Below are 56,214 nucleotides of genomic sequence, written 5' to 3' on the forward strand. Positions count from 1 at the left end.
ACGCCAGAAACGTGGCGCCGCCCGTCTTCGCCAGCACCTTCGTGATGGCGGCCGTCAGCGACGTCTTGCCGTGGTCCACGTGTCCGATCGTGCCGATGTTCACGTGGGGCTTGTTACGCTCGAACTTCTCCTTGGCCATGACACTCCTCAAAAATAAATGGAGCCCTGAACCAGGATTGAACTGGTGACCTCATCCTTACCAAGGATGCGCTCTGCCAACTGAGCTATCAGGGCTTGGCGATGCTGTGACTACAACATTTGGAGCGGGAAATGGGACTCGAACCCACGACATTCAGCTTGGAAGGCTGACGCTCTACCAACTGAGCTATTCCCGCAATTGCCGAGTGGAGGGAGATGGATTCGAACCATCGAAGGCGTAGAGCCGGCAGATTTACAGTCTGCTCCCTTTGGCCGCTTGGGTATCCCTCCAGATATTCACTTGTCCTACTACCACATCCCGGGCCCTCATCCGCGGCCCCGTCCTACCTGGCCGGCGGCGGGATTTGAACCCGCGACCTACTGATTACAAATCAGTTGCTCTACCAGCTGAGCTACACCGGCACTCATCCGGTACTGCGACTGCCGCCCTACCCCGCCCCAGCGACTCCGTCAACCACCCGTCACCGCCCTGAGAGGGGCGCCCTTCTAGAATTCCCGTTCGCCCAAGTCAAGGAGATTGATCCCAAACTTCGACTACCGGCCGGAGACGGTGCCCCGCTGGCGGGCGACCTCGTATAGCAGAATGCCGGCCGAAACGGACGCATTCAATGAACCGACCTGACCCGCCATCGGAATCCGGAGGCGGAAGTCGCAGTGCTTGAGCACCCCGTCCCGGACGCCTGCCCCCTCGGCCCCCACGACGAGCGCCAGCGGCCCATCCAGCCGGGCACTCCACATGGGCTCCTTGGCGTCGACGTCCGCCGCGGCGACCCACAGGCCGGCTTCCTTCAGTTCCTCCAGGGCCCGGGAGATGTTCACCACCCGCGCGATGCGGCTGTGCTCCACGGCCCCCGCCGACGCCTTGGCCACGGTCCCCGTCACCTGAACCGCCCGGTCCTTGGCAATGACCACGCCGTGGGCCCCCAGCGCATCCGCGGAGCGGATGATGGCCCCCAGGTTGTGTGGGTCCTGGATTCCGTCCAGCACGACCACCAGCGGAGGCTGGCCCTGAGCCTTGGCCGCCGCCAGGAGGTCCTCCAGCTCCGCGTACTTGAAGCCGCGCAACTCCACCACCACGCCCTGGTGAACGCCGCCCTCCGACAGAGCGCCCAGACGCTCGCGCGTCACCTTCTCCACGCGAATGCCGAACTCGCGAGCCCGGCTGAGCAGCTCTCCCGCCGCTCGGGCGCCGAGCTGCCCCTCCACCAGGAACAAGCGCTCCACCTCGTCTGGCCGGGCTCGAAGGGCCGCCAGGACTGGATTCACCCCGTAGACGAAACGGGAGGCTTCGCCGCCGCCACGCTCGCCCCGGCTGGCGCGCTGGGGGGATTCTTCGCTCCCGCGCTCACCGCGGCCGCCCTTGGAAGAACGCTCACGCATGGGGACTCAGAGGACCTCGACAGGAAGGGAGAACGTCTTCTGCTGACGTGCGCAGAGCTTCTCCGTGCAGATGAAGAAGACGAGCTTCGCGTCCACGGTGCCCTTGCCCGCAGCGGCCGTCGTGAAGGGGACCTCGAAGCGAGGGTCCGCGAAGTCCTGCCCCTCGGCCTTCTTCGCCACGGAGTCCGCCAGGACCAGCTTCTCCTTGGCCGGGGTCACCTGGCTCCCCTTCACCTCGAGCTTCAACGGCGCCTCGTCGGAGACATGGGCACCCGCCTTCGTCTTGATGGCGAGGACGAAAGTCCCCTTCTCCCCTGCCTTGACCTGGGTCGAGGTCCCCTCGGTGGAGACCTCATACAGCGAGGTCGGATCCACGTCCGCGGCCAGGACAGGCACGGAGCAGGTCACTGCCGCCAACAGGGCGGCGAGGGAGGAAAGGCGTCGGCGGCGAAGCATGGGCGTCTCCTGGAAGCGGGGGTGCGTATCACGCTTGAGACGGCGGGAGCCGTCTTTCTCTTCACGCGCCGCCTTCGCCGGTCCTGGCGCGGCGACTCGGACCCTTCCGGTCCATGGGGAGTTGGGCGGGCTCAGATGAGACGGGCAGGGCCAACGGAGGCGAAAGGTCTGGCACGGACACGGGCGTCGCCCCCGCCACCAGCGCTTCCGCGCGGATGATGATGAGTGAGGCCAGGTCGACGCCCGTCACCGTCTCCATTTCAGGAAGCGCGGGGGAGCTGTTCACCTCGAAGACCTTTGGCTGGCCCTGCACGTCGAGCAGGTCCACCGCCGCCACTTCGAGCCCGATGAGCCGGGTGGCCTTCTCCGCGGTGGCTCGCTGGGCAGGTGACAGCTCGTGCGCCTCCAGCCGAGCCCCCTTGATGAGGGTGTGCGCCAGGCGTCCGGCGCGCGGGCGGCGACGAACCGCGGCCACCGCCTGCCCTCCCACGACGAGCACTCGGACGTCGATGCCGGTGCTCTTCACGTACTCCTGCATCACCAGGTTGTGCCCCAGCCCCAGGACCGCCTCGAGCGCGGCCTCCAGCGACTGGAGGCTCTCACACACCATGACGCCGTGCTTCTCCTGCCCCTGCAGCAGTTTGACGAGGACGGGCACGCCGCCCAGCAAGCCCACCATCTCCTTGAGGTGGGCCGCGTCACGGGCCATCACCGTCGCAGGGATGTCGATGCCGTGCGCCGAGAGCAACTGCAGCGAGCGCATCTTGTTGCGCGACTGCGCGATGGCCTGCGCGTGGTTGACGAGCGGGACCCGCGCCAGGCCGAACTGATTCACCACGGCCAGGCCATAGGTGTTGATGGACTGGGCGATGCGAGGGAGGACGACGTCCGTGGGCGCCAGCTTCTTGCGGCCGTAATAGAGCGTGGCGCTGCGCCCATCGAGGTGCATCTGCACTCGGAGCGGGTTGAGGACCCGCACCCGGTGTCCTCTGGTGCGCGCCACCTCGACAAGTCGCCGGGTGGACGGGATGGAAGCGGAGCGCGAGAGGATGGTGGCTTTCATGAGCAGGGCGGCCGTTCCAGGGAGGGAGGGACCTATAAACCCCGCCCCTCGCCGGGTAAAGCCGCCCCGCGAACCGCTGGACTAACGCTGACGGATGGCCCGCACTTCAATCCGCACGGGCGCCTCCGGGGTGGAGTTGAGGATGCGCTGACAGGTCTCCCCCTTGAAGACCACGCCATCCTCCTCCAGCGTCCACGTGCTGTCGCTGGACAGCGTGCGCTCGCCTTCCACGTAGACCACGAGCAGCTTGGGGTCGGACGGGCGCTGGGGACCATCCAGCTTGATCAGGCAAGGGTCCTCCAGGACGACTGCCTTGCTGATCTCCTCCAGAGCACTTGCAAGCTCAGCCTGGTTACCGGCCTGGAAAAAGGAGCGGTTGCACAGGCCCGTGGTCGGGTTGCAGGTGTCGCCCTCGCCACACGGGCGCTCCGCGTTGCACGTACGCTTGAAGCCTCCCGCCTGGGCCATGGCTTCCAGCACCGCCGGCCCATCCCCCACCGCCGTCTCCGCGCCGAATCCAATGACGATGGTCTGAATGCCCTTCTCGCGAAGTTCGCGTACAGCAGTCACGGAGGCATCGGAGTCCAGGCATCCACGGTGGAGGTAGCCACTTTGGCACTGGTTGTTCTCGATGGTGCACTTGCACAACGCCGTGTCGGCACCGCTATTTGGGTTCGCAGCGTTACAGTTCGGCAAACCGTCCGTCAGGAGGATGACGAAGTTCTGCCGGTTGGGGTCCTGGAGTCCCTCAAGCCCCCCCACGAACTTCAGACTTCCGCTGGTCGGCGTGCCCCCGAGAGGCCGCCCCTCACCGCCATTGGGGATACCCTGCAGCAGGGTGTTGATCTCATTGGCATGCGCCAGCAGTGAATCGTCATCCTCCTGCTCCGGCAGCGTCTTGAGCAGGGAGCCAGCAGTGGAGGCACGGCACAGGTCCGGAATCGACGTCCCTCCCTGTGTTTCGGGATACGTCGTCAGCGCGAAACGCACGAAACGACCGCTGTTCTCCAGGAACTGAGGAACGACCGACTGCAGTGCGGTCCACCGCGTGGGGCAGACATCCACATTGCATGTCGCCTCACCACCACAAGGGACAATGCTTCCCTCGAACTCCACGTCGCAGGCAGGCGACGGATTCACCGGCAACGTCATCGACCCGGAGGTGTCCACCATCAACATGATGTTGGGCTTGCTCCGACGGGCGTTGATGACCTCCTCCACCGTCGTCTGCGCGATGGCCAGCGGCTCCACCGGCTCGAAGTCGTACGTCTGACAGGCCAGGACGATGGCGCCGACGGAGAGTGCACTCAGGAGGGGCAGCTTGGAGCGCATAGGCAATGAATTCCTTCTGCTACTGGGGGACGCGGAGCTTCCCGCGCGGCCGGGTTCTCCAAAGGGGGTACGGCGTGCCCACAGGTTATCGCGTCATTCCCGTCGGGCGCTACAGCATCGGCGGACAGATTCCTGGCCGTTTGGATGCCACTGCGACGTTACAGCCAGAACGATGCCCAAGCGGCCAAGAGCGGCGTACGTGGGCCCACAGCCCACCGACTACAGGGTGAGCACCCGTGCGCCCGCGGTCAGTCGCCACAGGGAGGCCATGCCCATCACCTCGTCCAAGGTGCCCTCCAGCGCCTCCGGTGCGTAGCCGCAGATGCGCACCGTGGTGTCGCAGGCGATCAGCCTCGCGCCCAGCGTGCGCGCTTCCGCCAGCATCCGCGGCGGCGCCAACACCCCGAGTGACTCCGCGCGTGTGAGTTCCTCGTGCTCGCGCTCGCTCGACGGCTGACCATAGGCGCCACCCACGAGCTGGCGCAGCGCATCGAAGGCGAAGACGAAGTACACTTCGTCCCCCATGGCCGCGGCGGTGATTCCCATGGTGGCGGCCTGGAAGGCCGGCTCGTACGTGGCGTGCTGAAGGAAGAAGAGGACCCGTCCGGCCATGACGCGCCGACCATAACGGCCTTCGCCTCCCGCCGCGGCACCAATGACGTATAAAACGGAAACGTCCCCTTCCGTCCGGGAAGCCCCCATGACGACCACCCTCCCCCCGCGTCCTGGCGCTGTTCCCTCCTGGTCCGTCCGCCGTCTCGCCTGGCGCTCCGTGGTGCTCGGCGGCGTCTTGCTCGCGGGGTCCGGGGGCCTGGCCCGAGTGAGCGCTTCCGCCAGCTCGGAGCCTTTGCTCGCCACCAGCGCGCCCTCGCTAGACACCGACGTCCATGCCCAGGTGGTCGCACTCCTCGATGCGACGACGCGGACTGGAGCCCCATCCGATGACGCATGGAAGCGCCTGGGGCCCGGAGCGGCGCCTGTCCTGTCAGCGCTCGTCGTGGACAAGGGCACACCCACCGCGCGGCGGACGCTCGCCGTGTCCTCCCTGGCGCTGGTGGACCCTTCAGGCGGCGCGGTGACCATCCGCGAGGTGCTCGAAGACGCGAAGGCCCCAGCCGAGGTGCGTGCCAGCGCGGCGGACGCCCTGCGCCGGTGCCTGGGGCTGGACGCCATCCCCACGCTCATCACCCGGCTGCGGGACCCGGAGTCACAGGTCCGGGAGGCCGTGGCCGTGGCGCTCGGACGCCTGGGTGGTCAGCAGGCCCGCCAGGCGCTGGAGGACCGGCTGCCGGTGGAGGAGCGCGCCCTGGTCCGCGAGGCACTCCAGCGTGGCCTCACGCTCGTCGAGCCCTGAGCGGACGCGGTCCGCCTGACTCCGGGCTCGCGTCGGCACGGGGCCTCCATTAAATGGGGGCCATGCGTCCCACCGTCCTCCTCTTCGATATCGATGGAACCCTGGTCACCACTGGCGGCGCGGGGCGCCGCTCCATGGAAGCCGCCTTCGAGAAGCTGCACGGGCGGCGGGACGCGTGCGACTCGTTCCCAATGTCCGGCATGACCGACCGGGCCATCGTCCGCAAGGCGATGCACCTCATCGGCGTGGAGGACTCGGTCGCGGCCATTGACGCGGTCATCGACGCCTACGTCGCCCACCTCGCCGAAGAGGTCCACAAGGTGGATGACCAGCGCTACCGCGTCTTCCCCGGCATGCGCGAGGCCGTGAAGGAAGCCCGTTCGCGGTCCGGGTTCGCGGTGGGACTGGGCACGGGCAACGTCCGAGAGGGCGCTCGCGTGAAGCTGGAGCGCGTGAGCATCTACGACCAGTTCGACTTCGGCGGCTTCGGCTGCGACAACGAGGACCGCACCGAGCTGATTCGCTGCGGCGCCAGAGCCGGCGCCGCGAAGCTGGGCGTCCCCGTGGAGGAGTGCCGGGTCGTCGTCATCGGCGATACGCCCAAGGACGTCCATGCGGCCCACGGCGTCGGCGCGGAGTGCATCGGCGTGGGGACGGGGACCTCCTCCGTGCAGGCCCTCATCGACGCAGGGGCCACGGTCGCCTTTCCTGACTTCTCGCATCCCCAGGCCTTGGAGATTCTGCTCGGCGGGCGCTGAAGCCCCTGCCCGGCCACTCGGTGCTCGACGCCGGGTGTGCTATCTCCCGCCGCCCTTCCGAGGAGCCGCCGCATGTCGTCCACGCTCGAATCGTATGAGCTCATCCGCTTCGCCGAAGCCTTCGAGGCTCGCCTCGCCACGGCGGGAGAGATGCTCACCGGCCGACCCGGCCTCGACGCCGAAAAGGGCTGGCTCACCACCGCATTGGAGCTGGTGCGCACCGCGCGCGCCCCCACCGAGGGCGTGCTCGACCGTGTGAAGGACCTTCCTGAGCTGGAAGAGGCTCGCGAGGAATATGCGTTCCACCAGCAGGGCCTGTGGGTGGACGTGCTGGAGAAGCTGCTCGCCGGCATCACCTTCACCGCCAGCAGCCGCGCGCCCGTCATCGAGGCCCTCTTCCCCCACCTGAAGTTCCCGCAGCTGCGGCGCGCCCCCCGCGAAGCCGTCCTCGAGTACGCGACGTCCTACGAGCGGCGCACGAAGAGCGCGTATGTGACGCGCATCTTCGCCCGGGAGGACTTCGCGCTCGTGCGGCCCGTCATGGAGCAGGTGCTGACCGCCCACAACGCGTGGCGCACGAGCCATGAGCCATCCCCCCTGTCGCTGGAACAGGAGACCCTCCTTCGCGAGGAGCTGGTGTCGCTGGGCCGGAAGCTCGAGCAGTCCCTTCGTCAGGCGCGCCTGCTGGCCGAAGCCGCGCTCGTGCCCGCCCCCACCGTCTATGAGGCCGCCGGGCTGAACCTCAAGCCCAAGCGCCGCGCGGGACGAGGACTGACGTTCTCCGACGACGCGCTGGCTGGCTTCGATGAGCCGACGGACTCCATGGAGCCCACCGAGGCCGAACTCGCCGAGGTCGCGGCCCTGGACGCAGGTGGCGATACGGCGAAGGAGGGGGCCGCACCGGGTGGCGTAACGTCCGCCAGCGCAGCCAACCCGGAGGTGAGCCAGGACTCGGGCGACGCGCACTCGAACACCGGTGGCGATTCGGGAGCTGCCGGTGGCGCCGAGCTGAAGGACGAGAGTTCGCCGTCCACGGCTGAAGCCGACGTAGCCTCCGCGAGCACTGCTTCTGAGCCGCGCGATGGCACCGTTCCCCAGCCGGAGACGGCGCCTGCGGGCACGGAACTCGCGGGCAAGGCCGCCGCGGAGGATCCGGCCCGGGCTGAAAAGGGCGAGGCGCCTCCCAAGGCCACGGATGGAGCGGAGCCGAACGACCTCCAGCCCGCGGCCCCCGAGGTGGCCACCGCGCGGGCCCGTGACGAAGCATCCTCCACCACGCCACGCGGCGCGCGCCGGGGCCGCAAGAAGGCCGATGCAGCGGAGCCGGCCTCAATCGAGGCCACTGAACCTCCGGCCCCGAGTGAGGCACAGGCGCCTCGCGTCCGGAAGAAGAAGGCTTCCTCGCAGGCGGACACGCCTTAAAGGATACCGGACCATGGCGGACGTCGCGCTTCCCATCGATCCCCTGTTACCGGACATCGTCTCCACGCTGCGGGGCGCGCGTTCGCTCGTCCTCGAAGCGCCTCCGGGTGCGGGAAAGACGACGCGCGTGCCTCGCGCGCTCCTGGAGGCCGGGCTCGGGCAGGGGAAGGAAATCATCGTCCTCCAGCCACGCCGGCTTCCCACGCGGCTCGCCGCCCAGCGCGTGTCCGAGGAGTTGGGCGAGCGCGTGGGCGAATCGGTGGGCTACCAGGTCCGCTTCGAGGACGTGCGCAGCGCGAAGACGCGCCTGTCCTTCGTCACCGAGGGCGTCCTCGGCCGCCGGTTGCTCTCCGACCCGAAGCTTCGTGACGTGGGCATCGTCGTGCTCGACGAGTTCCACGAGCGGCACCTGTCCGCGGACATCTCCCTGGCCCTGCTGCGGCGCCTCCAGGAGACGGCGCGTCCCGACCTCAAGGTCGTCGTCATGTCCGCGACGCTGGAGGCGGAGCCCATCCGGGCGTACCTCGGCGGGTGTCCCTCGCTCCGCTCCGAGGGCCGGCGCTTCGACGTGAGCGTGGAGTATCTGCCCGCGCCCGATGACCGCCACCTGGACCACCAGGTGCTCTCCGGCATCAAGCGGCTCTTCGCCCAAGGCCTGGATGGCGACGTGCTCGTCTTCCTCCCTGGCGCCGGCGAAATCCGCCGCGCGCGCGACGCCTGCGCCGAGTTCGCCGAGCGCCACGGCGCAGACGTGCTCCCCCTCCACGGCGACCTGTCCCCCGCCGAGCAGGACCGCGCCGTGCGGCGCAGCTCGCGGCGGAAGATCATCCTCTCCACCAACGTCGCCGAGACGTCCGTCACCATCGACGGCGTGGCGGTGGTCATCGACTCCGGGCTCGCGCGCATCGCCTCCCACTCCCCCTGGTCCGGCCTGCCCACCCTCAAGCTGTCCAAGGTCAGCCGCGCCTCCGCCATCCAGCGCGCGGGTCGCGCGGGCCGCACGCGCGCGGGCCACTGTCTGCGCCTCTACACCCAGCACGACTTCGACGGCCGCCCGGAGCAGGACGCACCGGAGGTTCGCCGCACGGACCTGGCCGAAACAGTCCTCTCCCTGCGCGCGTCCGGCATCACCGACCTGGCCGCCTTCCCCTTCTTCGAGCCGCCCCCGGCCGCGTCCCTGGACGCCGCGGAGACGCTGCTCCGCCGGCTGGGCGCGGTCGACCCCGCCGGCACCGTCACGGCGGTGGGCGAGCGGATCCTGCGCTTCCCCGTCCACCCCCGACAGGCGCGCATCATCGTCGAGGGTGAGCGCCGGGGTGTGGGCGCCGAGGCCGCCGTGCTCGCCGCCCTCATGGGCGAACGCGACATCCGCCGCGAGGCCCGCGCCAACCTGGGCCAGGGAGGACGCCCGGCCGCCACCGTCAGCGGGCCGTCCGATTTGCTGGAGCTACTCGAGCGCTTCCGCGAAGCGGAGCGCGCGAACTTCGCGTCGGGCCGCATGCACGCCCTCTCCCTGGAGGCCGGCGCCGTGCAGTCAGTGGACCGGGTCCAAAAGCAGCTGCGGCGCGCGGTGCGTGGCCAGGGCGCCCGGCCCCAGCGGCCCGAGGACGTGGAGCAGGCGCTAATGCTCAGCGTGCTCGCGGGCTACCCCGACCGCGTCGCCCGGCGCCGCCGCCCCCGTGCGCCGGAGCTGCTGATGTTCGGAGGCGGGACGGCCACGCTGTCAGACGTGAGCGTGGTCCAGGACGCCGACCTCATGGTGGCCGCCGACGCCGAGGAGCGCCCCGGCAAGGGCGCCGTGGTGCGGCTGGCCAGCGCCGTGGAGCCGGAGTGGCTGCTCGACCTCTACCCGGACACCCTGGAGGACGTGGACACCCTCCAGTGGAACGCCGAGGCCCGGCGTGTGGAGCGCCTCACCCGCCTGTCCTACGGGAACCTCGTCCTGGAGGAGACCCGCACACCCGCGCCCGCCTCGGAGGCCACCGCGCGCGTGCTCGTGGAAGCCGCGCTGGCCGCGGGGCCCGGGAAGTTCGCGGACCCGGAGGCCCTGGAGCAGTGGCGCACCCGCGTGGCCCTGCTGGCCGAGGCCTTCCCCGAGGCGAGGTTCCCCGCCGTCGATAACGCCTTCCTGCGCGATGCGCTGGCGTCGCTGTGCTCGGACGCGCGCAGCTTCAAGGACCTGGAAGGGGTGTCCCTGCTGGACGCGCTCTACGCACGGCTCACGTCCGAGCAGCAGCGGCTGCTGGCCACGCACGCGCCGGAGCGGGTGACGCTGCCCGGAGGCCGCGGCGTCAAGGTCCACTACGAGCCGGGCAAGCCACCCTGGGTCGAGTCGCGACTCCAGGACTTCTTCGGGATGGCGCAGGGGCCCAACGTCTGCGCGGGGCGCGTCCCGCTGGTGCTGCACCTGCTGGCGCCGAACATGCGCGCGGTGCAGGTGACGACCGACCTCGCGGGCTTCTGGGAGCGGCACTACCCCGCGATCCGCAAGGAGCTGTGCCGCAAGTACCCCCGGCACTCATGGCCCGAGGACCCGCGGCATGCCCAGCCGCCAGCCCCCCGGCCACCGCGCCGTTGAGGCGACATCAGAAGCGCTTGTGCATCTCCAGGTGCTCCATGCCGGCTTCCTCGAAGACGCCGCCGACCGGCTGGTAGCCGTGCTTCTTGTAGAACTCCAGCGCGTAGAGCTGGGCGTGCAGCATGATGCCGTTGACGCCGCGCCGACGCGCCTCTGCCTCCAGGGACGTCAGCAACAGGGAGCCCACGCGCGCCTTGCGATGCGCCTGGAGCACGGCCATGCGGCCAATCTGGCCCCACGAGCCTTCCTGGTTGGCCGGAGGCTGCGTCAACATCACCAGCCGCCCTGTACCAATGGCATGGCCGCCCTGGTTGGCGATGACGTGGTAGGCGTGCACGTCCTCGGCGTCGCGCTCGATGCCTTCGGGAACCGCCTGTTCCTCGATGAACACCACCTCGCGGATGGCGAGCGCCTGCATGAGCTCCGCCTCACTCTGGATCTGAGTGATGGTGACGGGCGCGGAAGTATCCGTGGGAGAGGACATGTCGCGGGCAAGGTACACAAAAGCCCGCAAGGTCAACAGGCGGAAAAAGCACCGTGGCACGCCGGGGTTCCCCCCGTGCCACGCCTGCCTGCCGCCACGGGCCGACCGCACAGCGGGTCCGTGCGCCGTGGTAGGCTGCGAGGCGCCATGCGCTTCAACCGACTGCTCGCACTCGCCCTGGCCCTGTCGGCCATGCCCGCCACCGCCCAGCCCGAGCTGTTCTTCGGCAATGGTCAGGCCCCCGTCTTCCGCGAGGAGGACCTGGACAAGCGCTTCGCCCGGTCGAAGCTGAACCAGGGGCTCAAGCAGGGGACCCAGGATGCCGGCTGCGCCCAGGTGCTCGGGGCCATGCTGACCCTGATGGGTGAAACCGGTGTGCTGCTGCACAAGCGTGACGAAAACTTCATGCTGGACCCGGTGCTGGTCAACGCCCTCAACACCCAGCTCGTCAACCCACGCTTTCCCGGCAACGCCTTCCTCGTCGCCATGGTGCGGCGCGTGCTCATCGACCGGAAGCTGCCCCAGGAGTGGCTGGTGACGGCGCAGGCCCTGGCGCCCTACTACCCGGCCATCGACATGGGGCGGCTTCGCTTCCTCGCCAATGGCGTGAAGCCCCTGGACAGCTTCCTGGTCACCCTGCCCGCCCTGCGGGAGCGCTATGCCCAGGAAGTCCAGCGGGCCACCTCCGTGGGCGCGTCCACCGCCGAGGCCCTCTTCCGCGAGAACTACCTGGACCACGAGGTCGCCTTCGGCGCGCTGGAGCTGGTGGACCTCAAGCTCGAGAAACCGAAGAAGAAGCGCCTGAAGAAGGGCGAGGAGCCGGAAGCCCCGTACATGCTGGCCCGGCTCTTGTGGGTGGAGCCCGAGGCGCCGACGACGGAGCGCTTCGAGTTCAACTTCGGCAAGGCGCCCAAGCGCCCGCGCGTGGAAATCTCCGCGAAGCTGCAGGACACGCAGTTCGCCGACCTCAACAAGCTGCTCAAGGGCTCCCGCGTCCTCGTGCGAGGCCGCTTCTGGGAGTACAAGAAGGGCCTGACGTCCATCGAGCTGCGCGACGCCCTCATCTTCCCCGAGCGGGACTGGGCGAAGACGCCCAGCCTGGCGGACCCGGCCGCCGTGGCCTCGTGCCCCCTGGCCGTCAACGACCTGACCGGACTTGCGCCCATCCAGCCCGGCGCCTTCGGCACGCAGCGCTGACGCACATCCCACGTCTGGACGCCCATCCACCCGGCGGTACCGCATCCGGGAGTCGGACTGAGGATTTTCCAGCGTCGGGGGGCTGGCACGCCCCCTGCTCTGCTCCTCGTGCCCACCGCACGAGGGATGCCATGAAGGTCGACAGTCGCGAGCCCACCAACGGCTCCGGACAGACGAAGTCATCCGCCGACGCAGAGCGCTTCAAGAAGGCGCTCGACGAAGCGGACGCACGCAGCACCCCACCCAGGCCCCAACGCGTGGGACTGAGGCTCCCAAGCGCCGCGCGCGCCGGAGCCACGCCCCCGCTGCTGGCCCGAGCAGCGGCGCCCGTGCTCACCGCACAGCGCGGCGCGGTCTCCAGCCCCGAGAGCCTGGGGCTCAAGCGGCAGGCGATGAATGTCGAAGTCCTGCGGCTGGGCGCGGTCCGGAGCGAGTCCCAGGCCCTGGTGCAGGAGCGCACCGAACATCGGCTCCATGACTTCATCGCCCGCGAGCTGTCGAAGGAGCCGCGCCCCGCCCTTCCCGTTCAGCCCGAAGCCCGGCCTGCTCCCGGGCCACCACCTCCGGAAACACAGAGGCCCCTCCAAGAGCCGATGGGCGCAGAGAGCGCCACGGCGGTGACGGCGAGCGCGGGAGGCGCGCACGCGCCAGCCGAGGAAGTGAACCCCGCCGCCCGCGCCGAGGCCGCGATGGCGCTCATCGAGCGCATCGAGGTGTTCGTGAAGTCCCAGCGGCCCGCGCTCAGCATGAGCCTGCGCGGGCGCCTGGACGCCACGGTGGAGGTCGAGCGCACGGGCCCGCGCGAGGTGTCCCTGCGCATCCAGGGCCGGCACGGCCCCGTGGCCGCCGAGGACCTGAGCCGGCTGCGCGACGCCCTGGAGTCACGCGGGTTGAAGCTGAGCTCCCTGCGCGCGGAGTAGCGCCCCGCAACGAAGAAGACCCTCTCGCCGCTGGACGAAAGGGCCTTCCCAGGACACGCGAAGGTCAGCGGATTACGAGCCCGCCGCCGGATCCAGCAAGGAGCGCTTGCCGTCCTTCGACTTGAACTCCTCGGCCTCGGGCAGCGCGGCCCTCTTCTCCGCGATGTTGGGCCACTTGGTGGACAGGTCGGCGTTCAGCGCCTTGTACTCCTTCCACTGCTCCGGGAGCTCCGTCTCCGGGAAGATGGCCTTGGTGGGGCACACCGGCTCGCAAGCACCGCAGTCGATGCACTCATCCGGGTGGATGACCAGGAAGTTGGCACCCTCGTAGAAGCAATTGACCGGGCACACCTCGACACAGTCGGTGTACTTGCACTTGATGCAAGGGTCGGCAACGACGTAGGCCATTGAAAAGTCTCCTCTCGGTTGAAACCAGGCGCGTCCGTGGGCGCGCAGAGTAGTGGTTCGAGCTGACGATGGCACCCTGAATCTGTGCACCCCCTCGCCCGTGACGGGGCTTAGCCCAACAAGCCCTGGGCCAACAGCAGCTCGGCCACGAGGATGGCGCCTCGCGCCGCCCCCATCTTGGTGTTGTGGGACACCAGCACGTACTTGAAGCCGTTCTCCAGGACGCCATCCTCGCGGATGCGTCCGACGGTGGTGGCCATACCGCCATGCGTGTCCCGGTCCAAACGGGGCTGGGGTCGGAAGGGATCGTCCAGCACCTCAATCCAGCGCGGTGCGGCGGACGGCAGGTTCCGGGCCAGCTCGGCGCCCTTCCAGTCCCGCAGGGCCTGGGTCACTTCGGCCACGGAGGCCTTCTTGTCCAATGAGACAAAGACGGACTCGGTGTGGCCCTCCATCACCGCCACGCGGGTGCAGGTGCAGGACACCCGCACGTCGTGCGGCGTGAGGCCGTCACCCGCTGGGCGGAGCGCGCCCAGGATCTTCTTCGTCTCCACCTCGACCTTGTGCTCCTCCTTCGGGATGTAGGGGATGACGTTGTCGAGGATGTCCATGCCGATGACGCCCGGCGAGCGGCCGGCGCCGGACATGGCCTGGAGGCTGGTCATCAGCACCGCCTTCACCCCGAAGCGCTCCACCAGCGGCGCCAGCGTCACCGCCAGGCCGGTGGTGGTGCAGTTGGGGATGGGGACGATGAAGCCCTTCCAGCCCCGCCGGCGCTGCTGCTCCCGGATGAGGGGCGCGTGCGCGGCGTTGACGGGGGGAATCAGCAGCGGGACGTCGTCTTCGTAGCGGAACGCGCTGGCGGCGGAGAAGACGGGGATGTCCTTCGCCAGCCGCGGCTCCAGCTCGCGCGCCACGTCCGCCTCCACAGCGGAGAAGACCAGGTCGTAATCCCTGGCCTGGAGCGCGTCACCGGCCACCACCTTCATGCCGGCAAGCTCGGCGGGCAGCGGCTCCGGGACGAACCAGGCCGTCATGCCACTCGCCGTCTTCAGCGCCTCCGCATACGTCTTGCCCGCCGAGCGAGGCGAGGCCGCGAGGCCCGTCAGCTCGATGGAGGGGTGATTCTTGAGGGCGGCGATGAACTGCTGTCCAGCGAGTCCAGTGGCACCGATGAGGGCCGCGCGAAGCCTGGCCATGGGGGCGTTTCTCCAGTCTCCAGAGGAGGATGTCGCCCGCTCCATAACACCGTTTGACGACGCGCCGCATCCACCGCGGTGCTCAGCGGGGCATCGCGGCGAGGGGCGCCCGGGTGTGCCGCTCCGTGGGGAAGCCACCTGTGACCCACGCCAGCAGCCCGCCGTCGAGACAGACGGCCTCGCGCCCCTTCATCCGGAGCAGACGACAGATACGGCGCGTGTCCCTTCCGTCCGGCGAGCAACCACACAGGACGATGAGCTCGTCGTCCGGGAGCATGTGGTGGTCGCGGGCGATCTCCGCGCACGTCATCCGCAAGGCCCCTGGGATGTGCAGGTCATAACGCTCCCAATCGGCGGCGTCCCGACAGTCGAGGACGAGCACTTCGTCGTCCCCCAGACGCATGTAAAGCTCGGCACAGACGATGATGGGCTCCACGGGCCCTCCGCGGGGTCTCTTCGGGTAACCCGGAGCGCCAAGGGCCTCTTCCCACGCCGCCCCCCCGCCTGCCCTCCACGGGTCAGGCGGGGCGCCGCGCCGCGCCGCGCCCCCGCCCTACAAACCGAGCTGCTTGGCGATGATTTCGTTCATCACCTCACTGGTGCCACCGCCGATGGGCCCCAGCCGCGCGTCACGCCAGTGGCGCTGGATGTCGTACTCCATCATGTAGCCCGCGCCGCCGTGGAGCTGGAGGCACTCATCCGCCACGCGGCAGCACGTCTCGGTGGCCACCTTCTTCGCCATGGACGTCTGCGCCACTGCCCACTCGCCGGCCACGTGCAGGCGCAGCGCGTGGTAGGTGAGCTGGCGCGCCGACTCCCGCGCGGTGAAGAGCTCCGCCAGCTTGTGGCGCACCACCTGGAACCGGTGGAGCGACTGGCCGAAGGCCCGCCGCGACTTCACGTGCGCCAGCACCGTCTCCAGCATGTCGTCCATGGCCCCCACCGCGCCCAACGCGAGCGACAGGCGCTCCCACTGGAAGTTGCCCATGATCTGCGCGAAGCCCTGCCCCTCCACCCCGAGCAGGTTCTCCGCGGGCACGCGGCAGTCCTCGAAGAACAGCTCCGCGGTGTCCGAGGCGCGCCAGCCGAGCTTGTCCAGCTTGCGCCCCACGGAGAAGCCCGGCGTGCCCTTCTCCACCACCACCATGGACAGGCCCTTGTGACCCGCGGTCGGGTCCGTCTTCACCGCCAGCACCACGAAGTCCGCGCGCACGCCGTTGGTGATGTACGTCTTGGAGCCGTTGAGGACGTAGCTGTCGCCCTCGCGCCGCGCGGTGGTGCGCAGCCCCGCCACGTCCGAGCCGGCATCCGGTTCGGTGATGCCCAGCGCGCCAAGCCTCTCACCCCGGATGGCGGGGGCCAGCCAGCGGCGCTTCTGCGCGTCCGTGCCGAACTGATGGAGGGGCCCCGTGGAGATGGTGAACTGGGCCCCCAGCCCCGCGGACACACCGCCCGAGCCGCAGCGCCCCAGCTCCTCCAGCAGCACCGCCTCGTACAGCTCCCCCGCCGCCGAGCCCCCGTACTCCACCGGGTACTTCAAGCCGAGGAAGCCCAGCTCGCCAAAGCGGGTGAAGAGCGCCTTGGGGAACTCCTCCCGAGCCTCCCACTCCTTCACGAAGGGGAGAATCTCCTTCTCCACCACCGCCCGCACGGTGCGACGAAACGCGTCATGCTCTTCCAGGTACAGCCCGTGGCCGTGAAGCATCTTTCGAGCACCTCGTCCTTTCGGGCGCGCGCACGCACGCGCACCCGGGGTGGAACCTTCTGGTGGCGGCATGGTAGCGGGACGGATGCACAGCAGGCAGCTGTTGCAGCCTTGACCGCGTGGTAGCGGGCTGCGTATAAAGCCGACCCCATCCTCTCGGCGCCATAGCCAAGTGGTAAGGCAAAGGTCTGCAAAACCTTCATTCCCCGGTTCGAATCCGGGTGGCGCCTCAAAGACACAAGGCCCGGTGCGGAAGTCACTCCGCATCGGGCCTTGTCCTTTTCAGGGGCGGAGTGGACGGGTCAGCAGCCCAGCTCCACCGCGCCGATGTCCGGTCCGCCGCCGCAGAACGGAATGCCGATGTCGGCGCCCGAGTCCTGCGCCATGGGCCCCGGCGCGAACGCCGCCCCGAGGTCCGCCGAGCCCAGGCGTGAGGTGGTGTCTCCCGAGGTGGACTGGTAGGCCGTGAGGTCCACGGGCTCGCCGTCCTGCTTGAACTGGGCGCCCGCCGGGAAAAGGTTGTTGCCCATCTTCATCCCCGGGGCCATCGGGCCCAGGTTCACCGCGATGGGGGCTTCCGCGAAGATGTTGTTCCGCACCACGGGGGACTGGGTGGGGCCGCCGGTGCCATGGCCGATGACGAGCGCCGTGGCCGCGCGGGTGACGGTGTTGTTCACCACCGTGGTCCCCCGCGAGTTCTCCAGGCGGATGCCCGTGCCCTCCCCGCCTCCGGCCTCGGTGATGTCGTAGACGCGGTTGCGGCGGATGACGACGCCGGTGGGCATGGCGCCTTCGTGGTTGCCGCCCACCGCGATGCCCTTGGCGCCGTCGTAGATTTCGTTGTCCTCCACCAGCACGTTGCTCGCGGAGTAGTGGATGACGACGACGTCCCCTCGCGCCGTGGAGCTCGGGAGGAAGTGGTGCATCCGGTTGTTGCGGAGCGTCACGCCGTAGCACGTCTTGATGTCCACGGCATTCTCACGGTTGGCGTAGAAGTGGTTGTTCTCCACCAGCAGGTTCTCCGCGGGCGCCAGGTTGCTGAAGCCCTCGGGCCCCAGGCACTGCACGGAGTCACCGGAGTTGTCGTGGATGTCGTTGTTGCGCACGGTGACGTCGCGCGACGTGGGCTGCACCACGACGCCGTGCGAGTCCTCGTTGCCGGTGGTCTTCACGAAGTCGTGGATGTGGTTGTTTTCGATGATGGGCCCGGTGGCGTGGTTGAACGTCGTCACCGCGCCGCCGCCCGTGCCGCCGTGCAGGTCCGAGTTGACGAGCATCGAGCCCGTCACGTCGCCCTCGAAGGTGACGGCGAAGGGCGTCTGGCCCTCCAGGTCGATGTCGAAGCCGTCGATGATCCAATGCGGCTGGCGCACCTGCACCAGCCCGTGCTCGCCGGGGCCCAGGACGATGCGCGGGTTGCCCTCTCCCTGGAGCGTGATTTTCGCGTCGGCCGTGCCCGGCTTCGCGTTGTCACCGATGATGACGCGCTCCGCGTAGGTGCCGGGCAGGACACGGATGAGCTCGCCCGGGCTGGCCAGGCTGATGGCCTTGTTGAGGGTGAGCAACGGCTGCGCGGCGCTGCCGTCCCCGGCGTCGTTGCCAGACGTGCTCACCACCCACTCGCGGGTGTAGACGGGGGCCTCGGCGGCGACGCTCATCGCCGTGGCGTTGACGGCTGGCTGAGGCGAAGGGTCCTCGATGTTGGCGTGGTCCGTGTGGTCCGGCAGCGCGGCCACCGGAGTCCCCGCCACCGCCTGCACGCCGACGGGCGGACGCGTGGTGAAGGTCCGGGTGGGCGTGGGCGACTCCGCCGGCCCAGGCTCGGGCGAGGGCACGGGGCGAGGGGCCGGGGGCTGAGCGGGCACAGGCAGCCCTCCACTGTCGGAGCCCGAGCAGGCCGTCGAGCTCAGCAGGAGCATGCTCGTGGCCAGGAACGTCAGCTTCAGGCAGTTGCCGTGTCGGATTTTCATGAGCAGGGGCAACGCGGGAAGCCCTGTGCGCTATTCATCCCCTCACGCCCCGACACGTACCCGCCAGCCTGCCCGGCGGGGGCACGGCGAACGGTCCGTGACAGCTTGGAGGTGCGACAGTACGGTGGCGCCCCCCGTGCGCCACGCCGTCACACAGCTTCTCGCCGCCGTCCTGCTCTCCGCCTGCGCGGCCTCGAAACCCGCGGCTGACAGTCCCCGTGCATCCGCGACCGGACCGGCCGTCGTGTCATCGTCCGAGGCCACGTCGGGCCCACAGGAGCGCGAAGCGTCCCCGGAAGCACCACCGCGACACAGCCAAGGCCATGAGGCGCCGTCAACGGGCACGGCGCCACCGCCGTTGGAGGACCCGCTGGCCCAGGGGATTCCCACGCCGGGAGACCTCAAGCGCCTGGACTTCCGTGGCGGTGAGCCACGCGTCCCGGTGCGCCTGATGGAGGGCCGGAGCGAGGTCACCTTCTCCCCGCGAGGCCGGATGCGCCTGCGCTTCGGAGGGCCCGACGAGAAGATGCTCGACGCGGCGGCGGGCACGCGCTGGACGGTCCGGGTGACGCAGGGGAGCCCGGCGGTGCTGTCCGCGCGCGTACAGCTGGCCGAGTTCCGCATGGCCGACCGCGCGGGCCTCCAGGCGGCGCTGGAGTCATGGCGCGAGAAGGGGCTCGCGGTCCGGGCCCAGGTGCTGGGCTCCGTCTACGGCATCGCCGGGAAGGTCATCGACAACCGGCGCACCCTGCTGCTGGTGGACGAGGTCCTCACCCCCGAGGCGGCCGGGCGGAAGCAGGCGGAGCTGCTGCGCAGCCACGGCGTGCAGACGACCCTGTTCGAAGAGGTGCGCACGCCCGCCAAGGCCATCCTGGAGGTGCGCGACGAGGCGGGCGTCGTCGTGGGCATGGCCCAGGACCGGCTGGACGCCGAGACGCCCGACGGCGGGGGCTTCGACGTGCGCCAGGTCGAATACGGGGTGGGCTACTCCTTCCACGGCTTCGAGGACCGCACGTTCCGGGGCGCGCTCCAGCTCGTCGTGGACCGTTCGGGCCGGCTGGCGGTGGTGAACGTCGTCCCCTTGGAGGACCTGCTCAAGGGCCTGGTCCCCGCGGAGATCTTCGCCCGGGCCCACTCAGAGGCGCTCAAGGCCCAGGCCGTCACCGCGCGCGGAGAGGTGCTGGCGAAGGTGGGCATCAAGCACCTGGCGGACCCCTACCTCCTGTGCTCGGAGCAGCACTGCGCCGTCTACCGGGGCCGTACCGGTGAGGCCGCGAGCACCACCGCCGCCGTGGAGGCGACCCGGGGCGAAGGCCTCTTCAGCGAGGACGGCCGCCTGGTGGACTCCGTCTACAGCGCCGTCTGCGGCGGACACACCGAGGACAATGACGTGGTGTGGGGCGGGGCTCCGGACCCCAGCTTGCGCGGCCGCCCGGACGTCATCGGCCCCGTGGGCGCCATTCCCCTGCCCGTCAGCCTGGAGCGCTGGCTGACGACCGCCAACCTCCCGGCGGCCTGCCGGCTGTCCAGCTTCGCGCAGCCCAGCAAGTTCCGGTGGGAGAAGCGCTTCACGGCCGAGCAGGTGGACACCCGCCTGAAGCGGCTGGGCGTGGGGCGCGTCCAGGCCCTGGCGTTGACGGACCGGGGCGTCTCCGGCCGCGCGGCCGTGCTGTCGGTGTCCGGAGACCAGGGGGCCACCCAGGTCCGGGGCGAGCTCAACATCCGCCGCCTGTTCGGCATGCTCAACAGCAGCATGGCGGTGGTGGTGGCCGAGCGGGACGCCGAGGGCGAGCTCACCGGCTGGCTTTTCCGTGGCGGGGGCTGGGGGCACGGCGTAGGAATGTGCCAGACGGGCGCCATCGGCCGGGCGGAGGCCGGGCAGCGCTACCAGGACATCCTCCGTCACTACTTCAACGGTGCCGCGGTGGCCCCCATCTATTGAGGTTGGGAGGGGTTATCCTTGAACGCGACGGGACTAGTCCGCCCGTTCGGAGGTTTATCATCCCGCCGTGAGCACGGGTTCTCCAACAAACTGGCGCCGCCGGAAGCGGCAGGGGTCCTCCGCGGGGCGCTTCGCCGCGGCGGTTGCGCTCGCCCTGCTCCTCCATGCCGTCTACGTTGGCACCCTGCTGCTGACGAGCTCGTTCCAGGGCGACGGGAAGGCGCGCAAGCCCGTGACGCGGCCCACCTCCGTGGCCGTGCGCCCGCTCACCGCCGATCAATGGGCGCAGAACCGCGGCAAGGCCTCCCCCCAGACGAAGTCCCAGGCGTCGGAGCGTCCCAAGGCCCAGGACAAGAAGCCGGAGGAGAAGAAGCCCGACGAGCCGCCCAAGGGGCAGGTGGTGGACGTCGCGCCCGGCAACAACGAGGTGGACCCGAACGCGAAGTACCTCGCGGAGAGCAACAACCGCGTGAACAAGGAGACGCGCGCGCGGGAGCAGACGCCCTTCTACCGGAACGCCATGCCCCAGCGGACGGCGCCGCAGAATCAGGAAGGCCAGAACACGGACGCCCAGACGCCGCCGCGAATGGCCGGCAACAACGGCATGGGCGACGACGACCGGCCCGTGTCCCAGGGTGGCCAGAAGCCCGCCTTCGAGATTCCCGACGCCCGCAAGAAGAGCGAGGTGGCGATGAAGACGGACCCGACGTCGCCAGGCCCGGGCGTGGAAGTGAACAACCAGAACGAGAGCGACGAGGTGGTGGGCAACTCCAAGCGCCTCAACATCCAGCCCGGCACCGGCGGCGAGGAAGCCGGCTCCACGGGCCGCGCGGGCGCTCCGGGGCTGGCGTCGCTGACGCCGTCGCGCGCCGTCATGGACAAGGTCCTTGGCGCCGCGCCCAATGACCACCTGCAGGACGCCGAGGAAGGCGACGGCACCCTCCTCAACACGCGCGAGTGGAAGTACGCCAGCTTCTTCAACCGCGTGAAGCAGAGCGTGGGCATGCACTGGAACCCCAACGACCAGCTGCGCCGCAGGGACCCCACCGGTGGCATCTACACGGGGAGAGACAGGTACACGCTGCTGCAAATCACGCTCGACGAGCGCGGCCAGGTGATGGACATCCAGGTGGAGAAGAGCAGCGGGCTCGACTTCCTCGACTTCGAGGCAGTGTCGTCCTTCAAACGCGCGCAGCCCTTCCCCAACCCGCCGCCCGGCCTGCTGTCGGACGACGCCAAGGTGAAGTTCCAGTTCGGCTTCTTCATGGAGATGGGCGGGGGCCCGAAGATGCGGCTGTTCCGCCAGCCCAACTGAGCGCGCACTGAAGTACCGTGCGGCGCGTGGAAGCAACGACGCTCACCGACAGAAACCTCGCGCAGCAGGAGCGGAACCGGAAGGTCCGCCACGTGCTGCTGGGCATCCTCGTGGCCAACTGGGTGGTGGCCAGCGCCAAGCTGCTCTTCGGGATGCTCAGCCAGTCCGCGGCGGTGACGGCGGACGGGCTGCACTCGTTCATCGACGGCGGCTCCAACGTGCTGGGGCTGGTGGCCATGGGCGTGGCGTCACGCCCGGCGGACGAGGACCACCCCTACGGCCACGGCAAGTTCGAGGCGCTCGCGTCGCTGGGCATCGGCGCGATGATTGGCGTGGGCATGCTGGAGCTGGGGCGCATGGCGCTCGACTCGGTGCTCAACGACAAGCACCCGCAGGTGACGGGCACCATGGCGGCCGTCATGGCCTTCACCCTGGTGGTGAACATGGTGGTGACGCGGGTGGAGCGGCACTACGGGCGCAAGTACAAGAGCTCCCTGCTGCTGGCGGACGCGAGCCACACGATGTCCGACGTCTACGTCACCCTGGCGGTGCTCGGCTCCCTGCTGCTCGTGTGGCTGGGTTACCCGCGCGCGGACGGGCTGATTGCGCTGGCGGTGATGGTGTTCGTGGCCTGGGTGGCCTACGGCATCGTCCGGCAGGCGGTGGGCATCCTCTCCGACACGGCGCGCCTGGAGCCGGACGAGGTGAAGCGGCACACGCTGGCCATCCCGGGCGTGCGCTCCTGCCGCGACGTGCGCAGCCGCGGCATGGAGGAGAGCGTCTACGTGGACCTCAAAATCGAGGTGGACCCGCAGCTCACCACCGCGCAGGCCCACGAGGTGGCGGACCGGGTGGAGCGCACGCTGCAAGCCGCCTATCCCCAGGTGGTGGACGTGGTGGTCCACGTGGAGCCGGACCGCGGCGCCATGGCCGCCCCTGTGTGACGACAAAGGCCGCCTCCCCACGGAGGGAGACGGCCTGTGTCACCACTCGATGCGCGGTGCGCGTCAGGCCGTGGCGGGCTTCGGCTCCGGCGTCATGTAGTCCTCGATGGGCGGGCACGCGCAGACCAGCTTCCGGTCACCGAGCACGCTGTTGAGCCGGCCCACGGAGGGCCAGAACTTGTTGTCACGGACCCACGGCGTGGGGAACACGGCCTGCTCCCGCGAGTAGGGACGGTTCCACTCCGGCGCGGCGACGACGCGCGCGGTGTGCGGGGCGTGCTTGAGGACGTTGTTGTCCTTGGGCATGCGGCCCTCCTCGATGTCCCGAATCTCCTGACGGATGGCGATCATCGCGTCGCAGAAGCGGTCCATTTCGGCCTTGGACTCGCTCTCCGTCGGCTCAATCATGAGCGTGCCCGCCACCGGGAAGGACACGGTGGGCGCGTGGAAGCCGTAGTCCATGAGCCGCTTGGCCACGTCCTCCACCTCCACGCCGGCCGTCTTCTTGAGCGGGCGCAGGTCGACGATGCACTCGTGCGCCACCTTGCCGCGCTTGCCCCGGTACAGCACCGGGTAGTGCGCGTTGAGCCGCTCGGCCACGTAGTTGGCGTTGAGGATGGCCAGCTTGGTGGCCTGGGTGAGGCCCTCCCCGCCCATCATAGCGATGTACATCCACGAGATGAGCAGGATGCTCGCGCTGCCCCACGGCGCCGCGGAGATGGCGCCAATGGCCTCCGAGCCTCCCGTGTGGATGACGGGGTGCCCCGGCAGGAACTTCACCAGGTGGCTGGCCACGCAGATGGGGCCCATGCCCGGGCCGCCGCCGCCGTGCGGGATGCAGAACGTCTTGTGCAGGTTGATGTGGCACACGTCCGCGCCAATCAGTCCCGGCGCCGTGAGGCCCACCTGCGCGTTGAGGTTGGCGCCGTCCATGTACACCTGGCCGCCGCGCTCGTGGATGATGGCGCAGATTTCGCGAATCTCCTCCTCGAACACGCCGTGGGTGGACGGGTACGTCACCATCAGCGCGGCCAGCGCGTCCTTGTGCGCCTCCGCCTTGGCGCGCAGGTCATCCAGGTCGATGTTGCCGTTCTCATCGCACTTGGTGACGACGACCTTGTAGCCCGCCATGACCGCCGAGGCGGGGTTGGTGCCGTGCGCGGAGGACGGAATCAGGCACACGTTCCGGTGCCCCTGGCCGCGGCTCTGGTGGTACGCGCGGATGACGAGCAGGCCCGCGTACTCCCCCTGGCTGCCGGCGTTGGGCTGGAGCGAGCACCCCGCGAAGCCCGTCACCTGCGTCAGCATCTGCTCCAACTGCTCGAAGATGACCTTGTAGCCGGCCGCCTGCGAGGTGGGCGCGAACGGGTGCAGCCGCCCGAACTGGGGCCACGTCACCGGAATCATCTCCGCGGTGGCGTTGAGCTTCATGGTGCAGCTGCCCAGCGGAATCATCGAGTGCGTGAGGGACAGGTCCTTCGCCTCGAGCCGCCGGATGTAGCGCAGCATCTCCGTCTCGGAGTGGTAGCTGTTGAAGACGGGGTGCGTGAGGTACGCGCTGGAGCGGCGCAGCGCCTGCGACACGGCGCTCTCCACGCCGTCACCCACCAGGTCCGCCAGCACCGGCGCGGAGGACTTGCCGGTGCCGGTGGCGAAGGCCGCCAGGATGTCCTCCACGTCCGCGGGCCGCGTCGTCTCGTCCAGGGACACGCCCAGCGTCTTCTCGTCGATGCGGCGGAAGTTCATCCGCGCCGCCTCGGCGGCCCCCAGCACCGCGCGCACGTGCGCGGCCGTCAGCTCCACGCGCAGCGTGTCGAAGTACTGCTCGTGCTTCAGCTTGAGGCCCAGCTTCGCCAGCCCGCGCGCCAAGAGCACCGTGAGGCCATGTACGCGCTCGGCGATGGCCTTCAGCCCGGAGGGGCCGTGGTAGACGGCGTACATGCTGGCGATGACGGCCAGCAGCACCTGCGCGGTGCAGATGTTGCTCGTCGCCTTCTCTCGGCGGATGTGCTGCTCGCGCGTCTGGAGCGCCATGCGCAGCGCGCGGCGGCCCTGCGCGTCCTCGGACACGCCGATGATGCGGCCGGGCATGACGCGCGTGTACGCGCTCTTCGTGGCGAAGTAGCCCGCGTGCGGACCGCCATAGCCCATGGGCACGCCGAAGCGCTGGGCGCTGCCCGCCGCCACGTCCGCGCCGAACTCCCCCGGCGGCGTCAGCAGCGTGAGGCTGAGCAGGTCCGCGGCCACCACGAACAGGCCGCCCGCGGCGTGCACCTGCTCGCCGAAGGCCCGGTAGTCAAACACCGCGCCGTCCGTGGCCGGGTACTGCACCAGCGCGCCCACGAACTTCTTCGAGCCCAGGTCCACCGTGCGGTGGTCACCCACCACCACCTCCACGCCCAGCGGCTGGGCGCGGGTGCGCACGATGTCCACCGTCTGCGGGTGGCAGGCGTCGGACACGAAGAAGGCCGCGCCGGACTCCTCGCCCTTGAGGTGCACGGCCAGGGCCATGGCCTCAGCGGCGGCGGTGCCTTCATCCAGCAGCGAGGCGTTGGCCACCTCCAGGCCCGTCAGGTCCATGACCAACGTCTGGAAGTTGAGCAGCGCCTCCAGGCGGCCCTGTGAAATCTCCGCCTGGTAGGGCGTGTACTGGGTGTACCAGCCGGGGTTCTGGAAGACGTTGCGGAGGATGACGTTCGGCGTGTGCGTGTCGTGGTAGCCCATGCCGATGAAGGACCGGAACACCTGGTTCTTCGCGGCGATGGACTCCAGGGCCGCCAGCAGCTCGTGCTCGCCGCGCGCGGTCGCGAGCTTCAGCGGCGCCTTGGCGCGGATGACGGGCGGGACGGCCTGGTCGATGAAGGCATCGAGCGAGTCCACGCCCAGCGCGGACAACAGCTGCTTCAGCTCGGTCTCATCCGGGCCGTTGTGACGGCCGGCAAACGGCTCCTGATACTTCCAGTTCAAGGACATGGCTTTGGGGCTCGCGGGCGAGTCGTGCGTCGAGAAGTCGAGGACCGTCCCTAACAGCCAGTCCCCGTCCCTTCACTCTCAGCTGTTCTGGAGCAGGGCGGTGTACGCGGCGGCGTCCAGGAGTCCGTCCACCTGCTTGGGGTCCGAGGGTTCGATCTCCACGATCCAGCCGGCACCATAGGGGTCGGTGTTCACGGCGGAGGGGTTGTCCGACAGGCCGTCGTTCACCTTCACCACCTTGCCCGTCAGCGGCGAGTACAGCTCCGACACCGCCTTGGTGGACTCAATGACGCCGAACTGCTTGCCCTCCGTCACCGTGGCGCCCACCTTGGGCAGCTCCACGTAGACCACGTCGCCCAGGGACTCCTGCGCGTGCTGCGTGACGCCCACCACCACCGAGGTGCCCTGGACGCGGGCCCACTCGTGCTCACGGGTGTACTTCAGGTCGCCGGGGATGTTGTCGGCCATGTCGTTGCTCCTGTCTGGAACGAGGATGCTTCAGGGCTTCTTGTGGAACGGAGTCTTCACCACCACGGCGGGCACCGCGCGGCCGCGGATGTCCACGTCGAAGGTGGAGCCCTCCGCGGACAGCGCGGTGGGCACGTAGCCGATGCCAATGGCCTTCTTCACGGTGGGGCCCAGGGTGCCGCTGGTCACCTCACCCACCGGCGCGCCGTCCTTGAGGATGGCGTAGCCGTGGCGCGGGATGCCGCTGCCGGTCAGCTCGAAGCCCACCAGCTTGCGCTTCACGCCCGCGGCCTTCTGCGCCACCAGCGCCTCCTTGCCGATGAAGGCCGCCTTGTCCAGCTTGACGATCCACCCCAGCCCGGCCTCCAGCGCGGTGTGCTGGTCGTCGATGTCGTTGCCGTAGAGCGCGTACTTCATCTCCGTGCGGAGGCTGTCACGGGCGCCCAGGCCGCACGGCTTCACGCCGTCCCGCTGGCCTTCGGTGAGCAGCGCGTCCCACAGCACCACCGCGTCGCCGGCCGCGCTGTACAGCTCGAAGCCGTCCTCGCCGGTGTAGCCGGTGCGGGAGATGAGGCACTTCACGCCGGCGACCTCGCCCTCGGTGAAGCGGTAGGTGCCGAGCTTCGACAGGTCCGTCTTCGTCAGGCGCTGGACCAGGCCGGCGGCCTTGGGCCCCTGCACGGCAATCTGCGCGTAGTCGTCGCTCCGGTCCACCGGCGCCACGCCCCTGGCGTGCGTCTTCATCCACGCGAAGTCCTTCTCGCGGTTGCTGGAGTTGACGCAGATGAGGATGCGCTCGGGGCTGAAGCGGTAGGCGACGACGTCGTCCACGAAGGTGCCCCGCTCGTCGAGCAGGCCCGCGTAGACCGCCTGCCCGTCCGCGATGCGGGCCAGGTCGTTGGAGATGAGCGCGTTGACCGTCTCCAGGGCGCCGGGGCCGGTGAACTCCACCTCGCCCATGTGGGAGACGTCGAACAGGCCAACGCCGGTGCGCACGGCCTCATGCTCGCCGATGACGGAGCTGTACTGGACGGGCATGTCCCAACCAGCGAAGTCGACCATCCGGGCCCCCAGCTTGCGGTGAGCCTCGTTGAGGGGCGTGTGCCGGGCCATCTTCTTCTCCTGGAGGGGTGTGGAAAACGGCGCGGACTATAGCCGCGAGACTTGCCCGATCAAGGACGACGCGGAGCGTCTACACTGGAGGCAACATGAAGATTCGTAATCGGTTGAATCCCTCCGACCCGTGCTTCTCCTTCGAGTTCTTCCCGCCCCGGACGGACGAGGGCGAGAAGAACCTGCTCAAGGCGCTGGAAGACCTGGCGACCCTGCAGCCGGGGTTCGTCTCCGTGACGGAAGGCGCGGGCGGCAGCACCCGGACCAAGACGGTGGACCTGGTGCTGCGCATCAAGCAGGAGACGGGCATCGAGGCGATGGCGCACCTGACGTGCGGGGGCCACTCCCCGGCGGAGCTGCGCACCGTGCTGGAGCGGCTGTCGGCCGCGAAGGTGGACAACGTCCTGGTGCTGCGCGGAGACCCGCCCAAGGGCCAGACACGCTTCGAGCCCGTGTCCGGGGGTTTCCGCTACGCGTCGGAGATGGTGCGATTCATCCGAGAAGAGGATTTCAACTTCTGCCTCGGGGGAGCGTGCTATCCGGAGGGCCACGTGGAGACGCCCTCCCGTGACGACGACCTGCGTCATCTCAAGGCCAAGGTGGATGCCGGCCTGGACTTCGTGGTGACGCAGCTCTTCTTCGACAACGCGTTCTACTTCGACTTCGTGGAGCGGGCGCGCCGCGCGGGCATCAACGTCCCCATCGTCCCCGGCATCATGCCCATCACCAACTACGAGCAGATCCAACGATTCACGCGCCTGTGCGGAGCCACCGTGCCCATGCGCCTGGCGTTGCAGCTCGAAAGGGTGAAGGACAACCCGGAGGCCATGGCCCAGCTCGGCGTGGCGCATGCGACGGTGCAGTGCATGGAGCTGCTGTCGCGCGGCGTGCCTGGCATCCACTTCTACACGCTCAACAAGTCCCCGGCGACGCGGATGATCGTGAGCGCACTGCGAGCCCGTTCATGAGTGGTCCTGGAATCCACCTGCCCAAAGACGACCCGCGCCACAAGGTCCTCAACATCATCCGCCCGCCCGCCTTCTTCCTGCTGTGCGTGGGCGTGCTGAACGTCATCTACAACATCGCCGGGTTCGTGCTGGCGGCGCTGAAGGTGACCTCCCCCTTCGTCCCCGCGGGGGCGGAGGCGTCCACGCTGGAGCTGTCGCCCACGCTGGCGCTCATGCTGCTCGTGGGCATCCTCTGCGGGGTGCTGTCCGCCTGGGGCGCCATCTGCGCGCTCAACCTGAAGGGCTACGGCCTGGCCACGGTGGGCGGCATCACCGCGCTCTACATCCTGTCTCCCGGCTGCGTCATTGGCGTCCCCGTGGCCGTGTGGATGCTCTTCACCCTGCGCCGCGACGGGGTGCGCGAAGCCTTCCAGGCCTGAGCGTTCAAAACGCGGCGGTTGGAGCGTCGGCCCACCGCCGTGAATTGCTGTTCAGGCCACACCGCCCGCGGCCACGCCTCCTGGCGCCTGGAGCCTGGCGCTCCCTCTGACGCGGCCCTCGCTCTGTTCACCCATGGCGCTCCCCCCTGCCCCGGGGTCGTAGCCGTGCGGGCTTTCACCCTTTCTCGATTTCCCTCACTTTCAGAGCCACACGAGGAGGGGCGCGGACGTCCAGCGTCACCTCCCAGCGCGGGGGGTGGCCATGATTGCGTTTGGGGTCGAGCGGGGAACGCCTGAACCTTTGACGGAGCTGGCTCGGCGGCTGAGCCGCGCCGAGGACAAGGACCGCGCCCGGGGGATGTTCTTCCTGGGGGCGCTGGACGTGGTCCGGCAGGAGGCGGGAGAGGCGGCCGCGGCGCGGTGCCTGGCGGCCTCGCGCGAGCGCGCCTTCGTGCCCTTCTTCCTGTACCCCATCACCAGCTTCCTGCGGCTGTCCTTCAGCGCCGCGGGGCTGCTGGCGCCGCGGCTGGGCGGCTTCGAGGCGGCCATGCGGACCATTGGCGCCCGGTCCGCCCAGGACTTCCTGAGCACCGTGGTGGGGCGCAGCTTCCTGGCGTTGTCCGGGGGCTGCCCGCGCCGGCTCGTCAGCAACCTGCCGTCCGGCTACAGCACCGCCGTCAGCTACGGCGAGCGGGATGTGGAGTGGATGGGCGAGCGCCAGGGCCGCCTCAACATGTTCCGCGACTTCATGCCACACAGCTACCACGAGGGCGTGCTGCGCGCGGCGCTGGCCGCCGTTGGCGCCCGCGGCACGCACATTCACGGGCGCGCCACGGGACTTCTGGACAGCGAGTACGAGGTGTCCTGGAGCTAGAGGGCGACTTCGGCGGCCTGGCAACCCGCCGGGAGGCAGAGCGTGAAGACGCTGCCCTCCCCATCCCGGCTCTCCACGCGCAGGGTGCCGCCGTGCTGCCGCACCGCGCTGGCGACCACCGACAGGCCCAGGCCCGTGCCCGCGGGCTTCGTCGTGAAGAGCGGCTCGAAGATGCGCTCCTGCATCGCCTCCGAAATGCCCATGCCATTGTCGGACACGCGGATGATGAAGGCGCTTCCATTGCCGCCCTCCGCGAACACGTCCACCCGGCCCGGACGGCCCTCGGGCATGGCCTCCACAGCGTTCTGCACCAGGTTGATGAGCACCTTGCGCAGCAGCTCGCGGTCCACCCAGGGCGGCGCCAGCGAAGGGGGGACGCTGTTCTGGATGCGCACACCTTCGCGGGCCGGCACCACGTCCAGCACCTCCTCCATCAACGCGTGCAGCGAGCAGGGCCGCAGCTCCAGCGGACGCTCGCGAGCGAAGTCCAGCAGCTCGGAGGAGATGCGGGAGCACACCGCCAGCTCACGCTCGATGATTTCCAGGAAGCGCTGGAGCCGCTGGTCCGCCAGCGTCACGTCCAGCTTGCGCAGGTGACGGACGACCACGGCGTTGGCGGTGCGGGCCGCGGCCAGCGGGTTGCGCAGCTCGTGGCTCACCGTCGCCGTCATCCGCCCCACCGCCGCCAGCTTCTCCACCCGCGCGGCCTGCTCGCGGTAGGAGCTCAGCTCCCGGCGCACGCGCGCCAGCGCATGCTCATGGTCCACGCGCTCGTTCGCGTACGCGCCTTCCAGCAACACCTGCTGCACCGCCACGCGCCGCATCTCCCCCAGCGTCTCGCGGCACGCAATCACCAGCACCCCGTTGACGAACACCATCCAGAAGGCGTGCTCCAGGAAGCGCCACCACGCCGGATTCGACACGCCGAAGATGGACTCCGGCCACCAGATGCCGCGCAGGCAGTGCTCCAGCACCGCCGTGACGGTGGCGGTCGCCATCACCGCCGGGTCCCGGTAGAAGGCCAGGAAGGCCAGCGAGCCGAACACGTAGAAGTGCGTTTCGATGCGGCCCCCCGTCAGGTGGATGAAGAGCGCGGCCCAGAGCATCTGCGCCACCGCCACCACGTGCCGCGTGGCGACGTCCCCGGGCCGCAGCCGCACCAGCACCAGCGGGAAGGCGGACAGCAGGCCGCCCAACACCCCCGCCACGTGCAGATGGGGATGCACCACCCGCGACGTCCCCTGCCAGGCGAAGGGCGACAGCACCGCCGCCACCGCGATGGCGACCAGCCACTGCCCCACCATCAGCACGGCGAAGCGCGAGTCCACCCGCCGTCGCACGGCCTCCAGGTGCTCGCCGAGCAGTGCCTCCACCCGCACCTCCAGCGCGTCGACCCCACGTGCGAGCACCCTGCTGCCGGAGGCCTCCGTGGACACGGGAGCCTCCGTTCGCACGTCCTCCCCGCGTGTATGGCCGAATCGCCCCCGAAGCACAGGTGCGCCCACTTCCTGGTCAATCATTGCGTGACTCACCCCGGCCATACCGGCCCCCCCGGATGAGTCGCCATCCTAACCCCTGACACCCTCCTGGCAATCCAAACTTGTCGGAATAAGCAGACTGTTCCGACAGAAACATGCAACTCGCCCTCGGGGCTCGTTGATGACGGTGTGAAACACACCGTCACCCGCTCGTTCCATCAACAGGGATTGAACAAGCGTTGAACAGGCTCTGGAGCAGGGGCTGCAACAGCTCGCCCCCGCGCAATGCCTCACGCCAGCGCGCGGGGATGCCCTCCACGCCGTGGAGGAGCCCGGCGATGCCTCCCGCCACCGCGGCGGTGGTGTCGGTGTCCCGGCCCAGGCGGACCGCGGCCTTCACCACCTGCTCGTAGGTGTCGTGCTCGGTCACACACTGGCGCGCGGAGCGGAGGCAATCCACCACGTAGCCCGTGCCCGTGCCGCGCAGCGACTCCCAGCCCGGAGGCAGGACGCGCGTGTCCAGCTCCGTGCGGGCTTCAGCGCCTTCGGGATACAGCTCGCGGAGCGTCTCCACGGCGCCCGTCCAGGCGTCCGAAGCACCCGCGCCCTGCAGGATGCGACGGGCCCACAGGCAATACAGCGCGCAGCACACCTGGGAGCGCGGGTGGCCATGCGTGACGCGCGACTGGGTCATCGCGTCCGCCGCCAGCTCCGCGTCACTGCCGGAGTGCCAGAGCGCCAAGGGCAGCACGCGCATCAACGCGCCATTGCCGTTGTCCTGTTCGCCCTTGGGGCCGGCCATCAGCGCGGGCGTCCCGGCGTGGACCGAGGCCAGGGCCGTGCGCGTCTGGATGCCCACGTCGAACACCTGGCCGTCCACCGCGAGGTAGCCCCACTCCAGCCAGTTCACCAGACGGCGGCCCAGGTCCTCCGGGTCCAACCGTCCATGGAAGAGCAACGAGTCCAGCAGGCACAGCGCATGCGCGCCATCGTCGGACCAGGTCCCCGGCGCAACCCCGTCATGCGCGCGCTGGAAGCCCTCGGGCGGCTGGAAGTCGATGTCCTCGGGCGGTGGAATCCGCGCGGGCGCGTGGAACTCGTAGGGCACGCCCAGCGCATCCCCCACCAGCAGTCCGTAGATTCCCCCGGCAAGCTGCTCCTCGCGACTCGGCATGGTGTTGCCTCCCCAACGGTGTCGTGGCTGTCGCAACAAAATTGCGCCTCCAGGACTCGCCATGCAGGCTGCCACGCGAACCGGGCCATGCCGAGCCCCCCGTCCAGGAGCCCCGATGTCCGCCGTATCGCCCCTTGCCCAACCCGAGGCCTGGAACCTGGTGGCGCCCGAGTACGTGCGCGAGCTGATGCCCGCCTTCGAGACGTTCTCCCGGGATGCCCTGCTCCGGGCCGGCGTGGCGCGAGGGACGCGTGTCGTGGACGTCGCCACGGGGCCGGGAACGCTCGCGCTGCTCGCCGCGCGCGACGGCGCCCACGTCACGGCGGTGGACTTCTCCCCGGAGATGATTTCCGCCCTGCGCGCCCGGGCCGCGGAGGCGAAGCTCGACATCGACATCCAGGAGGGTGACGGCATGGCGCTGCCGTTCGAGGCGAGCGCGTTCGACGCCGCCTTCTCCATGTTCGGCCTGATGTTCTTCCCGGACCGGGCGCGCGGCTTCCAGGAGCTTCACCGGGTGCTCAAGCCGGGCGGCCGGGCCGTCGTGTCCAGTTGGACGCCCTTTGAACGCTCGAAGGAGCTGCGCGCCGTGTACACCCGCCTCTGGGAGCAGTCTGGCGCGAAGCCGTCACAGCCGGGCGCCATCCCCCTGTCCGACCCCGACACCTGTCAGCGGGAGATGTCCAGCGCGGGCTTCACCCACGTCACGGTGCACGAAGTGGAAGGCCACATCGACTACCCGTCCACGGCCGCCATGGTGGACGCCACCACCCGCTCCAGCGCGCCCGTCGTGCTGGCGCGCAGGGCGCTGGGCGCGCAGTGGGACTCGCTGCTCTGGTCCATGCACGAGCACGCGCAGGCGGAGCTGGGACCAGGACCCCAGCGCGTCACCCTCACGGCCTACGTGACGACAGGCGCTCGGCCGTAGCGCACGGCCGCGTCGAGCGTGTTGCGCATCAGCATGGCGATGGTCATGGGCCCCACGCCACCGGGCACGGGGGTGATGAACGACGCGCGCTCGGCGGCGGCCGCGAACTCCACGTCGCCCACCAGCTTGCCGTCCGGCGTGCGGTTCATCCCGACGTCAATGACCACCGCGCCGGGCTTGAGCCATGCGCCCTTGACCAGCTCGGCCACGCCCACCGCCACCACCAGGAGGTCCGCGCCCTCCACTTCACGGCGCAGGTCGCTCTTGCTGTGGCAGAGGGTCACCGTGGCGTTCTTCTGGACCAGCATCAGCGCCATGGGCTTGCCCACGATGTTGCTGCGGCCCACCACCACGGCCCGCTTGCCCGCGGGGTCGCAGCCAATCTCCTCCAGCAGCCGCATCACCCCATAGGGCGTGCAGGCCCGGGTGGTGGGCCGGCCCAGGAGCAGGTTGCCCGCGTTGAGCGGGTGGAAGCCGTCCACGTCCTTCTCCGGCTTCACCGCGGAGATGATGACGTCCGGGTCAATGTGCCTGGGCAGTGGCAGTTGCACCAGGATGCCGTGCACCGCCGCGTCGTCGTTGAGCCGGTGGATGACCTCCAGCAGCGCCTCCTGGGTGATGCGCTCGTCCGGGTGGAGCTCCCAGGACTGGATGCCCACCTCCCCGGCGACCTTCTTCTTCCGGCTGACATACACCTTGGAGGCGGGGTCCTCCCCCACGCGCACCACGGCCAGCCCTGGCGTCAGGCCGTGCTCCTGCTTGAGCCGGTCGACCTCCGCCTTGACCTCGGCTCGCACGCGCGCCGCGACTGCATTGCCATCAATCAACTGGGCGTTCACGCGGGCCACTCTATGCGAAACTCCCCCGCCGGAAAGGGAGCGGAACCTCGGCCATGGGCGCAGGAACAGTGCTGGGAGCAATGCTGGGGTTGATGGCGGGCCTGCTCGTGGGCAGCCCCTGGGCCATCGTCCTGCTGCTCATCGCAGGCGGCTTCGCGGGGCGCTACTACGACGCCCAGCATGCCCTGCCGCCCGAGGACCCGGAGGCCCTGTCCGACTTCGCCCACGCGCCCTACGCCCTCACCCACGACGCCACGTCGGAGGCGGCGCTCGCGCCTCGCGAGGAGGAGCCCTACGAGCAGCTCGCCAGTGACTTGTGCGCCGTGTTCGTCGAGGTGGCCCACGCGGATGGCGAGGTCCGCCGCGACGAGGTGCGCGTGGTGCGGCGCTACTTCCAGACGACGCTGGGCTACGGCCCCGAGGCCCTGGAGCTGGTCCGGCGCCACCTCAAGGTCTTCCTGGCCCACCCGCCCGACCTGGACGCGGCCGTCAGCGCCTGCCATGCCCAGCTCCCCTCGGCCGAGCGGCACCGGCTGCTGGACACGCTCTACGAGCTGGCGCTGGCCGACGGCGGCATGCAGCGCTCCGAACGGGAAGTCCTCCGCCGCGTCGCCGAGGGCCTGGGCATCTCCGAGGCGGACGAGCAGGCCATCATCGCCCTGCACCTGGGCGCCGGAGATGAGCACTATGCCGCGCTGGGCCTGACGCCGGACGCCACGGATATCGAGGTGAAGCGCGCCTTCCGGCAGCTCGCCGCGGAGTACCACCCCGACAAGTCCGCCCACCTCGGACGGCAGGCCGCCGAGCAGGCCGCCCGTCGCTTCCAGCACGTCCGCGACGCCTATGAAGAGATTCGACGCCTGCGCGGGCTGTAGCGCCGGATTACATCCCCCACAGTCGCCCACGACGAGGACGCACCTCCCGCCATGAGTCAGCAGCGCAACGGCCCCAAGAAGAAGGAAGCGGCTTTCAGCAACAACCCCTTCAAGTCCGCCATCCAGGTGATGAAGGACCAGGAGAAGAAGGAGGCGCAGGAGCAGGCCGCGGCGGAGGTCGCGAAGCGCAAGGTCGCGGCGCCCCCGCCCCGGGCCACGAAGGCCCCCAAGGTCCGCGAGGAGGACGACGCCTCCCTCTTCTACTCCGCCATGGACGGCGTGCAGCAGCTCACCCACCGGGGCGAGGCGCCCGCGCCCAACCCGCGCCTGCCGGAACTCATCGACGAGAACGCGGAGGCGCTCGCGCAGCTCTCCGAGCTGGTCGCCGGCCAGGGCGACTTTGACTTCACCGGCACGGACGAGTCCATTGAAGGCGCGGGCCCCGGCATTGACCGGAACCTGCTGCGCGCGCTGCGCCGGGGCGACTTCGCCATCCAGGGGCAGCTGGACCTGCACGGGAAGACGCAGGCCGAGGCGCGCGACGCGCTGGAGCGTTTCCTGGGTGACAGCCGCCGCGCGAAGAGGCGCTGCGTGCTCGTGGTGCACGGGCGCGGTTTGAACTCCAAGGACCAGATTCCCGTGCTGAAGGAGCGACTCAAGGGGTGGCTGTCCGAGAAGCGGATTGGCCGGATGGTGCTGGCGTTCGCCACCGCACGTCCTCAGGACGGAGGCACCGGCGCGGTGTACGTGCTGCTCCGGCGGTAGTCTTTACGCGCGCCCGGCACTGTGCATACATGCCGCCATGGCACGCGATCTGATCGACCTGCATATCCACGTGGGTGGCGCTGTGGCGCCCCACATCCTCTGGTCCATCGCCCACCAGCAGGGCTTCAAGCTCCCGGTGAAGAACTACTTCGACTTCGTGGAGCTCATCACCTCCCGTCCGGGCAAGGTGGGGAGCCTGGACGACTACCTGAAGATCCTCCACACCTGGACGGAGAAGATCCAGTCGTCCCCCAGCGCGATTGAGCGCTCTGTCTACGAGGTCATCGGCAAGGAGTACCGCGGCAGCCGCGTGACGCAGATGGAGCTGCGCTTCAACCCGATGAAGCGCAACCTGAACTCCGAGCTGGACCTGGACCACATCATCCACGCCGCGCTGCGCGGCATGGACCGCGCGGTGCTGGAGTACGGCGTGAAGATGGGGCTCATCTTCTGCCTGGCCCGCGAGTTCGACCACCGGCTCAACAGCATCATCGTGGACAAGGCCATCAAGTACCGCACGCGCGGCGTGTACGGCATCGACCTGGCCGGCACGGAGACGAACGCCATGGAGCTGAGGCCGGAGGTCGTCACCCAGTACGAGGACCTCTTCTCGCGCGCCCGCCGCGCCGGGCTCAAGTGCACGGTGCACACCGGCGAGACGCGCGGCACGGGCTCCGAGGGCGTCATGTCCGTGGTGGAGAAGCTCCAGCCGCACCGCATCGGCCACGGCATCCGCGCCGCCTACGACGAGCACGCGATGAAGGTGCTGCGCGAGCGCGACATCGTCCTGGAGCTGTGCCCCACGTCCAACCTGCACACCAAGGCCGTGGAGGGCGTGGAGGAGCTGCGCCACATCGTCCGCACCTTCTGGGACCGCAAGGTGAAGTTCACCATCAACACCGACGGCCCCTACCTCCTGGAGACGGACATGCGGCGGGAGATCGACATCATCGAACAGAACGGCATCCTCACGCCCGAGCAGGTCGACCAGACGCTCGCCTGGGCCCGTGAGGCCTCGTTCATCCCCGCTTGAGCCACGCCATGTACGGACTCACCCGCTCGCTCCTCTTCCAGCTCTCCGCGGAGCGCGCGCACCGGCTCGGCATGGCGGGGCTCCGCTACCTGGGCCGCTCACGGGACTTGTGTGAGTCCCTGCGTGAGAAGGCCCTGGAGGGCGCCCCGCCCGGCCTGGCCGTGGAAGTGGCTGGCCTGCGCTTCGCCCACCCCGTGGCGCTGGCCGCCGGCCTGGACAAGGACGCGGAGGCGGTGGACGGCCTCTTCGCCTGCGGCTTCTCCTCGGTGGAGATTGGCACCCTCACGCCCCGGCCGCAGCCCGGCAACCCCAGCCCCCGCCTGTTCCGCCTGCCGGAGCACCGCGCGGTCATCAACCGCATGGGCTTCAACAACCACGGCGCCGACCGGGCCGCCGCGCGCCTGCGGATGCAGATCTGGCGCCCGGGCCCGCTGGGGGTGAACATCGGCAAGAACAAGGACACGCCGTTGGAGCGGGCGGTGGACGACTACGTGGCCTGTGTGGACGCGCTGGCGCCCCTGGGTGACTACGTGGTGGTCAACGCCTCGTCCCCCAACACGCCGGGCCTGCGCAAGCTCCAGGAGCCCGAGCAGCTGGGACAGCTCCTGGGCGCCGTACAGGAGCGCCTGGCCACCGTGGCGCCGGGCAAGCCGCTGTTCCTCAAGATTGCCCCGGACCTGTCCCCCGAGGCCGTGGACGAGGTCGTGGATGTCGCGCGGGCCCAGAAGCTCGCCGGCCTCATCGCCACCAACACCACCGTGGCCCGGCCCTTCGAGCATCCCCTGGCGAAGGAAGCGGGCGGCCTGTCCGGCGCACCTGTCCGCGAGCCGGCCAACGCCGTCATCCGCCGCGCCTGGCTGCGCGGCGGAGGCGCGCTGCCCATCATCGGCGTGGGCGGCGTCTTCACCGCGCAGGACGTCTACGAGAAGCTGCGCGCGGGCGCGTCGGTGGTGCAGGTGTACACGGGCTTCATCTACGAGGGCCCGGGCATGGTGGGACACATCCTCCCCGCCCTGGCCACCCTGCTCGCCCGCGACGGCTACAAGCAGGTCCGCGACGTCATCGGCGCCGAGCACCGGGAGCCCGGCACAGTCAGCTGACGCACCGCATCAATTCGCGGACAAAAAATGAGCGCTCGCCGGCGCCTTGGAGTTTCACCGGCGAGCGCCCCGGGCCCAGTGCTTGACGGGCCTCGAAAGCTATGGCTGCACGGTGAGCGAACCGCCGACCGTGCTGACCTCCACCGCATGGGCTCCCGAGCCATACGTCTGCTCGCGACTGCCCAACCGCGCGGGACTGTCGTTGAAACGACCACCGACAGTATTGAATTCCAATCTCACATCCGCCTGGGCCGGCAGCTTCAGCCGGACATCCCCGCCCACCGTGGACACAGAAGTAGTCACGACCTTCCGCGGTGCCAATGCCACGGTGCCGTTCACCGTGCTGACGTCCAACCGCTCCTCCGAGCCGTCCACTTCCACACGGCCATTGACTGTCGCCAGCGACTGCCGCCCCGTCACGCCCGCCACCGTCACCGGACCGCCCACCGTCGCCACGTCCAAACGCGCCCGCCGTGGCACCTTCGCCGTGAACCTCACCGCGGGCCCGCTCCGACGACAGGACCGCGTCTCTTGTTCACACGGACCGCAACAAACCCGCGCCCGGATGACGCCCTTTTCTTGGACGACTTCCACGTCCACTTCGTTCCGGGAACTATTCGAGCCTTCCCTAACAACCGTGATTACCACGTCATTCCCGTCTACCGCATCTACGCGCACCGCGCCATCAACATTGCCGATATGAACTTCAGGCGTGCCGTCCGTATGGAACGTCCACGTCTGGGTGGACGGCGCGGCGGCGAGGATGAGCAGCAAGGGCAGGACCATGTGCGGGCTCCGAGAGAGGTGTGATGCCCCCCTCCCTACGCCCCGGCCCCGCCCTCATTGCGCCCGGTGGAGACTCAGTATCCACACCGCTCTGACATGCCCTCAGGCGTCCGCGCCCCGGGCAATCCGCTGATACAGCGCGTCATGGCGCCGGACCATCTTCTCCAGGGAGAGCTCGCGCGCCACGAAGGCCCGCGCCGCCTGCCCCATGCCTCTCGCCTTCTCGGGATTCGCGAGAAGCTGACGGAAGGCCTGGGCGAGCTGTGCGGGGCGCTCGGGGTCCACCACGAGGCCGCGTTCGCCGTCGCGGACCAGGTCGGTGTTGCCGCCCACGCGCGTCACCACCATGGGGAGCCCCGCGGCCATGCCCTCCATCACCGCGTTGGACATGCCCTCCGCGGTGGAGCAGAGGACGCCGAAGGTCGCCCGGGCGTAGATGGCGGGCACGTCCGTGCGGTGCCGCAGGAAGTGCACGGAATCGGACACGCCCAGCTCACCGGCCAGCTTCTCCAGGCCCGGCCGGCGCGGACCATCTCCCACCAGGAAGGCGTGCAGCGTGATGCCGGTGTGGCGCAGCTGCGCCAGCGCGAGCAGCAGGTCCTCCTGCCGCTTCACCGGGTGATTCATGTTGGCCACGTGGACCACCACCGGCGCGTCCCCTGTGTCGGGGAGCGGGCCGCGCAGCCCTTCGCGCCTGCGGGACTCGAAGCGCGGCAAGTCCAGGCCATTGTGGATGACGGTCACGCGCGAGGCCGGCAGGCCCTCCTCGGTGATGAGCTGGTGGCGGATGGCCTCCGCGTTGCCAATCACATGGTCCGCCATGCGACACAGCTGTGACTGCACCGCGCGGCGCGCCCGCCCCTGCCAGTGCGCCAGGTCCAACCGGCCCACGATGACCTTCGTGCCCGCGAGCTTCGCCGCCGGCACGGCCACCATCGTGGAGTAGAAGTCATGCACGTGCACCAGCTCCACGCGGTTCGCCTTGAGCCAGCGCGCCATGCGGTACACCTGATACGCCGTGTTCGGCTGCACCACGGAGCCCTTGAGCGGGAAGGCCGCCGGCGCGTGGCCCAGCTTCCACACCGCGCCAATCAGCGGCCCCGAATCATCCAGCACGGACACCTGCAGCCGGTAGCTGGCCGGCAGTCCCCGCAGCAGCTCCAGCACCTGCACCTCTGTCCCCCCAATGTGGAAGGACCGGGTGAACTGAACCAGGCGGAGGGGCTCCTGCCCCATCCGCGCCTCCTCACGCCGCATGTCCGGACCCCTCCCACGTCGCCACCACCGGCCCCTGCGAAGCCGGAACCCGTTGCATGTCCGCCGCCTCGGACGCGCGCGCCACCCGGTGCGCCGCCGCCGCCAGCCCGAAGAGCACGTAGCAGTGCGCGGACAGGATGTAGCCGGAGAACAAGTCACACACGAGGTAGCCCACCACCGACGCGGACAAGGCCCGCGCCAGCCACCCCACCTCCTTGTCCCGCGACGCCTGGAAGGCGCCGCCCGCGGCGCCGCCCGCGAACACCATGAAGAACAGCAAGCCCACCCAGCCCAGCTCGCCGATGACGTCCAGGAAGATGTTGTGGGCCACGTAGGCCCGGCGCGCCTCGGGGGGCGCGTACAGGGGCCACGCGTAGCGGAAGCCGCCCGCGCCCACGCCCAGCAGCGGCTTGTCCAGGCTGATGCGGCTGGCCACCTGCCACGCGTAGACGCGGCCCATGGCGGACGCGTCCTCGTGGAACTCGGCCACCGTCTCGTTGCGCTGCCAGAAGCTCTGCGGCGCGAAGATGAGCAGGCCCACCACGAAGAGCGAGCCCACGACAATGGCTTGGATGCGGCGCTTCTCTCGGAAGGCCCACAGCGCCATGGCCGCGGACAGGCCAATGAAGCCGCCGCGCGAGTGCGAGACGACGATGGCCGCCACCGCGAGGACGGCCGCCGCCAGACACGCCAGACGCCACAGCCAGCCGCTGCCCTTGCGCGCCACGAAGGCCACCGCCAGCGGCACCACCAGCGCCAGGTTCATGGCCATGTGGTTCGGGTCCGCGTAGACGCCCACCCAGCGCGCGCGGAAGCCCTCCACCAGGTCCTCGCCCACCAGGTACCAGTTGATGGCGCCCACGGACGTCACCACCGACGCCAGCACCAGGGCCCCGCACACCACCGCCAGCCGGCGGCCCGTGGTGATGACGTTGACGAAGGTGATGTAGATGGCCGTCAGCTTCAACAGCTCGATGCCCGTGGTGGTCGTCACCTCCGGATTCACGGACCAGCCAACGGACGCCACCGCCAGCGTGGAGAAGGCGATCAGCGCCAGACCGCGCGAGCCGTCCACATACAGTGGCTCCGCCCGCCCCAGCCGGCGCATCACCATGAGTCCCGCCGCCACCCCCGACGTCACCAACGCGAGGCGCAGCGGCGCGAGCGCGGGAATCCACTCACCCGGCGCCGCGTACATGACCGCCGCGAAGGCGGTCAGCGCATAGAAGGCCCACACGTCACGGCGCTGCCCCTGCTCTCCCAGCACCATTCACTCCACCTCCCGGCAGTTGCGTCGCGCACCAATACGCGTGCCTGGGCGAAAGCAGAGGACATGCCAGGGGCCCTGTCGGGCAAAGCCCTGAATCTTCTAGGACGGGACGGCCTCGCCGGACATGCGGGCCGCCCCGGACTGAAATTCCTACGGGAGGGGGCTGCTCTCCATGGGAAGAACCGCCGAGGCCACCGGCTCCAGCCGCCCGTCCTGGAGCCAGGGCGTGCCCAGCTCCTCCAACAACCGCGACAGGGTCAGCGTCACCAGACGGCGCAGCTCCGCGTGCGCCTCCGGCGCCACCGCCGGCTCCAGGCCCTTCAGGGCGCGCTCGGCCGCGGAGGTGCGCAGGCGCGGCGCTTCCGGAGCGCCTTCGAAGAGGCGCTGGCCCAGCTCCACCACCCGCCCCAGCGGCACCGGACGCGCGTCCGCGCGCTCCTCCAGCACCGCCATGGCGACGACGGCGGCGAAGAGGCGCTCCAGGCCCAGCGTCTCCAGGGGCACGCCGAAGCGGGCCAGGGCCTCGCGCGCCGAGTCGTCGGTGCCGCCCAGCACACCCCGGAACACCTGCACCTGGGCCTCCGCGCGGGCCACCAGCGCCTCGGTGGCGGCCAGCTCGCGCCGGGAGCGGAACGGCACCGGCTCCGCGCCTTCCACGCGCAGCGCCCGCCGGGGCCGCTTCTGGCGCAGCGCGGACAGGGCGGCCGCCTCCTCCGGAAGCACCATCAGCACGCCCTCCCGCATGGCGCCCGGCGCCTTCGCCAGCCGGTCCGCGCGGAACTTGAGCTGGAGCGTGAGCGAGAAGCCCGTCTGGAAGATGCGCCGCAGCGGCGTGTCGCGCAGCACGTCCGTGGCGCGCTCCGGGTCCGCGCCCGTCAGGTGCTCGAGCGCCAGGGACAGGTAGTCCCGCACCGTCTCGCTCGCGTGGCGGACGGCGTCCAGGTCCCCCGGGTCCGCCAGGTCCGCCACCAGCGCGGCGCTGGCCACCTCGCGCAGCTCGTCCTCCGCGTTCACCGCCTCCACCATCGTCAGGCCGCGGAAGGCCGCCTCCAGGTAGTCCACGTGGGCCGTGGTGGGCGCCAGCCCCGCACGGGCGGCGGACGCGGGAGAAGGCGCCACGTCCACGCGGCTGAACAGGGACACCGCCTCCTCCAGCGACGGGAAGCCCATGTCCTGGAGCCGGCCGCGGCGGAACTGGTACGCGGTCTCCTCCAGCTCACTGGGAATCTCCCAGCGCACGGCCTCCAGCAGCCGCACGGCCTCGAAGGGGTTCTCCGCGATGAGGTCGTTGAGGAGCGAGCGGACGGCGGACATCTCCACGCCCTCCGCCTTGATTTCGACGAGGTAGCGCCCCTCCGGGGTCTCCATCGTCATGCCCGCCGGGTTGACGTCCGGGTTCTCCTCCAGGTCATGCACCTCGACGAACTCGCGCAGGAGGATTTCGAGCACCTCCAAATCCAGCCCGTGCAGCTTGCGCAGGAACTCGCCGGTGTCGTCCACCCCGCCCCGCGCGGCGCGCAGCCAGGTGAGGACGGCGTGGGCGTCCAGCGCGTCCCGCCGCCAGCCGCCCAGGTCCACGAAGGCGCGGAACTGGCCCGGCGAGGCGAGCTGCACCAGCTCCGTTGAATCCGCGAGCCCCAGCTCCTGGATGGTGACGTAGAGGTCCTCGGCGGGCATCGAGCGCACCAGCGCGCGGGCCTCCGCGACATCCAGGAGGGCGTCCACCCGCTGACGCGGGGACAGCCTCATCAACCGCTGACGCAGCTCCCGGGGAGCCAGCTGCGTGTCGCTTCCATTTCCCTTGCCGTTTTCGGACACGGCGCGGTCCCTACCACAGCGCCCCCCGGCCCGGGAGCAGAACCCCACCGGGAGCGGCGGCTACCGGATGATGCCGGCGGCCCTCAGACGCGGGTGGACTTGCCGAAGGTGTCCAGCAGCGCGCCCCACACCTGGTCCACGCCCAGCTTCTCCGTGGAGGAGAACGGGAGGATGACCTCCAGCGGCAGGTCCATTGTCTTGGAGAGCTCCACCAGCCGAGGCTTGCGCTTCGCCTTGACGAGCCGGTCCACCTTGGTGGCCACCACCAGCACCCGGCGGTCGTGCGCCTGGAGATAGTCGAGCGTGGCCAGGTCGTCCGGCGTGGGGCCCACCTCCACGTCCACGATGCTGACCACGGCCTCCAGGCGGTGCCGCTTCTCCAGGTAGGTGGTGATCATCTTCTCCCACTGGGCCTTGTCCGCCTTGCTGGCCTTGGCGAAGCCGTAGCCCGGCAGGTCGGCCAGGCGGAGCTGGTGGCGGACGCCGCCGCGCTCCAGGTCCACGTCGAAGAAGTTCAGCGTCCGGGTGCGCCCCGGCGTGTTGGACACACGCACCAGCTTCTTGCGGCCGGTGAGCGCGTTGATCATGGAGGACTTGCCCACGTTGGAGCGGCCGACGAAGGCCACCTCCGCCGTGTGGTCCGTCGGGTAGCCCTTGGGCTCCACGGCGGTGGTGACGAAGCGTGCGTCGAGGACCTTGATCACAACGTCATTTCTTGGCCGACGGATCCGCGGCGCGGCGGGCGCGCTCGGCGGACCAGTGGTCGATGGCCTTGAGCGACTCCTTGAAGTCGAACGGCCGGAGGGAGGGCGAGGATGCGTCGTGGCAGGAGCGGCACTGCTTCTCCGACGGGTCCACCAGGCCCACCAGCCGCGCCAGCTCCGAGTCCTTCATCACGTACTCGGGCGAGTAGTACTGCCCCCCGCCGTGGCACGTCTCACAGGAGACGCTCACGGTCGCCTGGGTGACCTGCTCCGGCGAGTGGCATGACAGGCAGCGCCCGTCCTTCTTCTGCTGCTCGGAGAGCGAGCTCTCCGCCCGGGCGTGCTTGGACTTCATCCAGGTGTCGTAGGCCTCGGGGTGGCAGCCCTTGCAGCTGTCCGGGCCTACGAAGTCGGCGCCCCCGGCCGCCCCAGCGGCGGCCAGCACGAGAAGGGAGAGGATCCGGATGCCAGGAACGCGCATGGAGCCGGAGTAGCAGAGCCCCCCGGACGGGGCAAGGCGTCTCATGGTTGAATGACCGGCAGAAACTTCCGTCGGGCATAGGGGGTTGCTAGAGCCTTGCCCGCCCGTTCCTGCAGGGAGGAGCCGTATGCGCATCCTGACCGTCCTCGCCGTCCTCACCTTCGCCGTCCCCGCCGCCGCCAAGCCCTGGCAGGGCATTGAGCCGGGGGTGTCGAAGCGCGGCGAAATCATCAAGAAGTTCGGCGAGCCCTCGCGCACCGTCAGACAGGACGGTAAGGAGATCATCGCCTACCTGGCCGAGGAGGCCATCAAGGGCACCACCCAGGCCCAGTTCAAGGTGGATCCGGACACGCAGCTGGTGGAGCGCATCGACGTGTTCCCCGGGCCCATCATCGACAAGGAGACGGTGGAGAACAGCTACGGCCCCGCCTGCCCCTCCGGCGCCGCGCCCGCCACGCCCTGCTACCTGCGCAAGCTGACGGACGACTTCCGCACCTACTTCCTCTACCCCCGCCTGGGCCTGGCCATCTTCTTCAATGAGAATGGCAAGACGGTTCAGTCGCTGACGTTCACCACGCAGAAGGCCGCGAAGTAGGGCACGCCCGTGCACGTCTTCGGACTGACGGGGGGCATCGCCTCCGGGAAGAGCACCGTGACGCGCGTGCTGCGGGAGCTGGGCGCGGAGGTGCTGGACGCGGACGTGCTTGCCCGCGAGGTGGTGGAGCCGGGCACGCCTGGGCTGGCCGCGGTGGCGGCGCGCTTCCCCGGCGTGGTGGGCTCGGACGGCCGGCTGGACCGGGCGAAGCTGGGCGCGCGCGTCTTCGGGGACCCCGCGGAGCGGGCCGCGCTCAACGACATCACCCACCCGCTGGTGCGTCAGGCCTTCATGGACAAGCTCCAGGCGCTGGAGGCGCGGGGCGTGGCGCGCGTCATCTATGACGTGCCGCTGCTCATCGAAAGCGGCATGCACGCCTGGATGGAGGCCGTGGCGGTGGTGTGGGTGCCCCGCACGGTGCAGAAGGCCCGGCTGATGTCCCGCGACGGGCTGAGCTCCGACGCCGCCGAGGCCCGGCTGGCCGCCCAGCTCCCCCTGGACGACAAGCGCGCCCACGCCACCTGGGTCATCGACAACAGCGGGGACCTGGCCTCCACCCGCGCCCAGGTGGAAGCGATGTGGCGCGCCATGCTCGCGCGCGGCTGAGCGCCGGGTATGCTGCGCGCCGCATGAGCGAGACGCGCAAGAAGGCCACGGCCGGAACGTACTTCCTCACCGGCTACCCGGGGTTCATCGGAAAGCGGCTGGTGGAGCACATCGCCCGTGAGGACCCGAAGGGGCACATCTACGCGCTGGTGCAGCCCAAGTCATTCAAGGAAGCCCAGCAGCACGCCGCCCAGGTGAAGGGCGCCAAGGTGGAGCTGCTCACCGGTGACGTGGTGGACATGCACCTGGGCCTGTCGGGCGAGGAGTACCAGCGCCTGTGCGAGCGGGTGACGGACATCTTCCACCTGGCGGCGGTGGCCCAGTTGGGCGTGGCCAAGGAGACGGCCTGGCGGGTCAACGTGGACGGCACCCGCAACCTGCTGGAGTTGGCCCGGGACTGCGGGAAGCTCACGCGCTTCAACTACTTCTCCACCTGCTACGTGTCCGGGGACCGCCTGGGCGTCATCGCCGAGGACGAGCTGGACCGGGGCCAGGGCTTCCGCAACGCCTACGAGGAGACGAAGTTCCAGGCGGAGCGGCTGGTGCAGCGCGCGGGCGCCACCCTGCCCATCACCGTCTTCAGGCCCTCCAGCGTGGTGGGGGACTCCCGCACGGGGGAGATTGACCGCTTCGAGGGGCCCTACTACCTGGGCATCCTGCTGGTGACGTCGCCGCTGGTGGTGCCCCTGCCCCTGCCGGGCAACGGCGTGGCGCCGCTCAACGTGGTGCCGGTGGACTACGTGGTGGAGGCGGTGTGGCGCCTGTCGAAGGACCCGCGCGCCCAGGGCAACACCTTCCACCTGGTGGACCCCAACCCGATGAGCGCGCGCCGCGTGTACGAGCTCATCGCGGAGAAGTCGAACAAGAAGCTGCCGCGCTTCAACCTCTCCGCGCGGGCCGCGGACGTCATGCTGCGGCTGCCGCTGCTGGAGAAGCTGGCCCGCCCGCAGCGCGCCGCCATCAGCTACGTCAACCACCTGGCCATCTATAACTGCCACAACACGCTGGAGCTGCTGGACGGCACCGGCGTGCGGTGCCCTCCCCTGTCGTCCTATCTGGATCAGCTCGTGGCCTACGTGCGGGAGCAGTACCGCAAGCGCCGTGAGGGCTCGGACGAGGACGACCCGTTGGATCAGGGCGGCGCACCCGACGCGGAGCGTCCCTGAGCACGCGCGGCGGCCAGCCGTGGTAGATCCACGGTTCCCATGCCACGCACCTACCAGCCAGGCGACACGTTCACGCACGTCCGCGAGTGCGACCGGTACCGGCCGATTTACTACGCGGGCGCTTCGGGGGACTACAACCCCATCCACATCGACCCGGAGGCAGGCACCGCCGCCGGGCTCAACGGCAACATCCTCCAGGGGCTGTGCACCCTGGGCTGGGTGGTGGAAGCCATCGCCGGCTTCGTGGAGGACCCGGGCCGGGTCCGCCGCGTGAAGGCGCGCTTCTCGCGCCCGGTGCGGCCCGAGGACACGATTACCTTCCAGGGCCGCGTCACGTCCGTCCAGGACGGGCGGCTCACGGCGGAAGTCTCAGCCACCAACCAGCGCGGCGAGGACGTCCTCAAGGGCGCCGTCGTCGAAGCCTTCATCGGGTAACGGCCATGGCGCTCGACAAGCAATTCATTGGCCGTGAGTACGGCCCCTACCGCTACACCCTGGGCGAGGAGAAGCTGCGCGAGTTCACGCTCGCCGTCGGCGGCGCGAAGCCGGGCGCCGGGACGCCGGGCGAGCCCCCCGCGCACGTCAGCCCGCTCCTCTACGACGCGCAGGCCGCCCAGGCGGGGCCGCACGGGGGCCTCATCGCCTTCCCCAGCTTCGCCGTCGTCTTCGCCATCCGCCCCTTCAGCGCCGCCATCGCTGACCCCGCGCTGAACATCAACATGCAGATGCTGGTGCACGGTGAGCAGGACTTGGAGTTCCTGGACGTCATGCGCCCCGGCGACGTGATGACGACCACCGGCCGCGTCGCGGACCTCTACGAGCGCGCCCGCATGGGCTTCGTCGTCGTCACCAGCGAGTCGCGCAACCAGCACGGCGCCCTGGTGGTGAAGGGCACGTGGTCAGCCATCATCCGCGGCTAGCCGTCAGCCCGCGGAGATGACGCCCTCATCGATGAGTTGGACGAGGATGCGCGCGGTATCCAGCCGCGTCATCCCCGACAGCGAGAAGAGGTCCTCGTAGCTCACCGAGCCGTCAATCTGCGCCAGCACGAAGCCGGCGCGGTGGTCCAGGTTGAGCCAGATGATGTCGTCCGGCTGCAGGCGCACGGCGGGCACCCGGCCCAGGTCCCCCAGCTTGGACTCCAGCCGGGCCATCAGCATCCGCTCACTGCGCGCGCGCAGCGACTCCACGCGGACGTCGGACGGCGCCAGCTCCTTCGCCTTGAAGAGCAGGTCCACCGCCCCGGAGTGGTCATCCAGCTCCAGCAGGTCCTCGGCCCCGCGCAGGAGCAGGTCCAGCTCGCTCTCCACCACGGGGAGGCCGAACTCCTGGGTGTGGCCGTCGGGGATGCCGAACTCGTCGGTGTCCCCCTTCGTCTGGATGACGGGCTCGTCGAACTCGATGACCACGTCGCGCGACAGCAGCTCCAGCACGTCCGCCGGCGTGCCTTCCAGCGCCTCCGGAAGGACGACGGGCGCCGAGGGTGACTTGCCACCGCCGTCCGAGGGGCCGCCCTGCCCTTCCGCCCAGGCGCCCCAGTCGCCTTCCAGCGCCGGTGAGACGGGCAGGTCCGCGTCGGTGGGCGCCAGCCGTCCCAGCGTGGGCTCCAACTCCGCGGGCCGCTCGAACGGCGTCGCCGCGCCCCGTGACGGCGCACCCGCGGCGGCCGCCAGGTACTCCCGGGCGCGGGTGTTGGTCGGATCCAGCTCCAGCGCGCGCTCGAAGAGACGCTGCGCCCCCTGGACGTCGCCACTGAGGCGCAGCCACAGTCCTGCCTCGATGAGCTGGTTCGCGCGCTGGCTGCTCATCTACCGCCCCGTGCCGCTCGGCGCCGGGCCCTTGAGCTGCGCCAGACATCCCGTGAGCAGCTCACACGCGCGGCCCAGCGCCGCCACGTCCTCGCCCGCCCGGACCGCACGCGCATGCTCCAGCACCTGCTCCGCGCGAGGCATCACCTCCGGCGCCAGCCCCCCTCCGCCCGGCAGCAGCCGCGCCCGCGTCAGCGCGTCCACCACGTCGCGCGCCAGCGAGTCCAGCGCCACGCGCCGCGTCTTCAGCTCCTCGGACGCCCGCGCGGCGATGAGGTAGCCGCGCTGCTCGTCCATGATGCGCTGGAGCTCCTCCTCCGTGAGGCCGCTGGACGCGGTGACGGTGATTGACTGGCGCAGCCCCGTCTCCCGGTCCTTCGCGTGCACGGAGACGATGCCCTCCGCGTTGATGTCGAAGGTGACGTCAATCTCCACCTGGCCCCGCGGCGCCTCCCGCAGACCGGTGAGGGCGAACTCGCCCAGCAGCTCGTTCTGGTGGGCCAGGTCGTGCTCGCCCTGGAGCACCATGATCTTCACCACGCGCTGGAAGTCCTTCGACGTGGCGAAGACCTCCGTGGCGGACGTGGGCACGGTGGTGTTCTTGGGGATGAGCCGGCGCACGGAGCCCCCGGCGATGGCCACGCCCAGGCTCTGCGGCGTCACGTCCAGCAGGAGCAGCTCGTGCTCCGCCTGCACCAGCGCGTGGGCCTGGATCGCCGCGCCCAGCGCCACCACCTCGTCCGGGTGGACGCCCTTGCACGGCTCGCGGCGGAAGTAGCCGCGCACGGCCTCCACGACTTTCGGCATGCGCGACATGCCGCCCACGAGGATGACCTCCTTGAGCTCGGAGGCGCGCACCCCCGCCTCGCCGAGCACCTCGGTGGTGAGCCCCACCACCCGCTCCGCCAGGTCGGACGTCAGGTCCTCCAGCTTCTCGCGGCTCAGCGTGGCCTGGAGGTGCAGCGCCGCCCCGCCGCCGGGCGGCGTGCAGATGAAGGGCAGGTTGAGCCCCGCCTCGCGCACGCTGGACAGCTCCACCTTGGCCTTCTCCGCCGCGTCCTTGAGCCGCTGCAGCGCCATGCGGTCCTTGCGCAGGTCGATGCCGTGCTCCTTCGCGAAGCCGAAGACGAGCCATTCGATGATGCGGTTGTCCCAGTCCTCGCCGCCCAGGTAGGTGTCACCGCCGGTGCCCACCACGTCGAAGACGCCCTGGGAGATATCCAGAACGGACACGTCGAAGGTGCCGCCGCCCAGGTCCAGCACCGCCACGCGCCCGTTCACCGTGCGGCCGAAGCCGTAGGCCAGCGCCGCCGCCGTGGGCTCATTGATGATGCGCAGCACGTCCAGCCCGGCGATGCGGCCGGCGTCCTTGGTGGCCTGGCGCTGGGCGTCGTTGAAGTAGGCCGGCACCGTGATGACGGCCTTGGTGACGGGCCGGCCGAAGTGCGCGTCCGCGTCCGCCTTCAGCTCCTGGAGAATCATGGCGCTGATTTCGGGGACGGACAGGTCCTTGCCGCCCATGCGGATGCGCAAGTCGTCATGCTGCCCGGCCACCACCTCGTAGGGCAGCGCGCGCAGCGAGTCCTGCACCTCGTGCGAGGAGAACTTCCGGCCGATGAGCCGCTTGGCCGCGTACACCGTCTCCTGCGGATTGGTGATGGCCTGCCGCTTGGCGATGCTGCCCACCAGCCGCTTGCCATTCTTCGCCATGGCCACGACGGAGGGCGTGAGCCCCTGCCCCGTGCGGTTCTTGATGACGACGGGCTGGCCGTCCTGGACGGTGGCGACGATGCTGTTCGTCGTTCCCAGGTCGATGCCAATGAGGGGTTCGGGCTCAGCCATGGGGAACCGTACTCACTCCTAGAACGTCCAGCGCAGCTTCTTGAGCGCCGCCTTCGCTTCCGCGTTGTCCGGGGCCAGCTTCGCCGCATCCTCGAAGGCCCGCTTGGCGAGTTTCTTCGATCCGCCGTCCAACAGCACCTTTCCCAACGTCAGTTGGTGCTCGACCTTGTTGGGGTCCAGCTCCACGGCGCGTTGCGCCAGCCCTCGGCTTTCGGCCGCATCCTGCCCCAGCAGGTGCCCCAGACGGGCGCAGCGCCAGGCGGCCTCGGCGTTCTGGTCGTCCAGCGAGCAGGCGAGCCGGTAGGCAGCCATGGCCCCGTGGGTGTCACCATGCTGCTCCATCTCCCGCCCCCGAGCCACTTCGATGGTCGCCCGCTGCGAGTCATGCCCCCGGCGCGCCTTGACCAGGAGAAGCGCGGCTTCGCGGTTCTTCGGGTCGATCGTCTGGACTTGATGGAAGTCGTGATAGGCCCGCTCCCAGTCACCACTGGCGATGGCGGCCTTGCCCCGGGCCATGAGTTCGGCCAACCGCCCCGTGCGGGCCAGGTAGGGATGCCGGGCCAACCGGGCCTGCCGCTCCGCCCGGCGCGCTTCGGACGCGCCATCCTCCAGCGGCGGCGCCAGCGGACGCGATGGCGGCGGAATGGACGAGGGCCGGCTGGACGCCACGGGCGGCCGGGGCGCGGGGGGAGGCGGCGAAACCCGGTGCACCGGCGGCGGCTCAGGCGTCAGGAGTTGCTGCGCGGGCGCGGGAGGCGGCGGCGCGGCGGCTGGCGGCGGCGCGGCGGCGCGTTCGGCCTGCGCCAGCGCCGGATTCGCGCGCAGGTAGGCCTCGCGCTTGTCGGGCTGCATCAGCACGTTGTGCGCGTCCGTGAGGCGCCGGAAGATGCGCTCCATTCGGGCGCGGAAGCTGCCCAGGTTCTTTCCGAAGTAGCGGTCCGGATGGAAGCGGCGCGAGGCGTTGTAGTACGCCTGCTTCACCTCCGCCGCCGGCGCCCCGGGCTTCAGCCCCAGCACGGCGAAGTGGTCCATCGCGTCGAGCGCGCGCTCCAGCTCGATGATTTCCTTCTTCCGCTCCGGCTCCAGGTCCACGGCCTCCGCCATGGCCGCGTCCACCACGGGCGCGGGCGCGCCCCGAGGCACCACCCGCGCGGGGACGATGGCGCCCTTGGCCCGCAGCGCCAGCAGCACGGCGATGGTGCGCGGCTCGCCCAGCTTGGAGCGCGCCAGCACCTGGTCGATGCGCTCCACGCGCCCCACGAGCTGGAGCACCGCGCCCTCTTCCGCGGTGAGCTGAAGCCGAGCCGCATCCAGTTGGGGCACCGTGGCGAGGTGATCCGTCAGGGCCCCCAGCCCGATGATCGTGTTTGGCGCACTCACAGTGACGGTCCGAGTCCTGACTCCAAGAGAGGGAAGACGGCCACGCCCGTCAGTTGCTGGCGAGCACGCGCTCGAGGATGGACAGGCCTTCGTCCAGCTCTCGCTCGGTGACGATGAAGGGCGGCGCGAAGCGCAGGGTGCGCTCGCCAGCGGCGTTCACCAGCAGCCCCTCCCCACGCAGTCGGGCGATGACGGGCGCCACCTCGCAATCCAGCTCCACGCCCAGCAGCAGCCCCTGGCCGCGCACGGCCTGGATGCGGCCCGCGGGCAGCCGGCCCTGGAGCTCACGCGCCCGGGCGATGAGGTAGGCGCCCTTCTCCTGGACCTCGTCCAGGAAGCCGGGACGGCGGAGGATGCGCACCACGGCGTTGGCGGCGGCCGCGGCCACCGGGTTGCCACCGAAGGTGGAGCCGTGCGTGCCCGGCGTGAGGCTTGCGCCCAGCTCGTCCTTGCAGAGCATGGCGCCAATGGGCAGGCCGTTGCCCAGCGCCTTGGCCACGCTGATGCCGTCCGGGACGATGCCCTCGTGCATGAAGCCGAACGGCTTGCCGGTGCGCCCCATGCCCGTCTGCACTTCGTCCACCAGCAGCAGCAGCCCGTGCTCGTCACACAGCGCGCGCAGCCCGGCGAGGAAGCCCTGGGGCGCCACGCGCACCCCGCCCTCCCCTTGAATGGGCTCCACGAGGATGGCGGCGGTCGCCGGGCCCACGGCCGCGCGCACCGCCGCGAGGTCGCCGTAGGGCACATGGGTGAAGCCGGGGGGCAGCGGCTCGAAGCCCTTCTGGTACTTCGTCTGGCCGGTGGCGGTGACGGTGGCCAGGGTGCGGCCGTGGAAGCTGCTGTCGAAGGAGATGACCTCGAAGCGCTCCGGCGTGCCGCGGTCCTTCATCACCTTGCGCGTCAGCTTGAGCAGCGCCTCGTTCGCCTCCGCGCCCGAGTTGCAGAAGAACGCGCGCGACAGGCCGGACCACTCGGTGAGCTGCGCGGCCAGGTCAATCTGCGGCTGCGAATAGAACGCGTTGGAGACGTGCCACAGCGAGTCGAGCTGCGCCTTCGCCGCGGACACCACGTCCGGGTGGCAGTGGCCCAGCGCGCACGTGGCGATGCCGCCAATCAGGTCCAGGTACTCGCGGCCATCCGTGTCCCAGACGCGCGTTCCCTGGCCCCGAACCAGCACGAAGGGCGGCTGCTTGTAGTTCTGCAGCAGGTGGCGCTTCGCCTTCTGGACCAGGGCGTCGGTGGAGGCGTCGGACGATGCGGAGGGGGAAGGCTCGGAGTGCGACAAGGCAGTCATCCTTCGTGCGGTACGGTGCCCCTCCGCATATAGCGCGCTACAGGATGTAGCGCGACAGGTCCTCATCCTGGACGATGGCGGCCAGGCGCTCGCGCACGTAGGCGGCGTCCACCTGGAAATCCCGGGGGCCCAGCTCACTGGCGGAGAAGGACACCTCGTCCAGCAGCCGCTCCAGGATGGTGTGCAGCCGCCGGGCGCCGATGTTCGCCGTGCGCTCGTTGGCCTGCTGGGCGATGCGCGCCAGCTCCGTCACCGCGTCGTCGGTGAAGGACAGACGCACACCTTCGGTGCCGAGCAGCGCCGTGTACTGTCGCAGGAGTGAATTCTTCGGCTCCCGGAGGATTCGGACCAGGTCCTCGCCCGTCAGGGGCTCCAGCTCCACGCGGATGGGGAAGCGGCCCTGCAGCTCCGGGATGAGGTCGCTGGGCTTGGAGACGTGGAAGGCGCCCGCGGCGATGAAGAGCATGTGGTCCGTCTTCACGACGCCGTACTTGGTGTTGATGGTGGAGCCCTCGACGATGGGGAGGATGTCCCGCTGGACGCCCTCCCGGGACACGTCCGGGCCGCCCCCGCCCTTGCCGCCCTCGCGGCTGGCGATCTTGTCGATTTCGTCGATGAAGATGATGCCGTTCATCTCGGCGCGGACCACGGCCTCGCGCTGGACGCGGTCGGGGTCCACCAGCTTGGCGGCCTCTTCCTTGCGCAGGAGCTGGAGCGCCTCGGGCACGCGCACGCGGCGGCGGCGCGTCTTGTTCATGCCCGGCATGTTCTTGAAGAGGTCCTGGAGGTTGACGCCGATCTCCTCCATGCCCTGGCCGGAGAAGCCCCGCATGAAGGTGGGGGACGACTCCGCGGTCTCCACCTCCACCTCCACGTCATCCAGGGTGCCGGCGCGGAGCTGCGCGCGGAACTTCTCTCGCGCGGTGTCGCTGACCCGCTGGGCCGGTGGGGGGGGCGGCGGGGCGAAGCCGAACGGCGGCGTCGCGGACGAAGCCTTCACGCCGTTGCCCTGCATCAGCTCAATCAGGCGGTCCTCGGCCAGCTCCTCGGCGCGGGGGCCGACCTTCTCGGTCTCCTCCTCGCGGACCAGCGCGATGGCGGCCTCGACGAGGTCGCGAATCATCGACTCGACGTCACGGCCGACGTAGCCGACCTCGGTGAACTTGGAGGCCTCCACCTTGACGAAGGGCGCCTGCGCGAGCTTCGCCAGCCGGCGGGCAATCTCCGTCTTCCCCACGCCGGTGGGGCCAATCATGATGATGTTCTTCGGGTGGATTTCGTCGCGCAGGTCGTCGTTGACCTGCTGGCGGCGCCACCGGTTGCGCAGGGCAATGGCGACGGCGCGCTTGGCGGCGTCCTGCCCGACGATGTAGCGGTCCAGCTCGCTGACGACCTCGCGAGGCGTGAAGGCGGACAACTTGCGCGATTCGGCCACGGGGGGTGTCTCCTAGAGCTCTTCGATGGAGATGTTGGCGTTGGTGTAGATGTCGATTTCACCCGCGATGGTGAGCGACTGGTGCACCACGTCGCGAGCGGACATCTGGGTGTGCGCCATGAGGGCGCGCGCGGCGGCGAAGGCGTAGGGGCCACCGCTGCCCACGGCGGCGATGCCGTAGTCGGGCTCAATCACGTCGCCCGCGCCGGAGAGGATGAACGTCTTCTCCTTGTCGGCGACGATGAGCAGCGCCTCCAGCCGGCGGAGGAAGCGGTCGGTGCGCCAGTCCTTGCCCAGCTCCACGCAGGCGCGGGCCATGTTCTTCTGGTGCTCCTTGAGCTTGGTCTCGAAGCGCTCGAAGAGCGTGAAGGCGTCCGCGGTGCTGCCCGCGAAGCCGGCGAGCACCTGGCCTTCACCCAGGCGGCGGACCTTCTTCGCCGTGTTCTTCATCACGGTCTTTTCGAGGGAGACCTGGCCGTCGCTGGCGATGGCGACCTTCCCGTCACGCCGCACGCAGAGGATGGTGGTGCCGTGGAACATAGGACCCGGGGTTTAACAAGCCGGGCGCGGCGTTTCCAAGGAACAGTGACTGGCTGTCTGCTCTCAGACTTCAAAAAGGGAGCACCCACGGAACCACCAGCACCGCCAGCGCGACGATGAGCGCCTGGAGCGGGATGCCCACCCGGGCGTAGTCGGCGAACCGGTAGCCTCCGGGGCTCATGACCAGCGTGTTCACGGGCGACGCGATGGGCGTGGCGAACGCCGCCGACGCGGCGATGGCCACCCCCATCAACAGCGGCTCGGGCCGAAGCTCCAGGGTCTCCGCGATGCGGAGGGCCACGGGGGCCACGAGGACGGCGGTGGCCGTATTGGAGATGAACAGGCCCAGGGTGGACGTCACGATGGCGAGCACCGCCAATACGGCGTGAGGGCTGGCCCCGGTGAAGAGCCCCTCCAGGCCCGCCACCGCCAGCTGCGTCACGCCGGTCCGCTCCAGCGCGGTGGCCAGCGGGAACATCCCGGCGATGAGCACCACGCTCTCCCAGTTGACCGTTCGGTAGACGTCCACGGAGCGCACGCACCCCGTGAGCACCATGGCCACCGCCGCGAGCAACACGGCGACCACGTTGGGCAGCAGGCCCAGGGCCATCACCGTCAGCATCGCCAGGGTGATGACGACGGCGAGCGCCGCCCTGCGCGGGTCCGCGAGGCGGTCGGTCCGCGGGTCGGGCTCTGCGAGCAGGATGAGGTCCCTTCGGGCCTCGGACAGGTTGCGCAGGTGCTTCTTGCGGCCCTTCACGAGCAGGGTGTCGCCGCGCCGCAGCGTGAAGTCCTTGAGGGCGGGAGAGGAGGCATCCACCACCGCGTCCGTGCCCCGGCGAATCGCGAGCACCGTGGCCCGGAACTGGTCACGAAAGCGCGCCTCCCGGAGCGTATGGCCCGCCAGCGCCGAGCGGCGGGGAATCACCACCTCCGCGAGCGACTCCTCGGGAGGCAATGACAGGGACTGCAGGGACGGGAGGCGCTCCAAGCCCCAATGCTCCACCGTCGCGGCGACGGCCTCCTCATGGCCCTGGATGACGAGGACTTCGTCCGGTCCGAAGGGGCGGTGCGGAACCACCGGATGCGCCGCGCCCGCCGACGAGATGCCCACCACGTTCACCGCGTGCGCGGAGCGGAGGTTGGCCTCGCCGAGCGTCCGGCCTACGAGCTTCGAGCCACGAGGAACGCGCAGGGCATGAAGCAACGTCCCCAGGCCGTACTCACTGGCGAAGTCCTCGGGCGACAGCACGGCCTGCGCCGCGACCTGCCCCTGCGCCGCCGAGGGCAGCAGGTACTTGCCGACGAAGATGAGGAACAGCATGCCCGCGGCGAGCATCACCACGCCGATGGGGAAGAAGGTGAAGAAGCGGAACGGCTCATGGCCCGCGTCCCGGAGCGCCCCGCTCGCGATGAGGTTGGGTGGGGTGCTGATGAGCGTCAGCATGCTGCCCAGGTGGGCGGCGAACGCGAAGGGCAGGAAGATGCGAGCGGGCGGGATTCCACGCCGCAGGGCGAGCGTCCCCACCACTGGCATCAGGATGGCCACGGTCCCCGTGGAGCTCATGAAGGCGGACAGCGCGGCGGTGGCCAGCATCACCACTGCGATGGTGCGCCCCTCCCCTTCCCCAGCGAGGTGGCC

General features: G+C 69.8%; 53 protein-coding genes and 5 tRNA genes (1 of these 58 only partly in view). 23 read left to right on the forward strand and 35 right to left on the reverse strand.

Features of this window, described 5'->3' with window-relative positions; genetic code table 11:
- From HV826_RS19410 to HV826_RS19455, 10 genes are all read right to left on the reverse strand, one after another.
- Positions 1-139 (reverse strand): GTP-binding protein (locus tag HV826_RS19410; RefSeq protein ID WP_228556459.1); only part of this gene is annotated, 139 nt, incomplete at its 3' end.
- A gap of 19 nt (positions 140-158) precedes the next feature.
- Positions 159-234 (reverse strand) — tRNA-Thr (locus HV826_RS19415).
- Positions 235-259: 25 nt separating this feature from the next.
- A tRNA-Gly gene (locus HV826_RS19420) sits at positions 260-335 on the reverse strand.
- A gap of 10 nt (positions 336-345) precedes the next feature.
- Positions 346-429 (reverse strand) — tRNA-Tyr (locus HV826_RS19425).
- A 59-nt stretch (positions 430-488) separates the two neighbouring features.
- Positions 489-561 (reverse strand) — tRNA-Thr (locus HV826_RS19430).
- Positions 562-693: 132 nt separating this feature from the next.
- Entirely contained in the window at positions 694-1,539 is an 846-nt protein-coding gene (gene rlmB / locus HV826_RS19435) for a 23S rRNA (guanosine(2251)-2'-O)-methyltransferase RlmB (RefSeq protein WP_176418525.1), read from the reverse strand.
- 6 nt (positions 1,540-1,545) lie between these two features.
- Positions 1,546-1,995: a hypothetical protein gene (locus HV826_RS19440; protein ID WP_176418526.1), complete on the reverse strand. Its 450-nt coding sequence runs from the start codon at positions 1,993-1,995 to the stop codon at positions 1,546-1,548.
- Positions 1,996-2,056: 61 nt separating this feature from the next.
- On the reverse strand, positions 2,057-3,058 hold the full coding sequence (locus HV826_RS19445) for a RimK family alpha-L-glutamate ligase (protein WP_176418527.1): 1,002 nt from the start codon (positions 3,056-3,058) through the stop codon (positions 2,057-2,059).
- A gap of 81 nt (positions 3,059-3,139) precedes the next feature.
- Entirely contained in the window at positions 3,140-4,390 is a 1,251-nt protein-coding gene (gene cglB, locus HV826_RS19450; protein ID WP_176418528.1) for an adventurous gliding motility lipoprotein CglB, read from the reverse strand.
- A 219-nt stretch (positions 4,391-4,609) separates the two neighbouring features.
- Complete coding sequence (locus tag HV826_RS19455) at positions 4,610-5,002, reverse strand: DsrE family protein (protein ID WP_176418529.1); 393 nt, start codon at positions 5,000-5,002, stop codon at positions 4,610-4,612.
- An 88-nt stretch (positions 5,003-5,090) separates the two neighbouring features.
- Here HV826_RS19455 and HV826_RS19460 point away from each other — a divergent pair, with 88 nt between their 5' ends.
- The 4 genes from HV826_RS19460 to hrpB all read left to right on the forward strand — a co-directional run bounded on the left by HV826_RS19460 (position 5,091) and on the right by hrpB (position 10,502).
- Entirely contained in the window at positions 5,091-5,744 is a 654-nt protein-coding gene (locus HV826_RS19460; protein WP_176418530.1) for a HEAT repeat domain-containing protein, read from the forward strand.
- Between the two features lie 53 nt (positions 5,745-5,797).
- On the forward strand, positions 5,798-6,502 hold the full coding sequence (locus tag HV826_RS19465) for an HAD family hydrolase (RefSeq protein WP_176418531.1): 705 nt from the start codon (positions 5,798-5,800) through the stop codon (positions 6,500-6,502).
- A 72-nt stretch (positions 6,503-6,574) separates the two neighbouring features.
- On the forward strand, positions 6,575-7,924 hold the full coding sequence (locus HV826_RS19470) for a hypothetical protein (RefSeq protein ID WP_217918688.1): 1,350 nt from the start codon (positions 6,575-6,577) through the stop codon (positions 7,922-7,924).
- 13 nt (positions 7,925-7,937) lie between these two features.
- Entirely contained in the window at positions 7,938-10,502 is a 2,565-nt protein-coding gene (gene hrpB / locus HV826_RS19475; protein WP_176418533.1) for an ATP-dependent helicase HrpB, read from the forward strand.
- Between the two features lie 7 nt (positions 10,503-10,509).
- Here hrpB and HV826_RS19480 read toward each other — a convergent pair whose 3' ends face one another.
- Positions 10,510-10,986: a GNAT family N-acetyltransferase gene (locus HV826_RS19480; protein WP_176418534.1), complete on the reverse strand. Its 477-nt coding sequence runs from the start codon at positions 10,984-10,986 to the stop codon at positions 10,510-10,512.
- A gap of 147 nt (positions 10,987-11,133) precedes the next feature.
- Between HV826_RS19480 and HV826_RS19485 the strand changes: the two genes are divergently transcribed.
- Entirely contained in the window at positions 11,134-12,183 is a 1,050-nt protein-coding gene (locus HV826_RS19485; RefSeq protein ID WP_176418535.1) for a hypothetical protein, read from the forward strand.
- Positions 12,184-12,314: 131 nt separating this feature from the next.
- Entirely contained in the window at positions 12,315-13,103 is a 789-nt protein-coding gene (locus tag HV826_RS19490) for a hypothetical protein (protein ID WP_176418536.1), read from the forward strand.
- 72 nt (positions 13,104-13,175) lie between these two features.
- Here the strand turns inward: HV826_RS19490 and fdxA are convergent, their stop codons facing one another.
- The 4 genes from fdxA to HV826_RS19510 all read right to left on the reverse strand — a co-directional run bounded on the left by fdxA (position 13,176) and on the right by HV826_RS19510 (position 16,415).
- On the reverse strand, positions 13,176-13,511 hold the full coding sequence (gene fdxA, locus HV826_RS19495) for a ferredoxin FdxA (RefSeq protein WP_176418537.1): 336 nt from the start codon (positions 13,509-13,511) through the stop codon (positions 13,176-13,178).
- A 110-nt stretch (positions 13,512-13,621) separates the two neighbouring features.
- Positions 13,622-14,710 carry an aspartate-semialdehyde dehydrogenase gene (asd, locus tag HV826_RS19500; RefSeq protein WP_176418538.1) on the reverse strand — a complete coding sequence of 363 codons (1,089 nt, stop codon included), beginning with the start codon at positions 14,708-14,710 and terminating at the stop codon, positions 13,622-13,624.
- Positions 14,711-14,792: 82 nt separating this feature from the next.
- On the reverse strand, positions 14,793-15,146 hold the full coding sequence (locus tag HV826_RS19505; RefSeq protein WP_176418539.1) for a rhodanese-like domain-containing protein: 354 nt from the start codon (positions 15,144-15,146) through the stop codon (positions 14,793-14,795).
- Between the two features lie 117 nt (positions 15,147-15,263).
- The gene (locus tag HV826_RS19510) at positions 15,264-16,415 is read right to left on the reverse strand and encodes an acyl-CoA dehydrogenase family protein (protein ID WP_176418540.1); all 1,152 of its coding nucleotides are present in this window, start codon (positions 16,413-16,415) and stop codon (positions 15,264-15,266) included.
- A 158-nt stretch (positions 16,416-16,573) separates the two neighbouring features.
- Here HV826_RS19510 and HV826_RS19515 point away from each other — a divergent pair.
- Positions 16,574-16,645: transfer RNA gene (locus tag HV826_RS19515), tRNA-Cys, on the forward strand.
- A 72-nt stretch (positions 16,646-16,717) separates the two neighbouring features.
- On the opposite strand, the gene HV826_RS19520 is transcribed toward HV826_RS19515, so the two are convergent.
- On the reverse strand, positions 16,718-18,385 hold the full coding sequence (locus HV826_RS19520) for a nitrous oxide reductase family maturation protein NosD (RefSeq protein ID WP_407938412.1): 1,668 nt from the start codon (positions 18,383-18,385) through the stop codon (positions 16,718-16,720).
- A 97-nt stretch (positions 18,386-18,482) separates the two neighbouring features.
- On the opposite strand from HV826_RS19520, the gene HV826_RS19525 reads away from it, so the two are divergent.
- The 3 genes from HV826_RS19525 to HV826_RS19535 all read left to right on the forward strand — a co-directional run bounded on the left by HV826_RS19525 (position 18,483) and on the right by HV826_RS19535 (position 22,586).
- Positions 18,483-20,327, forward strand: coding sequence for a SpoIID/LytB domain-containing protein (locus tag HV826_RS19525; protein WP_176418542.1), 1,845 nt, complete (start codon positions 18,483-18,485; stop codon positions 20,325-20,327).
- Positions 20,328-20,394: 67 nt separating this feature from the next.
- A complete protein-coding gene (locus tag HV826_RS19530) occupies positions 20,395-21,642 on the forward strand; it encodes an energy transducer TonB (protein WP_176418543.1) in 1,248 nt (415 codons plus the stop codon).
- A gap of 26 nt (positions 21,643-21,668) precedes the next feature.
- Entirely contained in the window at positions 21,669-22,586 is a 918-nt protein-coding gene (locus tag HV826_RS19535; RefSeq protein WP_176418544.1) for a cation diffusion facilitator family transporter, read from the forward strand.
- A gap of 63 nt (positions 22,587-22,649) precedes the next feature.
- Here the strand turns inward: HV826_RS19535 and gcvP are convergent, their stop codons facing one another.
- The 3 genes from gcvP to gcvT all read right to left on the reverse strand — a co-directional run bounded on the left by gcvP (position 22,650) and on the right by gcvT (position 27,140).
- Entirely contained in the window at positions 22,650-25,559 is a 2,910-nt protein-coding gene (gcvP, locus tag HV826_RS19540; protein ID WP_176418545.1) for an aminomethyl-transferring glycine dehydrogenase, read from the reverse strand.
- A gap of 78 nt (positions 25,560-25,637) precedes the next feature.
- Complete coding sequence (gene gcvH, locus HV826_RS19545; RefSeq protein WP_163782097.1) at positions 25,638-26,027, reverse strand: glycine cleavage system protein GcvH; 390 nt, start codon at positions 26,025-26,027, stop codon at positions 25,638-25,640.
- 30 nt (positions 26,028-26,057) lie between these two features.
- Positions 26,058-27,140: a glycine cleavage system aminomethyltransferase GcvT gene (gcvT, locus tag HV826_RS19550; protein ID WP_176418546.1), complete on the reverse strand. Its 1,083-nt coding sequence runs from the start codon at positions 27,138-27,140 to the stop codon at positions 26,058-26,060.
- 95 nt (positions 27,141-27,235) lie between these two features.
- On the opposite strand from gcvT, the gene metF reads away from it, so the two are divergent.
- The 3 genes from metF (at position 27,236) to HV826_RS19565 (ending at position 29,401) form a co-directional block, all read left to right on the forward strand.
- The gene (gene metF / locus HV826_RS19555; RefSeq protein ID WP_176418547.1) at positions 27,236-28,108 is read left to right on the forward strand and encodes a methylenetetrahydrofolate reductase [NAD(P)H]; all 873 of its coding nucleotides are present in this window, start codon (positions 27,236-27,238) and stop codon (positions 28,106-28,108) included.
- A complete protein-coding gene (locus HV826_RS19560; RefSeq protein ID WP_163782103.1) occupies positions 28,105-28,527 on the forward strand; it encodes a hypothetical protein in 423 nt (140 codons plus the stop codon). The genes metF and HV826_RS19560 overlap by 4 nt, the downstream gene beginning before the upstream one ends.
- A gap of 262 nt (positions 28,528-28,789) precedes the next feature.
- Positions 28,790-29,401, forward strand: a complete 612-nt coding sequence (locus HV826_RS19565) for a DUF2378 family protein (protein WP_176418548.1) — start codon at positions 28,790-28,792, stop codon at positions 29,399-29,401.
- On the opposite strand, the gene HV826_RS19570 is transcribed toward HV826_RS19565, so the two are convergent.
- Entirely contained in the window at positions 29,398-30,921 is a 1,524-nt protein-coding gene (locus tag HV826_RS19570) for a sensor histidine kinase (protein ID WP_176418549.1), read from the reverse strand. The two genes, HV826_RS19565 and HV826_RS19570, sit on opposite strands and share 4 nt — an antisense overlap.
- 160 nt (positions 30,922-31,081) lie before the next feature.
- Positions 31,082-32,053 carry an ADP-ribosylglycohydrolase family protein gene (locus HV826_RS19575; RefSeq protein ID WP_176418550.1) on the reverse strand — a complete coding sequence of 324 codons (972 nt, stop codon included), beginning with the start codon at positions 32,051-32,053 and terminating at the stop codon, positions 31,082-31,084.
- A 115-nt stretch (positions 32,054-32,168) separates the two neighbouring features.
- On the opposite strand from HV826_RS19575, the gene HV826_RS19580 reads away from it, so the two are divergent.
- Positions 32,169-32,978: a class I SAM-dependent methyltransferase gene (locus tag HV826_RS19580; RefSeq protein WP_176418551.1), complete on the forward strand. Its 810-nt coding sequence runs from the start codon at positions 32,169-32,171 to the stop codon at positions 32,976-32,978.
- Here the strand turns inward: HV826_RS19580 and folD are convergent.
- Entirely contained in the window at positions 32,951-33,817 is an 867-nt protein-coding gene (gene folD, locus HV826_RS19585) for a bifunctional methylenetetrahydrofolate dehydrogenase/methenyltetrahydrofolate cyclohydrolase FolD (RefSeq protein ID WP_176418582.1), read from the reverse strand. The two genes, HV826_RS19580 and folD, sit on opposite strands and share 28 nt — an antisense overlap.
- A gap of 53 nt (positions 33,818-33,870) precedes the next feature.
- Here folD and HV826_RS19590 point away from each other — a divergent pair, with 53 nt between their 5' ends.
- The 4 genes from HV826_RS19590 to HV826_RS19605 are packed head-to-tail and all read left to right on the forward strand — an operon-like array spanning position 33,871 to position 37,590.
- Positions 33,871-34,692 carry a TerB family tellurite resistance protein gene (locus tag HV826_RS19590; RefSeq protein ID WP_176418552.1) on the forward strand — a complete coding sequence of 274 codons (822 nt, stop codon included), beginning with the start codon at positions 33,871-33,873 and terminating at the stop codon, positions 34,690-34,692.
- Positions 34,693-34,743: 51 nt separating this feature from the next.
- Positions 34,744-35,457 carry a Smr/MutS family protein gene (locus tag HV826_RS19595; protein WP_176418553.1) on the forward strand — a complete coding sequence of 238 codons (714 nt, stop codon included), beginning with the start codon at positions 34,744-34,746 and terminating at the stop codon, positions 35,455-35,457.
- A gap of 37 nt (positions 35,458-35,494) precedes the next feature.
- A complete protein-coding gene (locus tag HV826_RS19600; protein ID WP_176418554.1) occupies positions 35,495-36,490 on the forward strand; it encodes an adenosine deaminase in 996 nt (331 codons plus the stop codon).
- Between the two features lie 8 nt (positions 36,491-36,498).
- A complete protein-coding gene (locus HV826_RS19605) occupies positions 36,499-37,590 on the forward strand; it encodes a quinone-dependent dihydroorotate dehydrogenase (protein WP_176418555.1) in 1,092 nt (363 codons plus the stop codon).
- Between the two features lie 99 nt (positions 37,591-37,689).
- Here the strand turns inward: HV826_RS19605 and HV826_RS37290 are convergent, their stop codons facing one another.
- From HV826_RS37290 to HV826_RS19635, 6 genes are all read right to left on the reverse strand, one after another.
- Positions 37,690-38,376: a DUF4097 family beta strand repeat-containing protein gene (locus HV826_RS37290; RefSeq protein WP_255217299.1), complete on the reverse strand. Its 687-nt coding sequence runs from the start codon at positions 38,374-38,376 to the stop codon at positions 37,690-37,692.
- 102 nt (positions 38,377-38,478) lie between these two features.
- The gene (gene exoK, locus HV826_RS19615; RefSeq protein WP_176418556.1) at positions 38,479-39,633 is read right to left on the reverse strand and encodes a spore coat polysaccharide biosynthesis glycosyltransferase ExoK; all 1,155 of its coding nucleotides are present in this window, start codon (positions 39,631-39,633) and stop codon (positions 38,479-38,481) included.
- A complete protein-coding gene (exoJ, locus tag HV826_RS19620) occupies positions 39,623-40,903 on the reverse strand; it encodes a spore coat polysaccharide polymerase ExoJ (RefSeq protein ID WP_176418557.1) in 1,281 nt (426 codons plus the stop codon). The genes exoK and exoJ overlap by 11 nt, the downstream gene beginning before the upstream one ends.
- Positions 40,904-41,053: 150 nt before the next feature.
- Positions 41,054-42,769: a DUF6178 family protein gene (locus HV826_RS19625; RefSeq protein WP_176418558.1), complete on the reverse strand. Its 1,716-nt coding sequence runs from the start codon at positions 42,767-42,769 to the stop codon at positions 41,054-41,056.
- A 35-nt stretch (positions 42,770-42,804) separates the two neighbouring features.
- The gene (gene yihA, locus HV826_RS19630; RefSeq protein ID WP_176418559.1) at positions 42,805-43,425 is read right to left on the reverse strand and encodes a ribosome biogenesis GTP-binding protein YihA/YsxC; all 621 of its coding nucleotides are present in this window, start codon (positions 43,423-43,425) and stop codon (positions 42,805-42,807) included.
- Positions 43,426-43,429: 4 nt separating this feature from the next.
- Positions 43,430-43,951 carry a cytochrome c family protein gene (locus HV826_RS19635; RefSeq protein ID WP_255217300.1) on the reverse strand — a complete coding sequence of 174 codons (522 nt, stop codon included), beginning with the start codon at positions 43,949-43,951 and terminating at the stop codon, positions 43,430-43,432.
- 82 nt (positions 43,952-44,033) lie between these two features.
- Here HV826_RS19635 and HV826_RS19640 point away from each other — a divergent pair, with 82 nt between their 5' ends.
- The 5 genes from HV826_RS19640 to HV826_RS19660 are packed head-to-tail and all read left to right on the forward strand — an operon-like array spanning position 44,034 to position 47,193.
- Positions 44,034-44,501, forward strand: coding sequence for a hypothetical protein (locus HV826_RS19640; protein ID WP_176418561.1), 468 nt, complete (start codon positions 44,034-44,036; stop codon positions 44,499-44,501).
- A gap of 9 nt (positions 44,502-44,510) precedes the next feature.
- Positions 44,511-45,107: a dephospho-CoA kinase gene (gene coaE, locus HV826_RS19645; RefSeq protein ID WP_176418562.1), complete on the forward strand. Its 597-nt coding sequence runs from the start codon at positions 44,511-44,513 to the stop codon at positions 45,105-45,107.
- Positions 45,108-45,130: 23 nt separating this feature from the next.
- A complete protein-coding gene (locus HV826_RS19650; RefSeq protein ID WP_176418563.1) occupies positions 45,131-46,273 on the forward strand; it encodes an SDR family oxidoreductase in 1,143 nt (380 codons plus the stop codon).
- A gap of 39 nt (positions 46,274-46,312) precedes the next feature.
- Positions 46,313-46,708 carry a MaoC/PaaZ C-terminal domain-containing protein gene (locus HV826_RS19655; protein ID WP_163784430.1) on the forward strand — a complete coding sequence of 132 codons (396 nt, stop codon included), beginning with the start codon at positions 46,313-46,315 and terminating at the stop codon, positions 46,706-46,708.
- A 5-nt stretch (positions 46,709-46,713) separates the two neighbouring features.
- The gene (locus HV826_RS19660; protein ID WP_163784431.1) at positions 46,714-47,193 is read left to right on the forward strand and encodes a MaoC family dehydratase N-terminal domain-containing protein; all 480 of its coding nucleotides are present in this window, start codon (positions 46,714-46,716) and stop codon (positions 47,191-47,193) included.
- A 3-nt stretch (positions 47,194-47,196) separates the two neighbouring features.
- On the opposite strand, the gene HV826_RS19665 is transcribed toward HV826_RS19660, so the two are convergent.
- The 7 genes from HV826_RS19665 to HV826_RS19695 form a co-directional block, all read right to left on the reverse strand.
- On the reverse strand, positions 47,197-48,081 hold the full coding sequence (locus tag HV826_RS19665) for a tetratricopeptide repeat protein (RefSeq protein WP_176418564.1): 885 nt from the start codon (positions 48,079-48,081) through the stop codon (positions 47,197-47,199).
- Positions 48,082-49,923, reverse strand: coding sequence for a molecular chaperone DnaK (dnaK, locus tag HV826_RS19670; RefSeq protein ID WP_176418565.1), 1,842 nt, complete (start codon positions 49,921-49,923; stop codon positions 48,082-48,084).
- 18 nt (positions 49,924-49,941) lie between these two features.
- Positions 49,942-51,303 carry a DnaJ domain-containing protein gene (locus tag HV826_RS19675; protein WP_176418566.1) on the reverse strand — a complete coding sequence of 454 codons (1,362 nt, stop codon included), beginning with the start codon at positions 51,301-51,303 and terminating at the stop codon, positions 49,942-49,944.
- A 49-nt stretch (positions 51,304-51,352) separates the two neighbouring features.
- Positions 51,353-52,597, reverse strand: a complete 1,245-nt coding sequence (locus HV826_RS19680; protein WP_176418567.1) for an acetylornithine transaminase — start codon at positions 52,595-52,597, stop codon at positions 51,353-51,355.
- Positions 52,598-52,634: 37 nt separating this feature from the next.
- Complete coding sequence (hslU, locus tag HV826_RS19685) at positions 52,635-54,032, reverse strand: ATP-dependent protease ATPase subunit HslU (protein ID WP_176418568.1); 1,398 nt, start codon at positions 54,030-54,032, stop codon at positions 52,635-52,637.
- 12 nt (positions 54,033-54,044) lie between these two features.
- Positions 54,045-54,572, reverse strand: a complete 528-nt coding sequence (hslV, locus tag HV826_RS19690; RefSeq protein ID WP_176418569.1) for an ATP-dependent protease subunit HslV — start codon at positions 54,570-54,572, stop codon at positions 54,045-54,047.
- A gap of 70 nt (positions 54,573-54,642) precedes the next feature.
- Positions 54,643-56,214: the 3' portion of an SLC13 family permease gene (locus HV826_RS19695; RefSeq protein ID WP_176418570.1), read on the reverse strand. 249 nt of this gene lie beyond the right edge of the window; 1,572 of the gene's 1,821 nt are visible here — the last part of the coding sequence; its start codon lies beyond the right edge, outside the window; its stop codon occupies positions 54,643-54,645.

This window comes from Myxococcus sp. AM010 (assembly GCF_013372585.1).
Classification (GTDB): domain Bacteria; phylum Myxococcota; class Myxococcia; order Myxococcales; family Myxococcaceae; genus Myxococcus; species Myxococcus vastator.

Coding starts and splice junctions, on each gene's coding strand:
- rlmB (WP_176418525.1), bottom strand. CDS start 1,539: ATGCGTGAGCGTTCTTCCAAGGGCGGCCGCGGTGAGCGCGGGAGCGAA.
- HV826_RS19440 (WP_176418526.1), bottom strand. CDS start 1,995: ATGCTTCGCCGCCGACGCCTTTCCTCCCTCGCCGCCCTGTTGGCGGCA.
- HV826_RS19445 (WP_176418527.1), bottom strand. CDS start 3,058: ATGAAAGCCACCATCCTCTCGCGCTCCGCTTCCATCCCGTCCACCCGG.
- cglB (WP_176418528.1), bottom strand. CDS start 4,390: ATGCGCTCCAAGCTGCCCCTCCTGAGTGCACTCTCCGTCGGCGCCATC.
- HV826_RS19455 (WP_176418529.1), bottom strand. CDS start 5,002: ATGGCCGGACGGGTCCTCTTCTTCCTTCAGCACGCCACGTACGAGCCG.
- HV826_RS19460 (WP_176418530.1), top strand. CDS start 5,091: ATGACGACCACCCTCCCCCCGCGTCCTGGCGCTGTTCCCTCCTGGTCC.
- HV826_RS19465 (WP_176418531.1), top strand. CDS start 5,798: ATGGGGGCCATGCGTCCCACCGTCCTCCTCTTCGATATCGATGGAACC.
- HV826_RS19470 (WP_217918688.1), top strand. CDS start 6,575: ATGTCGTCCACGCTCGAATCGTATGAGCTCATCCGCTTCGCCGAAGCC.
- hrpB (WP_176418533.1), top strand. CDS start 7,938: ATGGCGGACGTCGCGCTTCCCATCGATCCCCTGTTACCGGACATCGTC.
- HV826_RS19480 (WP_176418534.1), bottom strand. CDS start 10,986: ATGTCCTCTCCCACGGATACTTCCGCGCCCGTCACCATCACTCAGATC.
- HV826_RS19485 (WP_176418535.1), top strand. CDS start 11,134: ATGCGCTTCAACCGACTGCTCGCACTCGCCCTGGCCCTGTCGGCCATG.
- HV826_RS19490 (WP_176418536.1), top strand. CDS start 12,315: ATGAAGGTCGACAGTCGCGAGCCCACCAACGGCTCCGGACAGACGAAG.
- fdxA (WP_176418537.1), bottom strand. CDS start 13,511: ATGGCCTACGTCGTTGCCGACCCTTGCATCAAGTGCAAGTACACCGAC.
- asd (WP_176418538.1), bottom strand. CDS start 14,710: ATGGCCAGGCTTCGCGCGGCCCTCATCGGTGCCACTGGACTCGCTGGA.
- HV826_RS19510 (WP_176418540.1), bottom strand. CDS start 16,415: ATGCTTCACGGCCACGGGCTGTACCTGGAAGAGCATGACGCGTTTCGT.
- HV826_RS19520 (WP_407938412.1), bottom strand. CDS start 18,385: ATGAAAATCCGACACGGCAACTGCCTGAAGCTGACGTTCCTGGCCACG.
- gcvP (WP_176418545.1), bottom strand. CDS start 25,559: ATGTCCTTGAACTGGAAGTATCAGGAGCCGTTTGCCGGCCGTCACAAC.
- gcvH (WP_163782097.1), bottom strand. CDS start 26,027: ATGGCCGACAACATCCCCGGCGACCTGAAGTACACCCGTGAGCACGAG.
- gcvT (WP_176418546.1), bottom strand. CDS start 27,140: ATGGCCCGGCACACGCCCCTCAACGAGGCTCACCGCAAGCTGGGGGCC.
- metF (WP_176418547.1), top strand. CDS start 27,236: ATGAAGATTCGTAATCGGTTGAATCCCTCCGACCCGTGCTTCTCCTTC.
- HV826_RS19560 (WP_163782103.1), top strand. CDS start 28,105: ATGAGTGGTCCTGGAATCCACCTGCCCAAAGACGACCCGCGCCACAAG.
- HV826_RS19565 (WP_176418548.1), top strand. CDS start 28,790: ATGATTGCGTTTGGGGTCGAGCGGGGAACGCCTGAACCTTTGACGGAG.
- HV826_RS19570 (WP_176418549.1), bottom strand. CDS start 30,921: ATGATTGACCAGGAAGTGGGCGCACCTGTGCTTCGGGGGCGATTCGGC.
- HV826_RS19575 (WP_176418550.1), bottom strand. CDS start 32,053: ATGCCGAGTCGCGAGGAGCAGCTTGCCGGGGGAATCTACGGACTGCTG.
- HV826_RS19580 (WP_176418551.1), top strand. CDS start 32,169: ATGTCCGCCGTATCGCCCCTTGCCCAACCCGAGGCCTGGAACCTGGTG.
- HV826_RS19590 (WP_176418552.1), top strand. CDS start 33,871: ATGGGCGCAGGAACAGTGCTGGGAGCAATGCTGGGGTTGATGGCGGGC.
- HV826_RS19595 (WP_176418553.1), top strand. CDS start 34,744: ATGAGTCAGCAGCGCAACGGCCCCAAGAAGAAGGAAGCGGCTTTCAGC.
- HV826_RS19600 (WP_176418554.1), top strand. CDS start 35,495: ATGGCACGCGATCTGATCGACCTGCATATCCACGTGGGTGGCGCTGTG.
- HV826_RS19605 (WP_176418555.1), top strand. CDS start 36,499: ATGTACGGACTCACCCGCTCGCTCCTCTTCCAGCTCTCCGCGGAGCGC.
- HV826_RS37290 (WP_255217299.1), bottom strand. CDS start 38,376: ATGGTCCTGCCCTTGCTGCTCATCCTCGCCGCCGCGCCGTCCACCCAG.
- exoK (WP_176418556.1), bottom strand. CDS start 39,633: ATGCGGCGTGAGGAGGCGCGGATGGGGCAGGAGCCCCTCCGCCTGGTT.
- exoJ (WP_176418557.1), bottom strand. CDS start 40,903: ATGGTGCTGGGAGAGCAGGGGCAGCGCCGTGACGTGTGGGCCTTCTAT.
- HV826_RS19635 (WP_255217300.1), bottom strand. CDS start 43,951: ATGAGACGCCTTGCCCCGTCCGGGGGGCTCTGCTACTCCGGCTCCATG.
- HV826_RS19640 (WP_176418561.1), top strand. CDS start 44,034: ATGCGCATCCTGACCGTCCTCGCCGTCCTCACCTTCGCCGTCCCCGCC.
- HV826_RS19650 (WP_176418563.1), top strand. CDS start 45,131: ATGAGCGAGACGCGCAAGAAGGCCACGGCCGGAACGTACTTCCTCACC.
- HV826_RS19655 (WP_163784430.1), top strand. CDS start 46,313: ATGCCACGCACCTACCAGCCAGGCGACACGTTCACGCACGTCCGCGAG.
- HV826_RS19660 (WP_163784431.1), top strand. CDS start 46,714: ATGGCGCTCGACAAGCAATTCATTGGCCGTGAGTACGGCCCCTACCGC.
- HV826_RS19665 (WP_176418564.1), bottom strand. CDS start 48,081: ATGAGCAGCCAGCGCGCGAACCAGCTCATCGAGGCAGGACTGTGGCTG.
- dnaK (WP_176418565.1), bottom strand. CDS start 49,923: ATGGCTGAGCCCGAACCCCTCATTGGCATCGACCTGGGAACGACGAAC.
- HV826_RS19680 (WP_176418567.1), bottom strand. CDS start 52,597: ATGACTGCCTTGTCGCACTCCGAGCCTTCCCCCTCCGCATCGTCCGAC.
- hslV (WP_176418569.1), bottom strand. CDS start 54,572: ATGTTCCACGGCACCACCATCCTCTGCGTGCGGCGTGACGGGAAGGTC.